This is a genomic window from Streptomyces sp. DSM 41931, assembly GCF_050271085.1.
GTDB classification, from domain to species: domain Bacteria; phylum Actinomycetota; class Actinomycetes; order Streptomycetales; family Streptomycetaceae; genus Streptomyces; species Streptomyces albogriseolus.
The window spans coordinates 1-57,671 of the sequence record NZ_CP189903.1; the positions used below are offsets into that span (position 1 = coordinate 1).

Here is a 57,671-nt window from a genome sequence, read left to right on the forward strand (position 1 = left end):
GAGGACCCGATGGGCCGAGGCAGGATTCGTGGGCCGCTGGAGGCCGCCCTGGCGGGCGGGGAGCGCCTGTACGGGCAGCAGATGAGCGGTTTCGACCTGGTGATCGTGGACGAAGCCCACTCAACCGCGGGTGATCTTGGCAGGCCGTGGGCGGCGATCCACGACAACGCCCGCATTCCGGCCGGCTTCCGGCTCTACCTCACCGCCACCCCACGCATCCTCGCCGCGCCCCGGCCGCAGCAGGGCACCGGCGGGCGCGAGCTGGAGATCGCGAGCATGGCCGACGACCCGGACGGGACCTACGGCGCGTGGCTGGCCGAACTCGGACTGAGTGAGGCGATCGAGCGTGGCATCCTCGCCGGGTTCGAGATCGACGTGCTGGAGATCCGCGACCCCTCCCCCGTCCTTGGCGAGTCGGAGGAAGCGCAGCGGGGCCGGCGCCTGGCCCTGCTGCAGACCGCACTGTTGGAGCATGCGGCGGCGTACAACCTGCGTACGGTCATGACGTTCCACCAGAAGGTGGAGGAGGCCGCCGCGTTCGCGGAGAAGATGCCGCAGACCGCTGCCGAGCTGTACGGCATCGACGCCTCGGAGGAGGACCTGGCGGCCGCGGACCGGCTCCCCGCCTCGTCGATCGGCGCGGGCTTCTACGAGCTGGAGGCCGGCCGCCACGTCCCCCCGGACCGGGTCTGGTCGGCGTGGCTGTGCGGCGACCACCTCGTCACCGAGCGCCGCGAGGTGCTGCGCCAGTTCGCAGGCGGCATCGACGCCGCGGGCCGGCGCGTGCACCGGGCGTTCCTCGCCAGCTGCCGGGTGCTCGGAGAGGGTGTGGACATCACCGGCGAACGGGGAGTCGACTCGGTCTGCTTCGCCGACACCCGCACCTCCCAGGTGGAGATCGTGCAGAACATCGGCCGCGCGCTGCGGCCCAACCGGGACGGCAGCACGAAGGTCGCGCGGATCATCGTGCCCGTCTTCCTCCAGCCCGGCGAGGACCCGGCCGACATGGTCGCCTCCGCGAGCTTCAAGCCGCTCGTGGCCGTGCTCCAGGGCCTGCGCAGCCATGATGAGCGCCTGGTCGAGCAGCTCGCCTCCCGCGCGCGCACCAGCGGCAGGCGCAAGGTCCACCTCCGGCGCGACGAGGACGGGCGGATCGTCGGGGCCGGCGGAGAGGGCGGCGGCGAGGACCAGGAGCAGGACGGCACCCAGGCCGCTGCCGAGTCGGCGCTGCTCCACTTCTCCACACCGCGCGACCCAGCGGCCATCGCCGTGTTCCTGCGCACCCGGGTCTACCGGCCCGAGTCCCTGGTCTGGCTGGAGGGCTACCAGGCGCTGCTGCGCTGGCGGAAGGAGAACAAGATCACCGGCCTGTACGCCGTTCCGTATGACACCGAGGTTGAGGTTGGTGTTACGAAGGCGTTCCCCCTCGGGCGGTGGGTGCACCAGCAGCGCAAGGCGCTGCGGGCCGGGGAGCTCGAGCCGCGGCGCAAGGAACTGCTCGAGGCACCCGAGGCCGGCATGGTCTGGGAACCGGGCGAGGAGGCGTGGGAGAGGAGGCTCGCGGTGTTCCGCGCTTACCGGCGGGCCACCGGGCACCTCGCCCCTCGCCAGGATGCGGTCTGGGACGACCCGGCCGGCGGGCATGTGCCTATCGGGCAGTACATGGCCAACCTCCGGCGGAAGGATGGTCTCGGGAAAGACCCGCGTCGGGCCGCCGTACGCGCGGCGCAGCTCGCCGCGATCGACCCGGACTGGAACTGCCCCTGGCCGCTGGACTGGCAACGCCATTACCGCGTCCTCGCCGACCTCGCCGACACCGAACCCCACGGGGTACTGCCCGACATCGCACCGGGCGTGCTGATGGACGGCGACGACATCGGACGCTGGCTGAAACGGCAGAAACAGCCCGGCACCTGGAAACTGCTGTCGGCCGAGCAGCAGGAACGGCTGACCGTGCTGGGCATCAAACCCACCGAGGCGCAGTCCCCCGCCCCGGCAGGGGCGGCCCCGACAGGGGTGACCCCGGCAGGGGCGGCCCCGACACGGGCCGGCGGTACGGCGGTGAAGGGCACAAGCAAGGCGCAGCAGGCCTTCCAGCGCGGGCTCGCGGCCCTCACGCAGTGGGTCGAACGGGAAGGCGCCCACCGGCCGGTACCCCGCGGGCACACCGAACAGATCACCGTCGACGGCGAGGACGAGCCGGTGACCGTGAAACTGGGTGTGTGGATCTCCAACACCCGCACCCGACGCCACAAACTCACCCAGGAACAGCTGACCTCGCTGCACAAGCAGGGAATGGAATGGGCATAAGACCGTGTCCTACCTGGTGAGGCGGACGTTGTCCCGGTATGGGGCGGGGAACGTGGAGCTGGATCGTGCCGGACGGCTTGTGGGAGATCGCCAGGCCGCTGATTGCGGAGCAACGGACACGGCCGCAGGGCGGCGGCACGCAGAACACACCTGATGAGACGGTCTTCGCGGCCATCATCTGGACGACGCCGGGCTCCTGGACGTCTCCCGCGTCATCCTGGACACCGCCCACGTCAGGGCCAAAAAGTGCCCCTATGGCTTTCGTCAAACGGTTGATCTTGGGCGGTTTATAGAAGGTGCCTTCGCGGAGCATGGCGAACAGGACGTCGATGCGGCGTCGGGCCAGGCTCCGCCATTCCGGAAAAGGCTGACCAGGTCCGCAACCGCAGGAAGTTCGGCTCTCACGGAGGCCGTCCGCCGAAGTTCGACAGAATCGATTACAAACAGCGTCACGCGGTGGAGTGCGGCATCAAGCGCCACCGCGCGGTGGCCACGAGATACGACAAGCTCGCCGTCCACTACGAGGCGACCGTGCTGATCGCAGCCCTCAACGAATGGCTCTGGCCGGCAGATGGCCTTCCTGTCGTCGCTCACCAGTCCCGGGTGGCGATCAGCTCTTCCACATGCGCGTCCGTGAACCCGTATGCCGATGCCACAAACCAGAAGTCTTCAGCGATCACCTCGCGCGCAACCGTCTCGATTTCACTTCCGGCTGCCTCGAACTCTGCTTCCAGACTGTTGAATTCCTCCGTTGCGGCCTGGCTGAGCGCATACAGAGCCTCCAGATCCGACGGCTGCTCAGCCTCAATCCGCTCGCACAGCCGCAACAGGATCGCCCTACCCCGGTCGACGACGTGATCGGGGAAGTACGAGTCCGTATACATCTGTCGCAGGAACATGTGCCCTGATACTTGCTGGTTCGTGATCGGCATGGCGCTTCCCCATCCCCGTATAAGACCTGACGCGCCGATCATGCACGACACCACTGACAACGACGCCGCCCACGTACACCAGGCTGGTCGCCCGGCACTTTGACAACAGGCCCTGCAAGGCCCGGCACGCGGTCGAGTGCCGCACCAATCGCCTCAGAAGACACCGCGCCGTGACCACGCGGTACGACTACGAGGCGACCTTGCTCGTCGCGGCCATCAACGAGTGGCTTTGACCTGACGTTTCGCTCAGCTCCTGGGTACGGAGGTTGAACCAGCTTGCCGCGGTCGGTCGGACTCGGTCCCGTCAGCGGCCCCCCTCTGCCGCCCGCAGACTGACCGAGTCGATCGCGCACCGCGACCAGCCCAGCTCGCCCCGCGCCCCGAGTCTGTCGCCGATCACGCGGTAGAGCCGGGCCCGGACCCCGGGCCCGGCTCCCCTGAGCGAACCTGCGGTAGACCGCGGGGGGCGGCGATGAGGAGGGGCGGCCGGGTGGCAGGGGGCCAGCACCACCCCCGTCCGGGCAGCCAGCTGGATGGTTTGCGGTGCTGGTCCTCCGTAGCGTTTCGGCCATGGAGATCACGAAGAGTGCGCGGTGGGGCCGGTCCGGACGGTGGCGTGCGGGGCTGGCCGTGGCCGGGGCCGCCGCAATCGGGACCGCATCGCTTCTCGGGCCGGGCACCACGGCCGAGGCCATGGGCGCCGGCGGCGGGGACGCGCGGTCGCGGTTGCAGCGGGACGCGGACGTGGTACGGGACACGGGAGCCACCGGGCTGACGGTGCTCGCCCGGGACGCGGCCGGGCGCGAGACGCAGGCCCGGTCCGGCACCGCGAGCCTGAAGGACGGGGGTCGGGTGCCCTTCGACGCCTACTACCGCATCGGCAGCGACACCAAGACCTTCACGGCCGTGGCCGCGCTCCAGCTCGTCGGCGAGGGCACGCTGAGCCTGGACGACACCGTCGAGCAGTGGCTGCCCGGGGTGGTCGCTGGCAACGGCAACGACGGCAGCCGCATCACCCTGCGCAACCTGCTCCAGCACACCAGCGGCCTGGCCAATTACACAGACATCGCCTTCGAGGACCCGGCGGAGCTGACACCCGAGCGCTTCCACGCACAGCGGTTCCGCTCGCAGACCCCCGAGGAGCAGGTCGCCGCGGCGATGGAGCGTGCCCCCGGCTGGCTGCCGGACGCGGACGATCCGGGCGCCGAGACGCAGTGGGCGTATTCCAACACCAACTACGTGCTGCTCGGGATGGTCATCGAGAAGGCCACTGGCAACCCCTGGGCGCAGGAGGTGCACGACCGGATCATCGAGCCGCTGGGGCTGCGCCGCACGCTGATACCGGACACCTCGCCGTACGTGCCGTTGCCGACGGCTGCCGGGTATACGCAGTTCCCCGGCCGGGACGACCTCACCGACACCACGCTGGCCGTGGGCGGCGGCGCGGACGGCGGCATCATCAGCACCACCCGCGACATGAACACCTTCCTGCGCGCCCTGATGGGCGGCCGGCTGCTGCCGCCGGAGCAGCTGGAGCAGATGCGCACCACCGTCCCGGCGCCCGGCTACGCCACCGACGGAAGGACCCGCTACGGGCTCGGCCTCGCCTGGCGCCCGGCCGAGGGCTGCGGGGGCGGGGTCTGGTACCACGGCGGCACGTCCTTCGGCACCGCCTCCGAGACCGCCGTCACGCCCGACGGCCGGGTGTCGGCCGCGGCCGCTGTCTTCACCACGCGCTTCGGTGACGAGAAGCGCTTCCTTGAGCAGGCGGAGGCCGCGGTCCGCCTGCTGGACCGGGCGGTGTGCGGCGACCGGAAGCGCGGGTGACCACAGCTAGATACTCAGTATGCCTTCCACGTGGGACTCCTACAGGCCGCGTAGCGCCTCGTACAGGTCGTCATAGGCTGCCCAACAGTCGATGCTGCCGTCGTCGTACATCGGCAGGCTTCACGAGACACAGGCCGTGGAACCCGAGAACGATTTCTGGGCGCACCATCTCGTGGACCCCGGCGAAGGCGACCCACTTCGCTGACCGATCGGGATCCAAGGCAACAGCCTCCCGGTCTCCCGACACATCGCGGATCTGCTGAAGAGCCCATCCCTGGGGTGGCGGCGCGTCTGCCATCCATAGGTGGTCTCACTCACCAGGTGCAGGGCCGAGGAAGTGGGCGGCTGACCCGAGGAGCCACAACGCTGAACTGGCTGCTTCAGCGCTCCGATCATTGCGAGGCAGTCCCAGGGGCCTGGAACCGGCGGCACGGGGCCGCGGCCGGTGTTCCTTCACTGCTCGTGGCAGGCGGACCGGATCTCTTGCAGGAGGGTCTGGTAGTCCTCGCCGTAGGCGGTCACGGCCGCGTACACCGCGTTCAGGGCCGCCTGGAGCGGGTCGGCTTCGGCGGCGCCGAGCAGCGCGGGCAGGGCCATGTGGGGCTGGGACATTCGCGGGGGCGGGTCCAGCTCGCCGAACGTGACCCTCATCGTGTGCGGCGTCGCTTTCCCGGGCTGCGGTGTCGGTGGTGCGGCACGGTCCGGCGGCTTCACCAGGGCGGCCGCGGGACCTGTGATCTGCGGGAGCATGGCGGGCTTGGGCATCGGCGTGTGTGCGTCGTTGTGGGCGGGTGGCTGGAAGGGGGGCCGCTTGGGCGGGACGGCCTGGGCGACGGTTCTGTCGGGGACCCGTGGATCTGCTTCCAGGGCCCGCCACGCCTGGGCCGGGTCGTCGAGGGGCGGCGGCAGCGGACGGCCCTCGGCCAGAGCGGTGAGCCCTGCGGCGATCCAGTCGAGGTCGGTGAGCCCGGCCGCCTCACAGGCGCGACGTGCGGCCAGCAGCGCTGTTGTCCGCTGGGTCCCGGGTGTGGCGGCGTCGATGGCGTGGACCAGGGCCGGGTCGAAGACGAGCAGGCCGCGCACGTTGCCACTGACCTCGCGCAGGGCGCGGCTCGGCGATCGCCCGCCCCACTGCCACCGTTCGTGGGCGAGCCGGCGTTCTTCCTCGGCTTGTTCCTGCGCGAGGCGGGCCTGACGTTCGGCTTCGGCGCGTTCGGCCGGTGTGGGTGGAGCGGGCTGCCGGCGGGCGTAGTCGTGCCAGTACGCGGCAGTCGCCGAGGTCTGTTTCAGGACGCGGTCCGGTGCAGGCGGAGCGGGCCAGAACTGCAACAGGTAGCAGTCCCGTTGCGGCTCGCCGTCCAGCCGGGTGTCCTGGCGGTGTGCCTCGTCCATGCCCTGAGCGCAGTAGCGCACCCGGTAGTCCGTCTCTTCCAGGTCGAGGTCCCAGGAGGCCTCCCCCGCCCATTGCACAAGAGCGCTGCCGGCCGAGACGGGGCGATAGGAGGCCTCTACGACGTCCTCCCACGCCGGATCCAGCGGCGGAGCCTGGTCGTGCACCTCGACGGTGAAGCCGACGCTGCCCGTATGCAGCCCGGTCGACAACCACAGCGCGCCCGGCGTCGCGGCCCCGCACAGCCCGCCGCTCTGCCCGGCGAAAGACTCCCGGAGGTCCGGACCGAAGCTGTCCGGATCACTCTCGACGTAGATCTGGCTGTAGTGCACGTGGACTTCGCCCTCAACTGGCCTGCGCACCCTCATCCCCCCGTCGCCGGGAACGCTGACACTTCGCAACCTACGGCACGGCACTGACATGGCGCCGTGCCGATCCAGGCGCCGCTCAGCACCCAGCTCATGGCCGAGGCACCCACGACCAGCCCGGCACGACGACGCAGAGGCGCGCCGATGGGCGGAGATGACATCCACCGGTCACAGAACTTGAGCAGAACCCCGAACTCGTGAACGAGGCCAGCCTGCGCGGGCACGGCTGTTCGATGAACCTTGCCGGTACACGGCCCGCATGAGCCCCGGACAGGACTTCGTCCGCGACTTGAGAACCGCGTGGATAAAGACACCCAGTGCGCCGGGGGAGGTTCGACGCCGCCGTGGACTCAGGAGCTCCCCACTGCCGGAGACGTGGTCTTCCTGCAGTTCCACACCCGTCACCGCGCGCAGCGCCCGCACGACGCGGCCGGCGACGTCCGCCGCAACCACCTGACCGGTCGGCTCGTCACCACGGGAGAAGCCCAGGGACAGCAAGTTGCCGACCGTCTGTTCTGTGTCGGCGGCCGCGCAGGGCAGTCGCCCGGTGATGGCATCCAGCTCGCACACCACCTGACCGTCAGCCGCCACGTGGCCCATCAGCTGGTTGGGGTCCTCGAACGCGGAAGCAGCTACCCGCCCGCCCGCGGACAACGCCTCGAGCACCGCACGATCCATCCCCACCCAGCCCAGGGTGCCCTCCAGCTCCACGATCAGCGACCAGCCGTCCCGAAGCCCGCGTCCGAGCAGCAACACCTCCGGCTGCATGCCGTCGGCCTCCAGCCGCTCGGTCGCCAACTGCATGCCGTCATCGACATCCGTCACATCGCGCACGCCCATGCGCTCCAGCGCCTGAGCAGGCGCAAGCTGCGTGAGCGTCACACACCAGCCCTCACCGAACAGCTCGGACAGATCCACCATCGGCCCCGGCGGCGGCGAGCGCCCGTGCGTTGGCCGGCTTCAGGGGCCTGCTCCCGTTCCAGCTCTCCGGATCGGCCCCGGCGTTCAGGCGCCGGCGGATTTCGTCGGCATCCGTCCAGTCCCGGCCCATGCCCGCCCAGCCGTCACTCGCTGCCGCCACTGCTCCCCCTACTCCCCCTCGAACACGTCGCATGCGCTCGCGCACTTCCAGTCGGCATCGTGTGCGTTGGCTGCTACAGCTCGAACTCGAGGTGCTCGATGTCCGTGAAGCGGACCTCCTCCAGGCTGCCGGCGCGGCGGCCGCCGTCCTGGAAATACACCTCACGCAGTGCGTCAGCGGTGATCTCCTGGAGGCGGGCGTCGCCGGCGCCCTGCTCCTGGGCCTCGAAGAGGCGCGCGGCGTGCTGCGGGGGCAGGGCGACGGTCAGGTGCCGGATGCGGGACTCGTCCGTGGAGCCGATGGGGGCGGTGTAGCCCATGCGGGCGCGGGTGTCGATGACGATGCCGCCGGTGGTGGCCGCCTTCTGCCGGGCCTGGGCCCGGATCTGGGGTTGCCAGCGTTTCCTCACCTCCCGCTCCAGACGCGCGGCGAGGTCCGGGCGGGGCTTTTTGATCTGGTTCTTCACGTAGCGTTCGACGGTTCGCTGGGAGATCCGCAGCAGCTGGGCGACCGCTTTGGTGCTCTTGAGTTTCCTGACCAGGTAGCGCATCTGTGCGGGTGCGCTCTTGGGTGCCGGGCGGGTGAACGCTTTTTGCACCGCGGCTTCCAGGCCGTCCCCGAACAGGCTCATCGTGGCCTACTCCTACTCTCCGTTGTCGATGTCGGTGACGGTGCCGTCCTTGATGTAGCGGGCGAGGTTGAGGTCGGGGGCGTCGAACCGCTCGCGGACCTCCTCGCCCCACAGGACGCTCTGCGTGCCCTCGTGCTTGACCAGGCCCGGGTTGACACCGAGCTTGAAACCGCCGGGGAGCGGCTTGCCGCCGGAGTAGGGCAGGAAGTCCAGCGGGCTGGCGCCGCCTGCCGCGTAGACCACACAGTCGGACAGGACCGCCACCGGGTACTGGCCGGTGAACGCCGCATGCTTGACGATCTTGCGGTGCAGGTTGATCCGGGTGCGGGAGATGACCGCCGCCCGGATGTCCGGCCGCCACGTCGGCCGGGACAGCGCCCGCCACGGCTCGCCCGGCCGCCACCCCTCACCGCGCGGCCGCTCACGCAGCTTGCCCAGCCCGCCCTTGACCGTCGCCTTGATCGCCGACACGACGATCGCCAGCTGAGGGTCGCGGTCCCGGTAACCCTCCATCGCGTCGAGGAAGGCGGCCGGTTCCATGTCCGCGTGCACGCCCAGGTCGGCCATCGTGGCGAGGTAGGCGTCACGGAGCCGCTGGTACCAGCCGTCCAGGTAGCGGCCGTTGTCGTACCGGACGTACGCCTCGATCGGGCGGACCTCGTAGCCGAGCTCCGCCGCGTACGCGACGGTAGGCGTCGCGTACCAGGCCGGACCTTCCGGGCGCTCGCCCTTCGGCGTGAACGGGGAGGGCAGAAGACTGCCGTCCAGCTCCACCCACTCCTTGCCCACCTTCACGCGGGACAGGTCGACGTGGGAGAGGTCGACCAGCCACGAGCCGGGCAGCTTCGGGTCGAACGCGGGGGCCTTGACGTGTGTCGCCTCACCGAGGCCGACGGTCAGGCCGTTCGCGCCGGCGGCGAAGGCCATGTTGACGTCGATGCCGACCAGGTGGCGAAGGGTGCACTCGGCATCGGTCATGGGCCGCGCCCAGTCGTACGCCTCCTCGAACAGCTTCTCGCCGGGGCCGCGCACATGGAAGCGGGGCAGGTCCTTCAGGACCGGGTGGCCGTCGGGGACCTCGCACGGCGGCCAGTTCATCGGGTCGATGGCGTCCCTGCCGAGCGAGCCAGGGTTGTGCTCGGAATGCCGGCGGCCGTCGGCGTCCGGCTCCGAGGCGCGCGTGGGCGGGTGCAGGGCGGTCATCAGCTCCAGGCCGGTCACGGCCGTAGAGCCGCGCGGCGTCATCACCCGCGAGGCGTACACACCCAGAACGCGGGCGAGCTCGGCCGGAGGGAGCTGCCCGGCCTCACCCCAGTGCCGGGCGTCCAGCGCGTTCCAGGAAGGGATGCACAGCTGCACACAGGCCCGCTCCGAACCGGTCGCGGGACGGTAGATCCTCGCCCACGGGCCGAAGCCGCGCTTGGTCAGCTTCCACTCCGCGCGCGCGAGCTGCTTGACGACCTTGTGGCCCTCAGGCAAACGCCCGGCGCGCTTCTCCTCCTCCGTGAGCCTGACGGGCAGGCCGTAACGCTCCAGCGCGGCCTCGGTGAGCACCAGCAGAGGGTCGGCGTCCTTGCCCGGCCCGGCGAGCTTCGCAGCGCCGAGCCTCGCCTCCCTGAGCGTCCAGTCGACCAGGGCCGGGATGCTCTTCGCCGGCACATCCAGGACCAGACCGCCGGTGCAGTACGCCCACACCTTCCCGTCCTCGACGTCAACGACCGCGAGCGGACCGTTCTCGAACCGCGGATCGGCGGAGCCCGCCGGGGGGCCGGCCGGGGCCGCCTTCCTGGCAGCCGGGCGGCGCGACGCCGACGACGTCCCGGTGGTGCGCGCCGGACGGGGCGCGGCCGCCGGAGCAGCGGCATCGGGAGCGGGGGCAGGAGCCTGGGTGTTCTCGGGTGTATGGTCCGCGGACTGTGTCCCTGCCGCGGCCGGGTCGGGCGTGGCGGTGAACGTCTCGGGCGCCGGGGCGGCCGGCTCCTCCTGCGCGGGGTAGAGCTCGGCGAGCTTACGCAGCAGCCGTGCGTACGCCTCGCGCTCCGGCCCGCGCGGCTCGGTCGGTTTCTTCACCGACTCCCAGCCGGACACCGTGGCCCGGCGCACCTTCAGCGCCGCAGCCACTTCCTCCAGCGTCAGACCATGCGCCACCCGCAACCGCTTCCGCTCCCCCGCCGACGGCAGCGGAGAACGGGACGCGACCAGCGCATCCACCGCGTCGAACAACTCGGACACCGAACACCTCCCGACGTCAGCCTATCCGCCAACCGCACGGATTGCGCACATTCGCCGTACACCTCACGAACGAAAACCGTTCAGGAGCGGGAAAGACGATCCCGATGATCACCGCCCGACATGACCACCACTCCCCCGCCCCGCATCGCCGACCCGGGCCTGTCGAACTTCCTTGGCGCCCCCGCCAACGCTCGGTGATTCTCGTTCGGGGGATGATCCAGGAGACGTGGTCGTCTGACTGGGTATAGTGGCTCTACGACCTCTACTCAGGCATCGAGGCCCCCGCCGGTTCCGGCGGGGGCCTCGGTTTTTGTCGTCAGGCGACTTGGAGGTTCGGTCGTCCGTCCGCCGCAGGGGGCACGGCGGCGTAGGCGGGCAGCTTCAGGTTGGGGAGGTCGTTGGCCTTGATCCGGGCGATCGCGGTGCGGAAGGCCGCCTCCATGTCCTGAGGACTCGCGTACTTCGCCGCCAGCGGGTGGAGGCGGTAGGAGTTGCCTTTGCCTCGGTTGCCTTCCTCGTTCTTCGGCCGCAGGACGATGTTCAGCTCGCACAGGGGTGCGATGAGGTTGCTGATGGCCTGCGGCGTGACGCGGTACTCGGTGGCCATGTCTTTCTGCCGTACGGGCAGGTGGCCGCCGAAGTCGCTGCGGTAGAGCAGGTACTGGAGGAACTTGACCGTGGCCCCGGACACGGGCAGTGCCCAGATGCGTTCTGACACGACCGGTGACATGACCTCAGCCATCGGTATCCCTTCCTCGTGCCGGTGGGCGGAGTGGTTGAAGCTTGTGTATCACCCTGTACGCCTTCCCGTTCCGTAGCCCGGGTGCTGCCGCTCCTCGGTGGGGAGGTCGAGGTCCAGCTCTTCCTGGTGGGCTTCGGGGCCGATCCCGTGCGGGAAGGCCTCGGGGTCCCGGTCGTGCTGGGCCGCGAGCTTCTCCAGAATGGCGTGCTGGGCGTTGCTGTTGCCGTGGAACCACAGACGGACGTTCAGCTGGATCATGCCGTTGCCGAGCTGTTCGATCCACTTGTAGCCGACCAACGCGCCGATCGCGCGGTTGACCGTGGAGCGCGTGATGCGCTTGCCGCCCTTCTGGGCCGCCAGTCTGTTGAGGCCGTCGGTGATCTCCTGCTGGGTGTACTGGGCGACGCCGGTCCCGCGTTGCTGTCCGCCGGCGACGTAGAGGAACACGCACAGCTGCGACTTGGTGATGGAGTTGGCGACGGCGAGCTGGGCCAGGAGCTGGGTGAACCAGTTGGAGGCCAGGCTGTAACCCGCGTCGCCGGCCATGTCGTGGACGGCGGTGTGGTCGGCCTCGTACTCGAAGGTGACGTTCTTCAGTTTGCGGCGGGTGCGGGGGTCGGTGCTCTGGGTGGCTTCGCCCAGTTGCTCTCCGAGGACCTGGAGAAGGTCGTCGAAGCCCGCGTCGCCCGACGTGGCGTCAGGGACGGCTCGTGGCCGTCGGCGTGCTGGTGGATCGGCTGTCACAGGACCTCCTTTGATACTCAGGCGGTCCAGAGACTAGCCCAAAAATCAAGCAGGGCTTGTCTTTTCCACAGGTGGCGCGCCGTGCGGATGCCTGGATCCGGGGCTCAGCGCACAGGGGCCTCAAAAGTCAACTGTAGCTTGATTCATTTTCGATTCCTGCAGCGAAACTCAAGCAGAGCTTGATTTAGTGTGCCGTCATCATGACACATCCAAGCGTATGCTCAGCAGCGTGGACGCCGGTTGGGGCGGTTGGCGACGAGGCTGTGACCTGCGGTTTTGTGGGACGAGGTGGGCGCTGGGGAAACTCAAGCACAGCTTGAGTTTCTACCCCAAATGTGACCGCCAGATTGACATTTGGGGGGCCAAAATGTGCTCCCCAGGACACCATGGTCCTCGCAAAAGTGCAGGTCAGAGGCTTGTGAGCGCCGCGCCCTCTTAATAAAGAGGGCGCGCCTACGCGGACCCCTCACCGACTCATGTGCGCCAGGCTTCTGACGACCCCTCACTGACCTGTACCCCAGAAAGGCAACCCCTACGGCGAGGTTGGTGCCTACGAACGAACGGAGGTACCTGCACCACCCACTCGGCTCAGCCACGCTGCTTCGGTTGAGGCTGTGGGGTCGACGGCGCGAGGTTGAGGTGATGGGTGACAGTGAGGAGGAACTGTTTGTGGTCGTGGGCGCGCCACTTGGGGCTCACCAACAAGAGGTTGTCGACACAGAAAGGTATGTGTCCTCTACCAGGGTGGGCGGGTGTCGCGTTGGGCTTCCGGAGTCTGCTCGGGTAGGGCATGGCCCTGGTCGGTGCGCAGCAGCATGCCCGGGTCGGGTTCGAAGTCCTCATTGGGTGGAGCTGGCTGGTGGAAACGCTCGGTGCCCGGAATGGTGACTTCCACCAGCCGGTCCCCGTGGAACATCCACAGCCCGAAGCAGTCGTCGTCCTGGTCGCGAAGCAAAACTTGCACCGTAGGCGGATGCGGCCACGGCAGCGACTCCAGGTGCTTGAGCAGGCCCTTGCGGGCACGCATCTTCTCGAACTCCAAGGCCCACCCGAATGTGTAGCCCCACTGCCCCGCTATCGGGACGAAGCGGCCTCGCCACGTGCGTTCCGGATCGTCCCTGGTCAGCGGTTCCATGACCTCGTCCGACCAGCGGGCGAGCACGATGACCTCGGCATCTCTACTCATGCCGGAGTATCGCCGCATCTGCCTCATCCACCGCAAGCACATTCCTCAACTGCCGAAGCGAACAACGCCAGGCGGACCGGCTCGCCGAGCGGGGGGCCGCAGGCCGTGGGGGTGATTACGGCGTAATCACCCCCACGGCCCAGGAGAGGGGGCCGGTCGGCGAAGTAGTAGTGAAAACTAACGTGTCGGTGCTTCAAAGGATCATGGACGTTAGTATGGTTACCTCCATGACTTCGCCAGCTGCTTCCAGCGACCGCGAGAAGGTCGTCTCCAAACTGCCGGGTTGGCTCCGCCAGAGCCTCAAGGTCAGAGCCGCTCAGCACGGCATCGAGATCCAGACAGCCGTCGAGCAGAGCATCAGGGACTGGTGCAACCTGGCCTCTGCCACGGCCTCCGTCGACACCTCCGGTGCCGACTCGTTCTCCACCTTCCTGCCCCCCGGGCAGTGGGAGAGCTTCCGTCAGATCGCCGCCGACCGACGGGTGTCCCTGATTCAGGGGCTGGCCCAGTCGATCCAGCTGTGGCTCGACTCGAATCCCGCCCCGGACGTCAGCCGACCGGAGATCACGCGCCGGATCATCGTCTGCAACCAGAAGGGCGGTGTCGGCAAGACCGCCATCACCGCCGGTCTCGGCGAGGCCCTCGCCGAGGACTCCAACTCGCTGTACCCCGTGCGCGTGGCCAAGGCCCTGACCAAGGCTCTGCGCGACAGTGAGGTGCAGGACGAGGGCATGGAGCTGGACACCAATCCGCTCGACGTCGAGAACCTGCCCGGGCCGGGACAGCAGGTGCTGCTCGTCGACTTCGACCCGCAGTGCCACCTCACCAACCAGCTGGGGGCCACTCCCCTGCCGATGAACGGTGACAGTCTCACCAACCACATGGCGGGCGACCCCAAGGGCGATCTGCGGGACCTGATCGTCTCCATCGACGACGAGACCTTCGGGGGGCGGCTGCACCTCCTGCCTGCCTGCAACGACGCGTTCCTGCTCGACGTGCGCCTGTCGGCGGTTCGAGCCCGCGAGGCAGCTCTCGAGCGGGCGCTCGCTCCGCTGGAGAGTGATTACGACGTAATCATCGTGGACTGCCCGCCGAGTCTGGGCCTCAGCATGGACGCCGCCGCCTACTACGGCCGGCGCCGTGACGGGGAGAAGCCCGGGGAGTCCGGAGCGCTGATCGTGGTCCAGGCCGAGGACAGTTCGGCCGACGCGTACGAGCTCCTCACCACCCAGATCGACGACCTTCGGGGAGACCTCCAGGTCGACATCGACTACCTCGGCATCGTCGTCAACCTGTACGACTCCCGGCGCGGTTACATCGCTACGTCGTCCCTGCAGGGCTGGGTCGACATAAAGGATCCGAGGGTGGTCGGGCTGATCGGCGACCTCAAGGAACAGAAGGAAGCCGTGCGGGTGAAGAAGCCGTTGCTGTCCTATGCGCCCAAGTCGCAGCAGTCGGTCGGCATGCGCGCACTGGCGCGGGAGGTGTTGTGAGCAACAAGGCCAATCAGCTGGGGGCGGGGCGCTTCGGCGGGGGAGTGCGCCCCATCAGCGCTCGCCGTCAGGCGGTCGCGGCCGCCACCGGGGTTCCGACGGACGGCGTGGCCCCGCCGACGGAACTGCCCCTGCACCGGATCAGCACCAACCCCGACAACCCCCGGTCCAGCCTCGGCGACCTCACCGATCTCGCGGGCAGCCTGAAGACCCACGGGCAGAAGCAGGCGATCACGGTCATGAACCGCGACGCCTATGTGAAGGCCAACCCGGACCGCGAAGCCGACCTGGAGCCGGACACGGCCTATGTCGTCATCGACGGCAGCAGCCGGCTCGCCGCAGCGCGCGAGGCGGGACTGGCCACGGTCAAGGTGATGGTGAGCGACGACCAGGGGTCCTCGTCCGAGGAACTGCTCGAGTCGGCGCTCGTCGCCAATATCCACCGGCAGGACCTCGAAGAGCTGGACGAGGCGCGTGCGTTGCAGCGGCTGCTGGCCATCCATGGCAGCCAGCGGGCGCTGGCGAAGCGTCTGCACCGCTCCCAGGGCTGGGTGTCGCAGCGGCTCGCCCTGCTCAGTCTGACGCCGGAGCTTCAGGCCCGTATCGGGCACGAGCCCATCGACCTGCTGCGTGCGGTGGGCAACAAGCCTCAGGAGGAGCAGGTGGCTGCTCTGGAGGAACTGAAGGCCGAGCGTGCCCGCAAGGAGGCGGAGAAGCAGGCTGCCAAGGATCGCAAGGAGACGCGGGGGAGTGGTGGGGAGCCACGAACCGGCGTGGTGGAGGAAAGCGCTCCGGTGCGGGCGGACGTCGTGGAGCAGCAGGAGCATGCGACGCCGCGCCGTTCTTCGGACATGGCCGTGCAGAGCACTGCGCCGGAGGCGGAAGCCGTCGACGCGGTGACGGGGAGGGCTGTCAGCACCGAGTCCGGGGCCGGGTCCGCGGTGCGGGCCCGAGGAGCGGGGGAGCGGTCGGTCGGCGGCGGAAATGATTACGGCGTAATCAGTGACCGTGGTGCGGCCCAGCCGGCGGCCCGGCGGCCCGAAACGGTTCCCGAGCTGCGTGTCGACGGCGCCTCGACCGAGTCCGCCCTCTCGGCGGGCGAGTCCTCCGGGCCACGAAAGCTCCCGTACCACGACGGTGCCTTCCTCGCCATGCATCTCATCCACAAGATGAGTGAGGTCGAGTTCGACAAGATGCTGAGCATCCTGAACGAGCATCAGCGCAAGCGGAACGCGGTCGGCGATTCCGCGGGTCGGTGAGCGGTAGGCAGGCCGGGACCGGGCCAGGTGGAGCCAGCCCGTCTGGATGTACGGTCCAGGGTCGCTTGAGTCGCTGTCCGGGGGGAGGCAGGACCATCCGGCGGCCCGGCCGCAGGTCGGTGTCCGACCGGCCGGGAGGCACGCCTGGGCAGCGACTGACGGCGAGCGACCGAACGGTAGGGCGGCAGCGTTCGGTCACTGATGAGATCACCAGGTCAACGTGGTGTGTGCGGGAACTCAGCGACCGAAGCGACTCACGCTCGGGGTATATGAAGGCATAGGCGCATGTGCGTGTGCGCGTGTGTAGGTCATATATGGAGACCTTGGGTCGCTTCGGTCGCTGAAACCCGGACGCCGGTGTCGATGAGCTGGGATTTCGCCGGGTGAGGCGGCAGCGACCGAAGCACAGGTGGTTGCTGTCGGTCCGGACCCTTGGTCGCTGAGGTCGAAGTGGTGGGTCCGGCGGACGCCGGAACCGGAGCGAAGTTTGTCGCCTCATCAGCCGCTCCGCGACCACACGCTTCGCTAGTCTGTTCCCGTTGCTCAGTCGCTTGGGTCGCTGACGGGGGGTGCGAATGGCCTCTGAGCTGCGGGACTCTCGTCGTTGTGCCCCGCTGCGGACTCCAGGGGGACGATCGCCGGCTGTCGCCCGGTGGTGCGCCGGACGAGGCTGGCCCGTGCATCCGCTCGCACCGGGGCGCAAGACCCCGGCGGGCAACTGCGAGGCCTGCAGGGCGCCGGGACATACCCACCGGGGATGCGGCTGCCTCGCGGCCGGTCGCTGGTGTCACGGGTTCCACGCCGCCACGCTCGACGCCGATCGCATCGAGCAGTGGTGGGGCGCCGGCCCCGATGCGGGCTCCGGTCCCCAGCTGGGTGTCGGTGTCGCCTGCGGCCCGGCCGGGCTGGTGGTGATCGACATCGACGCGCACGCGCGTCATCTGCCGCAGCGGGACCGGCTCCTGCCCGGCGTCCGGATCGACGAGAGCGTCGACCTGAGGGGATTGGCCAACGGCTTTCACACGATCGGCGTGCTGGCCGCTCTGCGCGGCCGCACAAGCCCCGCGGACGACGACACCACGCTGCGCGTCCGCACCCCTTCAGGAGGCTTGCACGTGTGGTACCGGGCCCGTCCGGGGCACCGCTGGCAGTGTTCCACCGGCTCGGGCGGGCGGGCGCTGGCCTGGCAGGTCGACGTACGGGCGCACGGCGGTTACATCGTCGCTCCCGGGACGGTCACCGAGGCCGGGACGTACGAATGCGTGGGCGCCGTGCGGGAGCCCGCGGTGCTGCCGGGCTGGCTCGCCCAGGAGCTGGAGCGCACCGGTCATCTGCCGCCCGCGCCCGTGCCGGCGCCTCGTCCGGTGCCGCCGCGGGCCCGTCAGGCGGTTCTGGCGGCCAGGGGCGGGCGGGACGGCGCCGGGGGCCTCCTGGCCCCGTTGCTCGGCGACGTGGCCGCCTGTGCGGCCGTTCCCGAGGGCGCGGCCTTCTCGGAGAAGCTGAACCGTGCCGCCTACACCGCCGGGGGACTGGTGGCCGCCGGCCGGCTCGCACCGGAGGAGGCGGAGCGGCTGCTCCAGGAGGCCGCCGAGTCGGCCCGCCCGGGGCAGGGGCGGCGCAGCGCGGCCATCATCCGCAGCGGTCTGAACGCGGGCGTGCGGCGCCCTCTGCACCCGGGAGGCCGTGCATGAAGTCGGGCGACGACGACACCCTCTTCGACCCGCAGGCGGTCGCCGCGCAGATTCTGCTGACCCAGCCCGAACCGCCCCGTCGGACCGGCATCGGGGAGACGCCTGCCGCGGGCCGTGGGAGCGTCCCGGGACCGCCCGTGACGGTCCGGTCCGTCACGGGCGCGCAGGGCGAGGCCACCGCCGACGGGCTGCTGCCGGACACCCTCAGCGACCGCGGCAACGCCAAGCTCTTCGTCAAGCTGTACGCCGCTGACTACCGGCACGTGCCGGGGCTCGGCTGGTTCCGGTGGGACAGCACCCGCTGGCTGATCGACGAGGACGACACCGTGATGTGGGCGGCCGGCGACCTGGCGGAGTCCCTGGCGACCACCGACCCGCGCGGCCACTTCACCGCCTCGGCGCTGCAGCAGCACCGGCGGCGGGCGCTGAGCACCAGCGGCATGAACGCGATGCTCACCCAGGCCAGGTCCGCCCCGGGCATGGTGCTCAACGCGGCGCTCCTGGACGCCGATCCGTACGCGTTGTGCACTCCGGGCGGCATCGTCGACCTGCGCACCGGGGTGATCCGCACAGCGGAGCCGGACAAGGACTTCCACTCCCGCTCCACCACCGCGGCCCCGGAGCCGGTGCCGACCCCGCGCTGGAACCGGTTCCTCACCGACACCTTCGGCGACGGGGACGAGGGCGCGGAGATGATCGACTTCCTGCACCTGCTGCTCGGCTACTCCATCACCGGGGACGTCGGCGGCCAGGTGATGCCGTTCCTGTTCGGCTCGGGCAAGAACGGCAAGTCGGTGCTGCTGGACGTGCTGATGAAGCTGCTCGGCGACTACGCCGACGCCGCGCCCCCCGGGTTCCTGATGGCCCGGCCGTACGAGGGGCACCCCACCGATCTCGCGGAGCTGCACGGCCGGCGGGTCATCGTGTGCAGCGAGGTGAAGCCGGGGGACCGGTTCGACGAAGCGCGGGTGAAACTGCTGACCGGCGGCGACCGCATCAAGGCCCGGCGGATGCGGCAGGACTTCTTCAGCTTCGCGCCGACGCACAAGCTGTGGCTGCTGGGCAATCACCGGCCGGAGGTGGGCACGGGCGGCTTCGCGTTCTGGCGGCGGATGCGGCTCATCCCCTTCGAGCGCGTGGTGTCCGACGACCACAAGATCGACAACTTGGCGGACGTCCTCGTCACCGAGGAGGGGCCGGGCATCCTCAACTGGCTCATCGTGGGCGCACGCCGCTACCTGGCGGGGGAGAAGGACCTCACCGGGCCGGAGCGGGTACGGATCGCGACGACCGCCTACGCCGAGACGGAGGACCACACAGGTCGCTTCCTGAGCGAATCGTGCCGCCTGGGGCCCTCCTTACGGGCGGAACAGGCACACCTCTACGCCGCCTACAAGACCTGGTGCCAGAATGAGGGAGCCCCGGCGGTCTCGTCCCGGGCCTTCGCGGCGCGGGTCCGTGAGGTGGTCGGACTGGCCTCGCCCAAGGAGATGATCCTGTCCAACCAGCGGAAGTACTACCCGGGTATCGGACTGGCCGCCGACGAGGAGACAGCATGAGCGCCCTCATCGCAGAGGACGAGATCTTCCACGAGGCCGAGCTCGTCTGGCTGGAGGACATCACCGCGCTCGACTACGTCCGGCAGAGCCTCGACCGGCTGCCGACCCGGCGGGGCAGACCCGCCTACCACCGCGACGGGCGCATGGTGGGGTACGCGCTGCTCGGGCCGCAGGCCAAGCCGTCCCGGTCGTCCGGCACCTTCCGCCGCCGGGTCTTCTGGCTGCTGCCGCACGACCGCGACACCGACCCCGAGGGCCTGTACGCCACCGGCGCGCCGGCGGAGGCGGTCGACCCGCGGACGCTGGCACCGGGCCGCAAGGGCCGCAAGACGGAACGGTCCGAGGCCGGGCCGTTGTCGCCGGCGGTGGGGGAGCTGGGGGACACGCTGCCGCTGTGAGCGCGGGGCGGGCGGCGGAGGCGTGGGAGAAGCGTGGGAGCGGGCCGCCGCTGTGGTGTGCGGCGGCCCGCGTCGGTGCGGACGGGGACCGGCTGGGTGGCCGGCCGGGGCGGGGGAGTGTCAGACGGTGACCGCTTCCTCGCCGCTCTCGGGGATCAGCCGGTCGAACTCGTCGAGGTGCGCGGCCCCCGCCAGCGGTATGGAGGCCAGGAACTCGGGGGGCAGGTCGAAGGCGTCGACGAGGGTGGTCATCCGCGGGGCCAGCGCCTCGACGGCCTCTTCCAACACGCCCGGCAGGTCCAGCACCTGGGCAGCCGTCAGGTGGCCCGACGCGAGCAGGTCGCCGCTGTACTCGCCCAGCTGGGCCAGGAGGAACAGCCGGCACAGCTGATCGAGCAGTGTGCGTGCCGACGGATCCGTCGCGCGCTCGACGGCCTGGAGGAAGGCGTCGGCCGCCTGGAGGCGGGCGTGCGCCTCGACCATGCGCAGGGCGGACGACGACGCGGCGTTCCACCGGCCGAGGGGATCGCCCGCCGGACCGTTGCGCAGCTCCTTGCGGGCCCGGGCCTGCCACAAGGACTCGGCGCGGCCGAGCAGTTCGCGCAGGAAGGCCGTGTCGGTCAGGTCGCGCCGGCCGGGCACGGCGGCGGTGTCCGTGGACGCGCCGCAGTGGCCGAAGAGCATCTCGGAGGCGGCCTTCACCCAGACCACGAGGTTGTCGCCCTCGGCGGTGATGGTCCCCTCGGTGTACTGCGGGAAGTCGGCCAGGCCGTTGACGGGGAACAGGGCGTGGGCGCCGCAGCGCTCGCGGGCCTCGATGGTCAGGGTGCGGGCCTGCCAGGTGATCCAGCCCTTGGCGATCGCCACCAGGCGTTCCACCTCGGCGCGTTCCTCCGGGGCGTGGTCGGCCCAGCGGGCGGTCACCGCGCGGTGCAGGAAGGTCATGGCGTAGGCCGTGGCCAGTCCGTGCAGGAGCCGGCTGTGGTGGGAGCGGTGGGCGTGCAGGGGCACCTGCTCTCCGGCGCGGGGGCCGCTGATGCGGCGGTGCTGCGCGTAGCGGACGGCGATGGCCAGGGCGGCGCGGGAGGCGCCGACGGCGGCGCCGCTCATGCAGAGCTTGCCCGTGGTGACCCGTCCGATGGACTGCAGGAACCGCTTGCGGCGGTTGCCCAGGCTGCTGTTGAACGCACCGTCGTCGGTGAGGCGGCCGTGCTCCGCCTCGAGGAGGGCGCTGCGGGGGAGGGGCACACGGTCGAAGGCGGTGAGGCAGTGGTCCACCGGCGCGCCGGACCGGTAGGGGAGGCGGCGGACGCGGATGCCGGGGAGGATGCCCTGGGCGTCGCTGAGGGGGGTCAGGAAGAGGAAGACCCCCTGGTCCTCGCCGTCCACGAGGAGACGGGCGGCCACCACGGCGCTCTTCGGGCCGCCGGTCGGGCTGGTGTTGGGCATGAACTTCTGCGCGCCGGCGTGCGGCGTGTGCAGCACGAACCCGCCCGTGCTCCGGTCGAACTCGGCGGTCGTCTGCAGGGCAGGGGCGTCGTTGCCGTGGGCGAGCTCGGTGCACAGGAACGTGCCGGTGCGCCGCAGCGTCGTGAACTCCGTCAAGTCGCGTGCCGGGCCGCCTTCGTGGTCCAGCAGGCTGCCGAGGAAGAGGTTGTAGTGGATGCTCGCGAGCGTGCACAGGCCCCCGCCGCCGTGCACGATCGCCGCCCACTCGTGGAGCCCTGCCAGGAGCCGTGGGTCGCGCGCCAGGTCCTCGGCGCGCTCGAGTCTCCGGTTCACCGCGTGCAGCCGTTCGTAGGAGAGCGCGGCGTGTTCGGCGGGTGACAGCCCCTCTCTGTGACGGAACGATTCGTCGGCGATCAGTTCGCGCCAGGGGCCGTGCACGCGGCGCTGGTCGTCGCCCTCGAAGAGCAGCCGGACCAGGTCGGTGACGGTGGGCGACTGTGGGGCCGGCGCCGGGAGACTGCCTCCGGCCTCGGTGCTGGTGCCGTGCGGGCCGGCCGGCCGGGGGCAGGCCGCCGGAATGACGGCGGCCGGGGATGCCTCGGTGATGGTCAGTACGGTCATGCTCTCTCCGTGTGGTCGTTCGACGACAGTGGGAAGCACACGGCCGTAAAGATACGAACCCACCGGTTTTCTTTTCAAGGCACTTCGGCGGTCTATCGAGTGACCTAGGTCACACTAACGAAGGTAGTTGCGGGCGAAACAGCAGTTGATAAGGGGTGTTCCGCTTCATATGCCAGGACCGGACGGGGCATTGAAAAACCGGTTAGCAGGTTTTATTCTCGTGGGCATCCAGTTCGAGCCACGTACAGGAGGTGCGACGTATGGCGCGTGTCGGAGTGTGGACCGGCATGATCCTCCGCCAGGCGTACTGGTAAGATACATACCTGCCGGTTTTTTCTCGGGACCCGGCAGGAGCGGTGGAGGTGGTTCGATGGCGCAGCAGGAGCGGGCGGTCAGGACTCGGAAGGCCATCCTGACGGCAGCGGGCGAAGTGTTCGACGAGGTCGGATACGAAGCGGCGACCATCTCCACGATCTTGCAGAGAGCGAAGGTCACCAAGGGCGCTCTCTACTTCCACTTCGCGTCCAAGGAAGAACTGGCTCAGGCGGTTCTGACGCAACAGCTGACCGGGCTGCCGAAGGTGCCGGAGCGGAAGCTGGCACTGCAGCAGGGACTGGACGAGGCGTTGCTGCTCGCCCACATGCTCGCCTCCGGTGACCCCTTGGTCCGGGGCAGCGTGCGGCTGACCGTGGAACAGGGGTCGCCGCACGACGGCCTGGACCGGCAGGTGCCGATGGCGGGCTGGATCGAGCACAACACCGAGATCCTCACCCTGGCCCGCGACAACGGCGAGCTCCTCCCGGGAGTCGACGTGGTCGCCGCGGCCCAGATGTTCGTCGGCGCCTTCACCGGAGTGCAGATCCTGTCCAAGCTCATGACGGGCCGCGCCGACCTCGTCGAACGCGTGGCGAATCTGCAGCGTCATCTCATGGCGGGCATCGCGGTTCCCGCCGTGCTCGTACAGCTGGACTTCTCGCCGGAACGGAGCGCGCGCGTGTACGAGGAGGCCGTGGGGGCGGGCCGGCAGGCCGAGCCCCTCGGGGTGGACTGAGCCGCCGTAGGAGGCAGTCCGTCATCGGCCCCCTGGGTGCGCGCCCGGTCTCCGGACGATTCACCGCGCACGCGCACGTGGTGCGACACGCAACCATCACACAGGGGGTACGACGATGGAACTGACGGCCTGTCCCTATGCCTTGGACGTCACGGGCAGCGATCTCGCGGGCGAGACGGCCATGCTGCGGCCCCAAGGGCCTGCGGTGGAGGTCGAACTGCCCGGCGGCGTCCGGGCCTGGGCAGTGGTCCGGCAGGAGCACGTGGAACGGCTGCTGACCGACCCGCGCGTGTCCAAGAACGCGCGACAGCACTGGCCCGACTTCATCGAGGGCCGGATCACCGAGGCCTGGCCGCTGTACCCGTGGGTGGCCAACGAGAACATGCTCTTCGCCTACGGCACCGAGCACACCCGGCTGCGCCGGCTGGTCGCGGGCGCCTTCACGGCGCGGCGTTCCGAAGGGCTCCGCCCGCGCGTCCGGGAGATCGTCGCGGAGCTGCTGGACGACCTGGACGCCGCGGCGGCGAGCGGTGAACCGGTGGACGTACGGCGGCGGTTCGCCGAGCTGCTGCCCATGCGCGTCATCTGCGAACTCTTCGGGGTCCCGCAGGGCGCCGCCACGGACGAGCTGTGCGCCGCGCTGCACACCGTCTTCAGCCCGTCGGTGGGCGCCGAGGAGATGGAAGCCGCGCGGATGAAGGCCTTCGGCCTGCTGGCCGCCATCGTGGCGGAGAAGAGGGCGCACCCCGGCGACGACCTCACCAGCTCCCTCATCGAGGCCCGCGACCAGGGGGACCGGCTCAGCGAGCACGAACTGCTGGGCACCCTGTACCTGATGATCGCCGGCGGCCAGGACACCACCGCCACCCTGATCGCCAACGCGATCGGCGCGCTCCTCAGCCACCCCGAGCAGCTGGAGCACATCCGCGCCGGACGCGCCGACTGGGCCGACGCCGCCGCCGAGACCATGCGGATGCACACCCCCGGGGCCTACTCGCCGATGCGGTTCGCGGTGGAGGACATCGACCTGGACGGGGTGCTGATCAAGCAGGGTGACCCCATCCTGGTCAACTTCGCGGCGGGCGGCCTCGATCCGGAGCGGTACGGGGAGAGCGCCGCGGAGTTCGACGTGCTGCGCACCGACCGCGACACCCTCGGGTTCGGGCACGGGGTGCACCGGTGCATGGGCGTCCCGCTGGCCCGCGTGGAGGCGGCGGAGGCCCTGTCGGCCTTCTTCGGGCGCTTCCCGGACGTGCGGCTCGCCTGCCGCGGTGACGAGCTGGCCCCCATGCCGACGTTCCTGATGAACGGATTCCGGTCGGTCCCCGTGTGGCTGCGCCCGACCGCCGTCTGATCCGCGTCCGTCCCCGAGCCGACGACCCCTCCGAGCTCCACGGCCGCCGCCGGCCGTGGAGCTCGGTGCGTCTCACGCTCCGCTCGAGCGGAACTGAGGCCTTCCTGTAGCGCGATCCCGCACGGTGGCCGGGGTCGAGAGGAGCGGACATGGGCGAACCGGACGCCTCGGGGCTCGCGCTGCGCATCGAGCGCGGGCGGGCGGACGAGGACGAACTGGCCGCCGTGGCGGTCGTGTTGTGCTCCGTGCTGGCCGGGCGGGGCCCGACCGCAACGGGCCGGGAAACGGCCGGCGTCCCGTCGTGGCGGCGGCAGCGACGCGCCGCCGCGGCTTACAGCCCCCCGCACAGCTGGCGGTAGGGCCACTCGAGCGCCGGCCGCCGGCCGGCAGGCACTTTTCCATGGCTGATTCATGTGCGCGGCCACGCATACCTCTTATAAACCGCGCAGGCGGTTTGTTATTCTGGGTCTCCGTCTTCGGCCGCGTCCATGAGGAGGGAGGCATCGTGACAGTCCTCAATGACGTTCCCCTGGTGTCCGCAGAGTCCTCCGGCACGCGTGGACGCGTGGCCGAACTGCACGAGATTCGTGCGCAGGCACTGGCCGGCCCGAGCGAGAAGGCGACCCGGGCGCAGCACGCCAAGGGCAAGCTGACCGCGCGGGAGCGCATCGAACTGCTGCTGGACGCGGGGTCGTTCCGTGAGGTCGAGCAGTTGCGGCGGCACCGGGCGACCGGCTTCGGTCTGGAGGAGAAGAAGCCGTACTCGGACGGTGTGATCACCGGCTGGGGGACGGTGGAGGGGCGGACGGTCTTCGTCTACGCCCACGACTTCCGTATCTTCGGCGGTGCGCTGGGTGAGGCGCACGCCACGAAGATCCACAAGATCATGGACATGGCCATCGCGGCGGGTGCGCCGCTGGTCTCGCTGAACGACGGCGCGGGCGCGCGTATCCAGGAGGGCGTCTCGGCGCTCGCCGGCTACGGGGGGATCTTCCAGCGCAACACCAGGGCGTCGGGTGTGATCCCGCAGATCTCGGTGATGCTGGGCCCGTGCGCGGGCGGTGCGGCCTACAGCCCGGCGCTGACGGACTTCGTGTTCATGGTGCGGGACACCTCGCAGATGTTCATCACCGGCCCGGACGTGGTCAAGGCGGTCACGGGCGAGGAGATCACCCAGAACGGCCTGGGCGGCGCGGACGTGCACGCCGAGACGAGCGGTGTGTGCCACTTCGCCTACGACGACGAGGAGACCTGCATCGCCGAGGTGCGCTACCTCCTCTCCCTGCTCCCGCAGAACAACCAGGAGTGCCCGCCCGCCGTCCCCTGCGCGGATCCCCGAACCCGGCGCGGCGACGTGCTGATCGATCTGGTGCCGGCGGACGGCAACCGTCCGTACGACATGGCGAAGGTGATCGAGGAGATCGTCGACGACGGCGAGTACCTCGAGGTGCACGAGCGCTGGGCGCGCAACATCATCTGCGCGCTGGCCCGGATGGACGGCCAGGTCGTCGGCATCGTCGCCAACCAGCCGCAGACGCTGGCCGGTGTGCTGGACATCGAGGCGTCCGAGAAGGCCGCCCGCTTTGTGCAGATGTGCGACGCCTTCAACATTCCGATCGTGACCTTCCTGGACGTGCCGGGGTTCCTGCCGGGTGTGGACCAGGAGCACGGCGGCATCATCCGCCACGGCGCGAAGCTGCTGTACGCGTACTGCAACGCCACGGTGCCGCGGATCTCGTTGATCCTGCGCAAGGCGTACGGCGGCGCGTACATCGTCATGGACTCCCAGTCCATCGGCGCCGACCTGACGTATGCCTGGCCGACGAACGAGATCGCGGTGATGGGCGCGGAGGGCGCGGCCAACGTGATCTTCCGCCGGCAGATCGCCGAGGCCGAGGACCCCGAGGCCACCCGGAAGCGGATGGTCAAGGAGTACAAGTCCGAGCTGATGCACCCCTACTACGCCGCCGAGCGGGGTCTGGTCGACGACGTGATCGACCCGGCCGAGACCCGTGAGGTGCTGATCCGTTCGCTGGCGATGCTCCGCACCAAGCACGCCGACCTGCCGAGCCGCAAACACGGCAACCCGCCGCAATAACGGAGCACCCTGAATGGCCAAACAGGAACGAGCGCTGCGCACCCGTGAGGCGCTGATCAAGTCGGCCGCCACGGTCTTCGACCGTGACGGCTTCAGCGTTGCCTCACTCAGTGCGATCAGCTCACTGGCCGGAGTGAGCAACGGAGCGCTTCACTTCCACTTCGCGAGCAAGGCCGCACTCGCCGACTCGGTGGAGGACGCCGCGGCGGACCGTCTGCACCGTCTCATCGGCATGCGCGAGGACGTCGCGGGCAATGCCCTCCAACTGCTCGTGGACACCTCGCACGACCTGGCCCGTCGGCTCGCCGACGACGTGGTGCTGCGCGCCGGTTTCGAGCTGAGCCGCCAGCAGATCCGCGTGGTGAGCCGGGACCTGCACCACGAGTGGCACCAGTGGGTCGCGGCGATCCTCGAGCGCGCCGAGCGCGAGGGCGTGCTCAGCGCGGTCAGCCCCGAAGCGGCGGCGGCGTCGGTGGTGGCGGCGACCACGGGCTTCGAAGTGCTCGGCACGCACGACCCGCGATGGCTTTCGAACCGCACCATCACCAGGTTCTGGCAACTGCTGCTGCCCCGGCTGGCCGCGGCCTCCGCGCTCGGCGACATCGAGGCGGCCGGAAGCCGCACCTCTGTCACCGCCTCCGCTCCCGCCTCCGGAGCGGGCGGCGCTCGGCCGGTCCGGACGCCCGGAACCGTCCGGACCGCGGGCGCCCCGGGCAAGGACCGGGGCGGCACGGCCCCGTAACTCACCGACCAGATCCGGGGCCCGGCCGGTGGCGTGCCCTCCGGAGACCAGCGGGCCCCCTACCCCCAGGAGACATCTCTTGCACAGCACCCAGCCGTCAGTTCCCCCCACCGAGCGAGATCCGCGGCGCTGGGTCATCCTCGGGGTGATCTGCCTCGCGCAACTGGTGGTCCTGCTCGACAACACCGTCCTCAACGTGGCGATCCCCGTGCTCACCGAGGACCTGGGCGCCTCCACGGCCGACGTCCAGTGGATGATCAACGCCTACGCCCTGGTCCAGTCGGGCCTGCTGCTCACCGCGGGCAGCGTCGCCGACCGCTACGGCCGCAAACTGATGCTGATGACGGGCCTCGTCCTGTTCGGGCTCGGCTCCACGGCGGCCACCTTCGCCCAGAGTTCCGGGCAGCTCATCGCCGCCCGGGCCGGCATGGGCATCGGCGGTGCGCTGCTGGCGACCACCACCCTCGCCGTCATCATGCAGATCTTCGACGAGGAGGAGCGGCCCAAGGCCATCGGCCTGTGGGGGGCGGTCAGTTCGCTCGGCTTCGCCGCCGGCCCGCTGATCGGCGGCTTCCTGCTCGACCACTTCTGGTGGGGGTCGATCTTCCTCATCAACATCCCCGTGGCGCTGATCGGGCTCGTCGCCGTGTCCGCGCTGATCCCCGAGACGAAGAACCCCGAAGGCGACCGGCCCGACCTCGTCGGCGCGGTCCTGTCCACGCTCGGCATGGTCGGCGTGGTGTACGCGATCATCTCCGGGCCCGAACACGGCTGGACCTCCGCCGACGTCCTGCTGCCCGCGCTGGTCGGCCTGCTCGCGCTGTACGCCTTCGTCCGCTGGGAACTGCGGGTGCCCTACCCGATGCTCGACATGTCGTTCTTCCGCAACCGGCGCTTCAACGGCGCCATCGCGGGCGGACTCCTCGTCGCCTTCGGCATGGCCGGCTCGCTGTTCCTGCTCACCCAGCACCTCCAGCTCGTCCTCGGCTACGACGCGCTGCAGGCCGGTCTGCGCACGGCGCCGCTGGCCCTGACCATCGTCTGCCTCAACCTCGCGGGACTCGGCGCGAAGCTGCTCGTCAAACTGGGCGTGGCGCGCACCATCGCGGTCGGCATGACGCTGCTCGCGGCCGGTCTGAGCGCGGTGGCCCTGCTCGGTACCGAGGACAGGGGCGGCTACGGCGGCATGTTCGCGGGGCTGCTGCTGATGGGCTGCGGCATCGCGCTGGCCATGCCCGCCATGGCGACCGCGATCATGTCGTCCATCCCGCCGGCGAAGGCGGGCGTCGGAGCGGGCGTCCAGGGCACGCTGACCGAGTTCGGCGGCGGCCTCGGCGTGGCCATCCTCGGAGCCGTGCTCGGCGCGCGCTTCGCCCAGCTGCTGCCCGAGGCGATCGGCGGATCCGGTTCGCTGGCCGAGGCCCTGCGGGACGCGGACACCCCGCGCCTGGTGGCCCAGGCGCACGACGCCTTCGCCGACGCGGTGAGCACCAGCCAGCTCATCGGCGCCGCCGCCGTGTTCACCGGCGGGCTGCTGGCGGCGATGCTGCTGAACCGCGCGGACCGCGCGGAGGCCCGCGACAAGGCCGCAGGGGCCGACGCCGACGCGGAGGCGGGCGCCGGCCGGACCGTCTAGGAGGACAACGCCGGCGGGCGGTGGCCGTCACGAGGGGACGGCCACCGCCCGCCGGTGGAGCTGTGGGGTACTACGCGCCGGGCACGCCGCCGATGCCCCAGCGCTGCGGGGCGACCCCCGTCAGGGCGACCCAGGTCTGTTCACGGGCCTCCTCGCCGAGCACGTCCACCACGGCACGGGTGAGCCCTTCGATCAGGGCGCGCTCGGTCTCCTCGGTGAGGCGGCGGTCGTAGAGCTTCACGTCGATGAACGGCATGCGTCTGCCTTCCGGAGGGCGGTCACGCCGGCACGGTGGCCAGCTCGTCGTACGCCTCCCGCAGTGCCCGGCGCACCGCGGCGACCATGTGGTCGACCTGTGCGTCGGTCAGCCCCGGGTGGCAGGGCAGGTTCATGTGCTCCTCGAACCAGATGCGCTCCGCGTGCGGGCACTCGCCGCGACGGTGGCCCCGCAGACGCCACTCGGGGGAGAGGTGCAGCGGGAAGTAGCGCAGCTGGACCTCCACGCCGAGGCGGTCCAGGGCGCGGACGAACCGCTCGCGCACCTCCCGGCCTCCGGTGAGGAAGAACGTGTACAGGTGGTAGGCGTGGCGGCTGTCCGGGGCCGCCCGGTGCAGGCGCACCCCCGGAAAGGCGGACACCGCCTCGTCCAGGCGCGCCGCGATCCGGGTGCGCCGCTCGACGAACCGGTCGAGAGAGCCGAGCTGCACCAGTCCCACGGCCGCGGCCGCCTCCGACATCGTCGCGTTGGTGCCCGCGCCGCGGATGCCGACCGCCGTGTGCTGGTAGACGCCGTCGGCGAACTTCATCCACGGCAGCAGGGCCGGACGGTCCGGCGCCGCGCCGGTGCGCGGCACGTAGACGCCGTCGACCTCGTTGTCCCGGATCCGGGCGACGCGTTCGGCCCAGTCGTCCCGGGACAGGGTGATCATCCCGCCCTCGCCGAGCGTGGTGAGGTTCTTGGTGGAGTGGAAGCTGAAACAGCCGATGTCGGCCAGCGAGCCCGGCCGCCGGCCTCGGTAGAGGGCGCCGATGGCGTGGGCGCTGTCCTCGACGACCGTGATGCCGCGCGGCCGGGTGAGGGCCATGACGCGGTCCATGTCGGCGGGGTTGCCGCCGTAGTGGACCAGCAGCACGGCGCGGGTGCGGTCGGTGATCAGCGCGGCGAGCGCCTCCGGGTCGAGGTTCAGGGTGTCGGGGTCGATGTCGCAGAACCGCACCCGCACGTCGTGGTCCAGCAGCGGCTGCACCGTCGCCTGGAACGTCTGCGGGGTGGCGATCACCTCGTCGCCGGGCGCCAGGTCGAGCAGCCGGATCGCCAGTTCCAGGGCGACGGTGCCGCTGGTGACGCTGAGCGCATGCCGCGCCCCGCACCACTCACGGAACCGCTCCTCGAACCGGTCGCGCCACACCCCGGACGTCAACGGCCCCTCGGAGCGTACGAGTTCGGTGAGGGCGGCCAGGTCCGCCGCGCCGACGACGGACCCGCGGCGGGCGAACGGCACGGCGTACTCGCCGTTCTTCGCGGTGAGGGTGCTCATGCGGCTCCCCGCTCCGGCCCCGCACCGGCGAGCCGCTCGGCGACACGGGCCGCCAGGGCCTTCTTGTCGACCTTGTTCAGTCCCGTCAGCGGGAACGAGCCGACCGCCTCGACGCGGTCGGGAAGCTTGTACGCGGCCAGTCCGCGGGAGCGCAGATGGGCGCGGAGCACCGGGAGCCGCGGGGCCGGACGGCCCGGCGCGGGGATGACATAGGCGCAGATCTTCTCCCCGAGGACCGGATCGGGCATCGGCACGACGGCCGCCTGCTGCACGTCCGGATGCGCGGTGAGGTGTCCCTCGACCTCGGTGGCGGAGACCTTGTCGCCGCCGCGGACGACGACGTCCTTGACCCGGCCCTCGACCACGATCTCCCCGCCGGGGGTGAGGCGCACCAGATCGCCGCTGCGGTAGAAGCCGTCGGCCGTGAAGGCGCGGGCGTTGTGCTCCGGCGCCCGGTAGTAGCCGCGCAGTGTGTACGGGCCGCGGGTGAGCAGCTCGCCCGTCTCGCCGACGGCCACCTCGCGGTCGTCGGGGCCGACCACGCGGATCTCGTCGGCGGGGGAGACGGGCCGGCCCTGCGTCGTCAGGACCGTCTCGGGGTCGTCGTCGTAGCGGGTGAAGGTGAGCAGCCCTTCGGCCATGCCGAAGACCTGCTGCAGACGCACGCCCAGGGTGGGGCCGATCCGCTCGGCGACCTCGGGGTGCAGCTTGGCGCTGCCCACCTGGAGGACGTCCAGGCTGCTCAGGTCGTGGCCGTGGCCCTCCTCGGCGGCCGCCAGCCACAGGTGCACGACCGTGGGGATCGCCGAGCTGAACGTCACCCGCTCCCGTTCGATCAGCGGGAAGCAGTGCAGCGGCTCGGGGGTCCGGGCGAACACCGCACGGCCGCCCGCGGCGAGGGTGCCGATGACACCGGGGCAGCCCCAGGGGAAGTTGAACTCCACCGGCAGCACCGCCAGGTAGACGGTGTTCTCGTCCAGACCGCAGATCTCGGCGGTGATCCGCGTCTGGTACGCGTAGTCGTCGTGGGTGCGCGGGATCAGCTTCGGCAGCGCGGTGGTCCCGCCCGACAGCAGGAAGAACGCCACGTCGGAGGCGTCGGGTTCGGGCAGCGCGACCGGGTCGGCCGGAACGTCGGCGAGGGCGGTGAAGCCGTGCGCGGGCTCGCCCGCGACGAAAACCTGCCGCAGAGCGGGAAGGTGTCCGCGCACGGTCCGCACCAGGTCCCGGTGGTCGAAGCCGTTGTGGGTGTCGGGGACGACGCAGGCGGTGGCTCCCGACAGCTCCACCAGGTGCCGCAGCTCGTTGTCGCGGTAGGCCGGCAGGCAGAACACGGGCAGCGCGCCGAGACGGAACAGCGCGAAGCAGACCGCCACGAAGTCCGGTGTGTTCGGCAGCTGCACCAGGACACGGTCGCCCGGACCGAGGCCGCGGGCGGCGAACCCGGCGGCCAGCCGGTCGCACCACAGGTCCAGCTCGCGGTAGCCGATGCGGCGTGTGCCCTCGGCGTCGACCAGGGCCGTGCGGTCGCCGTACGCCTGCGCCCACCGCCGCAGCAGCCGGCCGAGCGTCTCACCGCGCCAGTACCCGGCCTCGCGATACCGCGCGGACACCTCGTCGGGCCAGGGAACGCATCCGTCCAGCATCGTTGTTCCTTCCCTCTGCTCGCGTCGCGGCCAGTGTTTCCAGGGCCGTTGACACGCCGCTGATGCGCCGCCGCCGCGGGCCCGGTGGCCGTCAGGCGCCGATCAGCCCTGCGTCAGCCCGGCCGGACAGGATGCCGTCAGGGTCCGGCCGGGCCCGACGACAAGCGCCTCGTACGAGGGAGTGCCCGATGGAGACCTGGATCCTGGACCGCCGAGACGTCGCGGCGGTGACGGCGCTCGTCGGGCGCGACGCGCTGATGGGACGGGTCGTCGAACGGCTCACCGAGGGGTTCGCGGACATCGGGCACGGGCGGCGTGAACTCTCGCCGCTGCGCGGCGGCTTCACCCGCAGCGAGCCGGTGCCGGGCATCCTGGAGTGGATGCCGCACCGCGACGCGGGCGACAGCGTCACCATCAAGACCGTCGCCTACAGCCCGGGCAATCCCACCCACTTCTCCCTGCCGACGATCATCGGCACGGTCGCCCGCTACGACGACACCACCGGCGCTCTCACCGCGCTGATGGACGGCGTCCTGCTCACCGCGATCCGCACCGGCGCCGCCTCCGCCGTCGCCAGCCGGCTGCTGGCCCGTCCCGACAGCCGCGTCCTCGGCCTGATCGGCACCGGGGCCCAGGCCGTCACCCAGGCGCACGCCCTGTCCCTGGTGTTCTCCCTCGAGCAGGTGCTGGTGTGGGACACCGACCCGGCCCACCTCGAGAGCTTCGCCCGCCGCGCCGCCTTCACCGGCGTCCCCGTCCGGGTGGCCGACCCCGCCCGCATCGCCGCCGAGGCCGACATCGTCTGCACCGCCACATCCGTCGCGGTGGGCGGCGGGCCCGTGCTGCCCGACACCGGCCACCGCGCGCACCTGCACATCAACGCCGTCGGAGCGGACCTGGTCGGCAAGACGGAACTGCCGCGCACCTGGCTGCGCCGGGCCTTCACCGTCGCCGACCACCCCGAACAGGCCCGCCGCGAGGGCGAGAGCCAGCAGCTGGGTCCCGCGGATCCGGTCACCGGCCTGGCCGGCCTGGTCGCCGATCCGCAGCGGGCGCGGGACCGGCGGGACGGGCTGACGGTGTTCGACTCCACGGGATTCGCCCTGGAGGACGCCCTCGCGATGGAGGTGTTCCTCGAGGCGGCCGCGGAGCACGGGCTGGGGACGCGGATGAGCATCGAGCACCATCCGGCCGACGCCCTCGACCCCTACGCACTCCAGCAGACGCCCGCCGCCGCGTCGCTGTGACCGGCCCTCCGGCCCCACCCGGAGCGGCACCGGCCCGGAAACACCCGTGAAGGAGAACTTGATGGCGTCCCTGACCACGCCGGCCCCCCGGCCCACCGTCGAGGACGGTGGGCACGCCCTCTTCTCATGGCTGCGGACCATGCGCGACGAACACCCCGTCCACGAGGACGAGTACGGGGTGTTCCACGTCTTCCGGCACGCCGACGTGCTCGCCGTGTCCTCCGACCCGGCCGTCTTCTCCTCGGAACTGCACCGGCTGCGGCCCGGGTCCGAGGCGCTGACCGAGGAGATCCTGTCGGTCGTCGACCCGCCGCTGCACCGGAAGCTGCGCCGCCTGGTCAGCCAGGCGTTCACCCCCCGCACGGTCGCCGGTCTCGAGCCGCGGGTCACCGAGGTCGCCGGACGCCTGCTGGACGCCGTCGAGGGGGACACCTTCGACCTGGTCTCCGACTTCGCCTACCCGCTGCCGGTGATCGTCATCGCCGAACTGCTGGGCGTGCCCGCCGAGGACCGCACGCTGTTCCGCACCTGGTCGGACCGGATGCTGTCGATGCAGATCGAGGACCCCGCGGACCTGCAGTTCGGCGACGAGGCCGGCGAGGAGTACGAGACGCTGGTCAAGGAGCCTCTGAAGGCGATGCACGCGTATCTGCTCGGGCACGTCGAGGACCGCAGGCGCCGCCCCGGCGACGACCTCATCTCCCGGCTCGTCGCCGCCGAGGTCGAGGGCGAGAGGCTGACCGACCGGCAGATCGCGGAGTTCGGCGGTCTGCTGCTGATGGCCGGCCACGTCTCCACCTCCATGCTGCTGGGCAACACCGTGCTGTGCCTGGAGGAGAACCCGGGGCTGTGGGACGCCCTGCGCGCCGACCGGTCCCGGATCCCCGCGGTCGTCGAGGAGGTGATGCGGCTGCGCCCGCCGATCACCGTCATGGCCCGGGTCACCACCCGGGACACCGAGGTGGCCGGCGTCCCCGTCCCCGCCGGGCGGATGGTCGTCCCCTCGATCGTCTCCGCCAACCACGACGAGCGGGTCTTCGACGACCCGGAGGCCTTCCGCCCCGACCGCGGACCGAAGAACCAGCAGACCGCCTTCGGCCACGGCATCCACTACTGTCTCGGCGCGCCGCTCGCCCGTCTCGAGGGCCGGATCGCGCTCGAGGCGCTCCTGGACCGGTTCACCGGGGTGCGGATCACACCCGGCGCGCACCTGCGCCACCACCGAGACGGGCTGTTCGGTGTGCGGAACCTGCCGCTGACCGTGCGGCGCGGCTGAACCGAGGGAGCGGTCATGCGCACCGTGCGAACCCTGCTGATCGACAACTACGACTCGTTCACCTACAACCTCTTCCAGATGCTGGCCGAGGTGAACGCGGCCGCCCCCGTCGTGCTCCGGCACGACGACCACGAGGGGTGGGCCGCCCTGTCGCCCGGCGACTTCGACAACGTGGTCGTCTCACCCGGCCCCGGAGATCCGGCGGTCCGGTCGGACCTGGGCCTGAGCCGCCGGGTCATCGAGGAGTGGGACCTGCCGCTGCTCGGGGTGTGTCTGGGCCATCAGGCGCTGTGCCTGCTCGGCGGCGGCAGCGTCGGGCACGCGCCGGAGCCGGTGCACGGCCGCACCAGCGAGATCCTCCACGACGGCCGTGACCTGTTCGCCGGCATCCCCTCGCCCTACCGCGTGGTCCGCTACCACTCGCTGCTGGTCCATGCGCTGCCCGAGCAGCTCGAGGCGACCGCGCACACCGCCGACGGCCTGCTGATGGCCGTACGCCACCGGGAGCTGCCGCGGTGGGGGGTCCAGTTCCACCCGGAGTCCATCAGCAGCGAGTACGGCCGCCGGATGCTGGCCAACTTCCGCGACCTGACCCTGCGGGCCCGGGGGGAGGCGCCGTTCGGTGTGGAGGTGCCCGACCTGACTCCCGCCCCCGACACCGCCCCCGCGGACCGGGAGCACGGCGGTGAGGGCGGTCTGCGGCTGCACGTACGGCAGCTGGCCGCCGTGCCCGACGCCGACGCCGCGTTCGACGCGCTCTTCGACGGGGTCGCCGGGCGGTTCTGGCTGGACAGCAGCCGGGTCGAGGAGGGCCTGTCGCGGTTCAGCTTCCTCGGCGCCCCCGCCGGGCCGCTCGGCGAGATCGTCAGCCATGACGTGACCGAGCGCATGGTCACCGTCTCCGACCGGCACGGCGTTCCGCTGCGCCGCAGGCCGGGGACGCTCTTCGCCCATCTGGAGGAGGAACTGGCGGCCCGGCGCCTTCCCGCGGCCGGCCTGCCCTTCGAGTTCAACCTCGGCTACGTCGGCTACCTCGGCTACGAGGCCAAGGCCGACTGCGGGGGCGACCGCGCCCACACCTCCGAACTGCCCGACGGCTCCTTCGTGTTCGCCGACCGGATGCTCGCCGTCGACCACGCCGGGCGCCGTGCCTGGCTGCTCGCCCTCAGCCGGTCCGGCCGCCCGGAGACCGTCCGGGACGCCGAGGAGTGGCTCGCCCGGTCCGCCGCCACCCTGGCCGCCACCGTTCCGCGCCCGCCGTTCGCGCTGCTGCCCGACGACGAACTGCCGCCGCTGGACGTCGAGTACCGGCACGACGTGGCCGCGTACCGGGAGCTCGTGGAGACCTGCCAGCGGCTCATCGGGGACGGCGAGACCTACGAGGTGTGTCTCACCAACACGCTGCGGGTGCCGGGCCGCGTCGACCCGCTCGTCGCCTACCGGGCCCTGCGCACCATCAGCCCCGCCCCGTACGCCGCGTACCTGGACCTGCCTTCGGGGGCCGTGCTCAGCTCCTCGCCGGAGCGGTTCGTGCGGATCGACGCGGCCGGCACCGCCGAGTCCAAGCCGATCAAGGGCACCCGGCCGCGGGGCGCGACGCCGGCCGAGGACGCGGCGATCGCCGGAGCCCTGGCCACGGCGGAGAAGGACCGCTCCGAGAACCTGATGATCGTCGACCTCGTCCGCAACGACCTGGGGCAGGTCTGCGAGATCGGCAGCGTGCACGTGCCCGGCCTGTTCGAGGTCGAGTCCTACGCCACCGTGCACCAGCTGGTGAGCACCGTGCGGGGCCGGCTCGCGCCCGGGGTGTCCCGCCCGGAGGCGGTGCGGGCGGCGTTCCCCGGAGGGTCGATGACCGGCGCCCCCAAGGTGCGCACCATGCAGTTCATCGACCGGCTGGAGGCCGGGCCGCGCGGCGTCTACTCCGGCGCGCTCGGCTACTTCGCGCTGAGCGGGGCGGTGGACCTCAGCATCGTCATCCGTACCGTCGTGGCCACCGCCGAGGCCGCCACGATCGGGGTGGGCGGCGCGGTCGTCGCGCTGTCCGACCCGGACGAGGAGGTCCGGGAGATGCTGCTCAAGGCCCGCACCACGCTGCGCGCCCTGCGGCAGGCCCGCGCCGTGGCCGCCGCGGGGGACCGCGCTCTGGCGGGCAGCCTGCGGTGACGTCCGGCAGGCGCCTGCGGGGCGGCCCGCGCGGAACGGGCCGGGGCGCCGGACCCGCCGGCCGGCTCTCCCGGTGCGCCGGGCCGGCCGTGCGGCACCGGCCGTCCCGGCGGTCCGCGGGGTGCGGGGGCCGCCACGGCCGGTCAGGCCAGGTCGGCGAACAGGCGGGCGCAGGCCTGCGCCAGTTCGTCCCGGTGGTGATCGCCGAGGGCGCCGCGCACCTCCTCCACGAGGTCCTCGAAGGCGTCCTCGTCGCCGTCGGCGACGGCACGGCCGATGCGTTCCAGGCCGCGGCCCAGCGCCCGGCGGGCGGCGTCGGCGTGCGGGTTGCCGGCCTGGACGTCCCAGTAGACCTCCGGGGAGCCGGAGGCGATCCGCGCCAGCAGCATCAGCAGCGTGCGGTGCGGCGGCGGCGCGGAGGCGCGCAGGGCGGTCATGCCGGGACGCAGTTCGGCCAGCGCCAGCCCGAACGACAGCACCGCGGCGTGCGTCGCGGCCTGCTGCACGGCCGTCAGGGTGTCGTGCTCGGCGGGGTCCAGTTCCACCACCCGCCCGCCCCATCCGGCGACCAGCCCGAGGAACGCGCGCGCCGCCGGCCCGCCGGTGACCGTGACCGCGGCGACCGGGCGGCCGGGCAGCGGCAGGGACGGTGCGAACATCGGGTTCAGGCCCACCGCCTGGAGGGCCGGGGCGGTCGTGCGCAGCCGCCGCGCCATCCGGCTCTTCACCGAGAGGGTGTCGGCGAGCAGCGCTCCGGGCCGCATCAGCGCGGCCAGGGGCGCCACCGCGTCGAGCGCCGCCTGCTCCGGCACCGCCAGCAGCACGAGGTCGGCGTCCGCCACCGCCCGGGCGGTGGCGGGGCCCGGAGCCCGGATGTCGTCGGCGACGTCCCGCACCCCCGGCTCGCCCTCCCGGCGGGCGGCGAGGTCCACCCGGGTCACCTCGACGCCCGAGCGCAGCAGCAGGCCGGTGAACATGCCGCCCACGCCGCCGGAGGCGCCGGCCACCACGCACCGGGAGAAGACGGGGGCGGCCGCGTCCGCGGCCCGGACCGGGGACGTGCTCCCCGCCTGCGTGTCACCCATGGTCTGTGCGCCCCTCTCGTCCCGCGGACCGTTTCCCGTTCCCATGTGCTGCCTCCCGCAGTGCTTCTCGTACCGACCGACGGTTCGTCGTCGTGGAGTTTCTGTCGTCGCTTGGAAGGAGCCGACATGTCCTCGGAAAGTGCAGACGATCTGCCCGCCCTGCGCGGGCAACTGGACGCGGTGGACGCCGTGCTGCTCGAGGCGGTGCGTGAGCGGCTGGAGATCTGCCTGCGCATCGGTGAGTACAAACGCGTCCACGGGGTGCCGATGATGCAGCCGCAGCGCATCGCCGCCGTGCAGGACCGGGCCGCCCGGTTCGCCCGTCGGCACGGCATCGACCCGGCGTTCCTGCACCGTCTCTACGACGTGATGATCGCGGAGACCTGCCGGCTGGAGGACGAGTGGATCGCCGGCGGCGGTCCGGAGCGGAGGGCGTCGTGACCGGCACCACCGGCACGCGGGAGAGGGAGGCGGGCGCCGGGACGGTGGGGTTCGCGCTGGAGGAGGCGGTGCGCCGCCTCGTCGCCGCGGGGATCGACGCGACCACGGCCCGGGCCGACGCCCGGCTGCTGGCGGCGCACGCCTGCGGCGTCGGGCCGGACGGCCTCGACGGCGTCTCGCAGACGCCGGCGCCTGCGGTCCTGGAGGAGTACGTGAGACGGCGGGAGGAGCGAGAACCGGCCGAACTGATCGTCGGGCACGCCTGGTTCATGGGGCACCGGTTCGAGCTCGCACCCGGGGTGTTCGTGCCCAAACCCGAGACCCAGGAGATCGTTGAAGAGGCAATAAACAGACTGTCCGGTCTTCTTTCGCGGGGCAAGACATCCCCTTTGGTGGTAGATCTGTGCGCCGGGCCCGGCACCATGGCGGTGACGATCGCGCGCCGTGTGCCGGACGCGCGGGTGTACGGGATCGAGTTGTCGCAGGTGGCGGCCCAGGCCGCCCGGCGCAACGCGCGCGGCACCGCCGCGTGCATCGTGCAGGGGGACGCGTGCGAGGCCTTCCCGGAGTTCGACGGCTGCGCCGACCTGGTCGTCAGCAATCCGCCGTACATCCCGATCGGTCTGCGCACGAGTGCTCCAGAGGTTCTCAACTACGACCCTCCGCTTGCTCTTTGGGCTGGTGAGAGCGGGTTGGCGATGATCCGGGCGATGGAGCGGACGGCGAGCCGGCTGCTCGCCCCCGGCGGGGTGCTGCTGCTCGAGCACGGCGGTTACCAGCTCGAGTCGGTGCCGCGGCTGTTCCGGGAGACGGGGCGCTGGAGTTCGGCGGAGTCCCGTGCCACCTGCAACGACGGCATGCTGGTCGCCGTCCGCGGTCCGGCGCCGTCGTAGGGCGGCTGAGGCGTGTCGGGGTGCGCTCGCCGGTTCATGTGGCCGAGCGTACCCTCTCTCCCATTGACAAACCGACTGTGCTGTTTTTTTAATCGTACTTGAGCCAGCGCCGTCGGCCGCCCATGAGGCGCCCCAGCGGTGGTCCTCATGGCATGGATTCGGACGCAACCTGCACGGAACCGATGGGGGAGAAGGCAGTGGACATCGAAGTACTGGGCGCGTTGTCAGCGCGTGAGCACGGCATCTCGATCACACCGACGGCACCGAAGCCGCGCCAGGTGCTGGCTCTGCTCGCCCTGCACGCCGACCGGGTGGTCCAGGTCTCCTCCCTGATCGAGGAGTTGTGGGACGACGAGCCGCCGCGCAGTGCCCGCACCACCCTGCAGACATACGTCCTGCAGCTGCGGGAGCTCATCGGCGAGGCGCTGGCGAAGGCCGGCGAGGACGGCGTCACGGCCAAGGACATCCTGGTCACCCTCCCCGGCGGCTACCGTCTGAACACCCGGGGCGGCCGGGTCGACTTCCGGGAGTTCGAGCGGCAGGCCGGGGCGGGTTACCGCGCGATGGACGGCGACGACTACGCCGCCGCCGCACGGCGGCTGCGGGAGGCCCTCTCGCTGTGGACCGGCTCCGCGCTCGCCGATGTCACCGCCGGCAGCCGGATCGGACTCGAGGTCAAGCGGCTGGAGGAGACCCGGCTGTGCGCGCTGGACCAGCGCATCGAGGCGGACCTGCGGCTCGGCCGGCACCGGGAACTGCTGTCCGAGCTGACCGTGCTGGTCAACAAGCACCGCATGCACGAGAGTCTGCACGGCCAGTTCATGGTGGCCCTGCACCGCTCCGGACGGCGCGGCGAGGCGCTCAGCGCGTACCAGCGGCTGCGGGCCACCCTGGTGCGCGAACTGGGGCTGGAGCCGTCGGCCGCGCTCAGCCGGCTGCAGCGCTCCATCCTGACGGCCCACCCGGAGACCGTCACCGCCCGGGGTCCCGAGGCGGCCGGTCAGGCCGTGGCCCGGGTGGGCTGACCGCCCGCCCGCCGCGGCGGCGCCGGGCCACCCGTCCGCACCGCCGTCCCTCTTCTCCGACGCAGTCGCCACCGCGGCCCCGGCCACCACCGGGAACAGCCCGCGGCCGGCCGGGGACATCCCCCGTGCCCGGCCGCGGGCTGCTTCGTCGTGGAGGCCGTTCCTCGTTCCGTGTCCCCCCGGAACGAGGAGCGGCTTCGGCGCGTGGTCATTTCTCCGTAGGCCCGCCGGAGGAAATCCCTCCTGAGAGCCAGGAAAAGCAGCCCGTGGAATTGGCCATCGCGGGCGATGTCCGTCCGTTCCCCGCGCGGCAGGATTCGTACGTGACGAATCGGACGAAGGAATCCCGGACATCGGGGATACCTGCCGAACGGCGGACCGCATTCCTCGAACTGATGCTGCTGTCCCGTGAATGCGACCGCAGATCGGGCATCGTACTGCGCCAGGGCGAGGCATGGTTCCACATCTCCTCGGCCGGGCACGAGGCGCTCGCTGCCCTGTGCGAGCTGCTCGCACCCGAGGACCTGATCTTCCCTCACTACCGGGACCGCACCCTGATGCTGGCCCGCGGGATGGACCCCGAGGCGCAGGCGCGGGACCTCATGGCCAAGGCCGCCTCGCATTCGGCGGGCCGCAACATGAGCGCCCATTTCAGTCACCGCGCGGGGAACGTGTTCTCGGTCGCCAGCCCCACCGGAAGCCAGTGCCTTCCGGCGGTCGGCGCCGCCTGGGCCGCGAAGCTGAGGGAAAAGCCGGGTGCGGTCGTCTGCTCGATCGGGGACGCCTCGGCCCGGCAGGGGGAATTCTTCGAGGCGCTCGCTTTCGCCGTGGAACGCGCACTGCCCGTCCTTTTCCTGGTGTCCGACAACGGCTACGGCATTTCCACGCCCACCGCCGCGATGTCGCCCCACGCGCTCGGACTGCTGCCCGGGCACCGCACCCGCACCGTCGACGGAGCCGACCCCGACGCCGTCCACGCCGCGGCCGCGACGGCGCTCGGCGAGCTGCGCGAGGGGGGAGGTCCCGTCGTGCTGTGGTGCCGGCTGGACCGGCTCGACTCCCACACCTCCTCCGACGACCACCGCGTCTACCGCACCGCCGAGGACATCGCCGCGATGCGTGACCCCGTCGACCTCTTCGCCCGGCGGCTGCTGGACGAGGGCGCGGTCGACGAGGACTGGCTCGAGCGGACCCGGTCGCGGCTCGCCCGCGAGACGGAGGAGATCTACGACCGGGTGGCCGCCGAACCCGCCGCGGATCCCAAGGCGATCGGCGAGCACCTGTTCGCACCCGCCGGCGACGGGCGCCGGGCGGCCGTCACCCGGCCCTGCGGCGGAACCATGGTCGCCGCGGTCAACCGGGCGCTGGCCACGGGACTGGAACTCCACCCCGAACTCGTGCTCTTCGGCGAGGACATCGAGGACCCCAAGGGAGGCGTCTTCGGCTTCACCAAGGGCCTCGGCGAAGCGGCCGGCGACCGCATGACCAACGCGCCGCTGGCCGAGGCCACCATCGTCGGCGCGGCCGTCGGACTGGCGGCCGCCGGGATGCGGCCCGTCGTGGAGCTGCAGTTCGTCGACTTCGCCGGGCCCGCCTGGAACCAGATCGCCGCTCAGCTGACGACCCTCCGCTGGCGCACCGCCTCCGCGTGGACCTGTCCCGTCGTCCTCTACGCACCGTGGGGCGGCTATCTGCCCGGCGGCGGCATCTGGCACAGCCAGAGCAACGAGAGCCTCTTCACCCATCTGCCGGGACTGCGCGTCGTGGTGCCCTCGACGCCCGAGGACACCGAGGCGGCGTTCCTCGACTCGTTCACCGCCGACGACCCGACGCTCGTCCTGCTGCCCAAACACCTCATGCGGCGCCGCCGCGACCCCGCCGGGCGGTCCTGGCCCGCCGGCGGCGCACGGACCCTGCGCACCGGCGCCGACGTCACCGTCGTCACCTGGGGCAACGGCACCGAACTCGCCCTGGAGGCGGCCGACGTGCTCGCCGCGGAGGGCGTCGGGGCCGAGGTCGTCGACCTGCGCTGGCTCGTCCCGCTCGACCGCGAGACCGTCGCCGCCTCACTGCGGCGCACCGGGCGGCTCGTCGTCGTCCAGGAGGACAACCGCACCAGCAGCTTCGGCGCCGGACTCGTCACCGAACTGCTCTCCCGCGACGAGGAGTTCTACGCCCTGCTCGCCCCGCCGCGGCTGGTCACCCGCGAGGACGTGCACGTGCCCTTCCACCCCGACCTGGAGCGGGCGGTGCTGCCCGCCGTGGACGACGTGGTGGCGGCCGTCCGGTCCGTACTGCTGTGAAGGCCCCCGTATGACGAAGGAACCGCAGATGCCCAGGCAGTCCGTGCTGTCCGTGCCGCGCCTCGGCGAGGGAATCGTCGAGGTGCGCATCGTCCGGCTCCTGAAGAGGCCGGGCGACCCGGTCGCCAAGGACGAGGTCGTCTACGAGATGGAGCACGACAAGGCGGCGGTCGAGATCGAGTCCCCCGTCGCCGGGGTGCTCGACGCGTGGTCGGTGGCGGAGGGCGACGTCGTACCGATCGGGGGAGAGGTGGCGCGGCTGTCGCCCGCCGCACCCGACCCCGCTGACCGGGACGGAGAGCCGGCCGGCGCGGAGGGGCGGGACACGGCCGGGCGGGGGAGCGGCGCGCCCGGCGCCTCCGTCCTCGGAGTGCCCGGACGGACTCCCGCGGGAACCCGGCGCATCCCGCCCCGCACCCGCGCGCACGCCCGGCGGCTGGGCATCGACGAAGGCATCCTCGCGTCCCTGCCGGCCGCCGGGTCCAGCCTCATGCCGACCGACCTCGAGCGGTACCGGGCGGCACAGGCCGAGCGTGCCGCCACGGAGGCGGCCGGGGGGCGGGACCCGGAACCGGCGGTCGCCGCTCCCGGAGACGGTTTCGCGGACGTCGGGCAGTCTCCGCGGCAGATCGAGCTGAACCGGGCGCTGCGGGCCTCGCGGGACACCACCGTGCCCGCCGTGGTCTCCCGCACCGTCACCGAGCAGGCGATCCAGGACGCGCTGCGGGCCCATCAGGGATCAGGATTCTCCACCGCCTTCCAGGCGTTCGCCCGGGCCGCCGCGCGCGCCGCGGCCGGCGCGCCCCGGCTGCGCTCCCGGCGGCTGACCGAACGCACCCTGCGCGTGTACGAGCACGTCGACCTGGGCATCGCCTGCGCCACGCCCGAGGGTGACCTCACCGTCGCCGTGGTGCGCCGGGCCGACACCCTGGACGCGGCCGGCTTCGACGACCGGTACGCCGACGCCGTCGAACGGGCCCTCGCCGGGACCTCGCAGGCCGACGGCAGCGTCACCCTGATCCTGTCCCACCTCGGCGACCGGGGCCCCACCCTCGCCGTGCCCGTGGTGGTGCCGCCCGCCGCCGCCACCCTGTTCCTCGGCGCCGTCGAGGACACGGCGGGCGCACCCGTGAGACGCATGGTGCTCGCCTTCGACCACACCCTGCTCAACGGCCAGGAAGCGGCCGCCTACCTCGACGCCGTGGCGGACGCGCTGACCGAGGCGGGGCGGGCGGCGCCGGAGCACGCCCGGCCACGCGCCGACCGGGCCGGGGCGGCCCCCGCCGCGGACACCCCCGGGACCGTGCTGCGCCGGCTCACGGACCTCGCGGCCGGTGTCCTCGGGCACGACGTCGACCCCGGACGGCCCCTCGGCGAACAGGGCCTGGACTCCGCGCGCGCCCTGCGGCTGATCCGCGAGATACGGGCCGCCTTCGACGTCGAGCTGCCCGCCACGGCCGTGTGGCGCCACCCGACCCTGCGGTCGCTGGCCGCCCGGCTGACGGCCGACGGGGCGGAGGCGACGGCCGGGGAACGGACGGACCAGGGACACCACGGGCCGGAGCGGGGCGGCGACGAGGACGCCGTCGCCGTGATCGGCATGGCCTGCCGCGTCCCCGGCGCCGACGACGCCGAGGCGTTCTGGGACCTGCTGGCCGAAGGACGCCGCCGGATCACGGAGGTCCCGGCCGGACGGCTCGCGGGCGCTCCGCCCGAGGGCTTCCGGGCCGGGCTGCTGGACCGGGTCGACCTGTTCGACGCCGACTTCTTCCAGGTGACGCCCCGTCAGGCGGCCTCCATGGACCCGCAGCAGCGGGCGCTGCTGGAGCTGAGCTGGCACGCCCTCGAACACGCCGGCCTCAACCCCGACGACCTCGCCGGACGCCCCGTCGGCGTGTACGCGTCCGCGTGCAGCTACGACTACCGCGAGCAGCTCGTCACCCGGGAGGCCGCGGCCGACGGCTACGCCACGACGGGCACCTTCCCCGCCTTCCTCGCCAACCGGGTCTCGCACCTCTACGACTTCACCGGCCCCAGCATCACCGTCGACACCGCATGCTCGGGCGCACTGACCGCGCTGGCCCTCGCGGAGGCCGCGCTGCGCCGAGGGGACTGCGAGATCGCCCTGGCCGGCGCCGCCAACCTGCTGAGCAACGCGTTCAACGCCCGGGCCTACCGCAAGGCCGGGATGCTGTCCCCACGGGGCGAACTCAACGTCTTCGACGAGGAGGCCGACGGCTTCGTCCGGGGAGAGGGCGCGGGCTGGCTCGTGCTGAAGCCGCTGCGCCGGGCCCTCGCGGACGGCGATCCCGTGCTCGCCGTGGTCCGGGCCGCCGCGGTCAATCACGGGGGGCGTGCCGCCGCGCTCACCGCGCCCAACCCGCGGGCGCAGACCGCCCTCATCCGCACCGCGCTCGACCGGGCCGGGCTGCGCGGCGCCGATCTGGGCTACCTGGAGGCCCACGGCACCGGCACCCCGCTCGGCGACCCCGTCGAACTGGACGCCTTCCGCGAGGCGCTCGCCGACGACGACACGGCGGGTGCGCCGGCCCGCGGCGCGGGTCCCGGCGGACGGATCTGGGTGGGATCCGCCAAGGCCAACATCGGGCACCTGGAAGGCGCGTCCGGCCTGGCCGGTGTGGTCAAGGCGGTGCAGGCGCTGCGGTACGGGCTGATCCCCGGCACGCCGGGCTTCACCCGGCTCAACCCGCACATCTCCCTCGACGGCACGCCCCTCGCCGTCGCCGGCCGGGCGGTGCCGTGGCCGGCCCAGGAGGGCGGAGCGCCGCGCCGTGCGGCGGTCAGCGCGTTCGGGTTCGGCGGCAGCAACGCCCATGTGATCCTCGAGGAGGCGCCCGTGCCGCCCCGGATGCCGGACGGCACGGGCGCACCCGCCGGGACCGCCTTCGCCGTGCCGCTGTCCGCGGCGACACCCGGGGCGCTCCGCCGCCTCGCCGCGGCTCTCGCGGACCTCGTCGGGTCCGGGCGCGGGCCCGCCCTGGACGCGGTGGCCTGGACCCTGCAGTCGGGGCGGCGCGCGCTGACCCACCGCGCCCTGCTCGTCGTGCGCGACACGGGCGAACTCGCCGCCCGCGCCCGCGACGTGGCCGGCGGACGGAACGTTCCGGCGCCCTCCGACCCGCGCCTCGCGGACTGGCTCGCGGGCGGTGAGCTGTCCACGGACGACTGGGCCGCGCTGTGGCCCGGGCGGAGCAGGCCGCGCCGGGCGCCCCTGGTGCCGTACCCGTTCGAGGGACGGCCGTACTGGCTGCCCGCGACACCCGCGGCGGACGCGGCGGACGCGGGCGGGCCCGCGCTCACCGTGCGGCGCACCGACCCGCTGGCCGCGCACCGGGTGGCCGGCACCGCCGTGCTCCCCGGAGCCGCCCTCCTCGACGTGCTCGCCGGCGGCGGGCCGGTGTCGCTGGGCGAGGTGCGCTTCCTCGCACCGGTTCCGGTGACGGAGGGCGGCGTACGCCTGAGGCGCCTCCGGGAGGACGGGGGGACGCTCGCCGTCGAGTACGGTGGCCGCGTCTGCGCCCGCGCCGCCGAGGCCACCGGACCCGCCCGGCCGCCCCGCCCGGCCGAACCCGGCGGCGGACCCGCCGCAACCGTGGACCTCCCCGCCGTCCTGGCCCGCCACGGCATCGAGACCGGACCCGTCTACCGCGTGCTGCGCGACGTCCGCCGCGCGGGCGGACGGGTGACGGCACGCATCCTCGCCCCGCTCGCCGAGCAGCAGCACACCCGTCGCATCGCCTGGCTGGACGCGGCGCTCCAGACGTCCTGCGCGCTGCTCGGGGACACCGGGCCCCGGGTCGCCGCGGCGCTGGACCGCATCGAGTGGACCGGCCAAGTGCCCGAGGAGGCGCTGCTGACCGTGCACCGTGTCGGCGGCGGCGCCCACCACACCGTCGTCGACCTGGAGGCCGTCACGCCCGACGGCGCCGTCGTCCTGACGGTGAACGGCCTGCGCCTGCACCCCCCGGCCGCTCCCGTCGCTCCGGCGGACGACCCCCCGTCGACCGGATGGGCCGCCGACCCCGGCGCGCGGGGCAGCGTGCCCGTGTACGGCGCCGGACCCGGCTTCCGGCCCGACGGGCGGGAGGCAGAGACGGGTGCGGCGGGGCCCGGCGGCGCATCGGAAGCGGTCGTCGCCGCCGTGGAGGGTGCGGAGGCCGGGGGTGGCGTGCGGGTGCTTGTGCCCGAGTGGGTGCCGGAGGCGGGTGGTGGCGACCGGGAGGGCGGGCCCGTCGTCCTGGTGCACGATCACGACAGCGCGCCCCTCGCCGCCGCGGCGCCGGCCGGCGCCGTGTGCTGCCCGGTGGGCCCGGACGGCCTGGACCGCCGGGAGTTCGCCGACCGCCTGCGCGGTCTGAGCGGCCCGGTCCGGGTCGCGCTGCTCGTCGACGGCTCCGCCTGGAGCGACGACGACGCCGGGGTCGCCGCACTGCGCGGCCGGCTGCGGACCCTGCTGGCGATCGGCAGGGAACTGGCCGCCCGGGCCCGTCCCGCCACCGTCACCCTGGTCACCACCGCGCTCGCCGCCCCCGACGGCCGGACCCCGGCACCGGGCGCCGCCCTCCAGGGCGCGCTGCTCGGCGCGCTGCGCACCCTGCCCCGTGAGTGCCCCGCCCTGACCGCCGCCGCGGTCGACCTCGCCCCCGGCGCCACCCCCGCGGACCTGGCCGCCGCGCTCGCCGAACCCGGCCGGACGGCGGTCCCGCTGATCGCCGTGCGCGACGGGCGGCGCAGCCGGCAGGTGTACACCGACCTGCCGGCTCCCGCCCCCGCGGCCGACGGCGACGGCTTCACGCACGGCGGCGGTTACGTGCTGTTCGGCGGCGCGGGCGGCATCGGCGCCGAGGTGGCCCGTCATCTGGCCCGCCGCTACCGCGCGGGACTGCTGCTGGTGGGCCGCTCGCCCGCCGGGGCCGCCACCCGCGCCCTGCTCGGCGAACTCACCGCGCTGGGCGGCCGGGCGCGGTACCTCAGCGCCGACGTCACCGACCCGGCCGCCCAGGCCCGTGTCCTCGCCGAGTGCCGGGAGCTGTACGGGCGCCTCGACGGCGTCGTGCACAGCGTCGGCTCGGTCAGCGCCGCCCGGCTGGAGGAGCTCACCGACGCCGACCTCGACCGGGTGCTGGCGACCAAGGTGACCGCCGTGACGCAGTTACGCCGGACGCTGGCGGGCTCCGCCTCCGGCCGGTCCGCCGCGCTCGTGGTGTTCTCCTCCGTCGCCGGACTCTTCGGCAGCGTCGGCGGCCTGAACTACGCGGCGGCCAACGCCTGGCTCGGCCACTACGCCACCGCCACGGGGACGGCGGCCGACGGGCCGGCCGTCCGCGCCCTCGACTGGGGGCTGTGGCGCGCCACCGGCCTCGCCCGGCGCTACGCGGGCCGCGTCCGGCGGGAGTACCCCGGCCTCACCGACTTCGCACCGGAAAGGGGTGTGGCCGCCTTGGAAGCGGGCATGTCCGGCAACCATCCGCACACCGTCGCCCTCGCGGGCGACCCGGAACCCCTGCGCCCCCTCACCGGGCGGCCCGCCGCGAGATCGGGCCCCGACGACGCGGCGCACCGGCTCGACGACTACGCGCGCGCCGTGCTCGCGCACCGCATGAGCGAACTGGGCCTCCCGCCCGCCCTCGCGGCCCGGAGCGGCGCCGAGAGCGCCGCCCGGCTGCTGCGCGCCGTGCCCGAACACCGCAGGCTGCTGGCCGCCGTGTGCGAACTCCTCGCCGCACACGACCGCGCGGGCCGGCCGGTGCCCACCGCGGGCGAACTGGCCGCCACGCGCTCGGCGCTGCTCGCCGACCATCCCGACCTGTACGGCCACGTCTCCCTGCTGGACCGCACGCTCGACGCCTACGGGCCCGTGCTGCGCGGTGAACTCCCGCCCGCGGCCGTGCTGTTCCCCGGCGGCGACCTCGGCGCGGTCAGCGCCGTGTACAGCGGCAACCAGCTCTTCGACCCGGTGAACCGGGCGGCCGCCGAGTCCCTCGCACAGGCCGCGGCGGACATCGGCCCGGGCGCCCGCGTCCTGGAGATCGGCGCGGGCGTCGGCGGCACCACGGCCTCCGCCCTCGCCGCGCTGGACGCCCGCGGCGTCACCGGCTTCTCCTACGTCTACACGGACGTCTCCCCGGCCTTCCTCCAGCACGGACGGCGCCGCTTCGGCGACCGGATCGTCCCCAGGCTGCTGGACATCGAGAAGAACCCGGCCGCCCAGGACTTCGCGGACGGCTCGGCCGACCTCGTCGTGGCGAGCAACGTGCTGCACGCCACCCGCGACCTCGCCCGCACCCTGGACCACATACGGCAGCTGCTCGCACCCGGCGGCCGGCTGGTGCTCGTGGAAATGGTCGTCCCGGCCGCCGTCTACACGCTCACCTTCGGCCTGACCGACGGCTGGTGGCGGTACGTCGACGAACAGTGGCGGCTGCCGCACGGGCCGCTGCTCGACGTGGGACGCTGGCGGGCGCTACTGGAAAGCCGCGGCTGGCGCCTGCACGGCACCGACCTGCTGCGCGACGCGCCGGGCTGCGTGGCGCTGCTGACCTGCCGCCCGGACGGGTCCGGTGCGTCAGCCGCCGACGACACCGGCTCCCGCACCGCCGCGCCCGCCGTGGAGACCGCGAGCCCTCCGGCCGGCGGCGACCCGTCGTCCGTCCTTGCCGTGGCCGAGGAACTGCGCGCCCTCGTACGGGAACTGCTCGGCGATCCCGCCGCAGAGGTGCCCGGCTGGGTGCCGTGGCAGGAACTGGGCGTCGACTCGCTGCTGAACATGGAGTTCGTCGAGGAACTGGGCCGCCGCTACGGCCCGGTGAAGCCGACCGCCCTCTTCGAGCACCGCACGGTGGACGACCTCGCCCGCGCGCTCGCGTCCCGGACCGCCCCGCCCGCTCCGGACGCCGCAGGCCCGGGGCACGCCGACGGCCAGGACCTCGTACGGCGGCTCACGGCACTCGTCGCCGAACTCACCGCGCGGGACCCGGCCCTGATCGACGCCGACACCGCCTTCCCCGAACTGGGCGTGGACTCCCTGCTGCACGAGGAGTTCTGCGAGCGGCTGCGCGCGCTGTTCCCCGCCGCGGACGTGCCCGCCACACTGCCCTTCGAGCACCCCACCCCCCGTGCGCTCGCCCGGCACCTGGGCCGGCTCCCTGCCGCAGGACCGGCACCCGGGGCCGGCCCCGCCGCGCGCACGGGCACGGCCCCCCGCGCCCTGCCGGGTGCGCAGGAGGAACCCCGGTCCTTCACCGCCGCGGCCGCCGGATCCGCCCCCGCCCGGGCCGCCGTTGCGGACTCGCCCCAGGCCGCGACGGCCGCCGCGGCGGCCCGGAGCTGGCGTCCCGTGCCCGCTCCGGGCGAGGACGCCGGAGCCGTCGCCGTCGTCGGGCTGGCCGGCCGCTACCCCGGAGCCGCGGACGTCGACGCCTTCTGGGACCTGCTCGTCTCCGGGGACACCCCCGTGCGCGAGGTGCCCGCCGAACGCTGGGACTGGCGCACCGCGCGCACCCGCGGCGGCGGATACGCCCGCTACGGCTGCTTCCTCGACGGCATCGACGCCTTCGAGCCGGCGATGTTCCGGATCCGGCCGCGCGACGCCGCCCTCATGGACCCGCAGGAGCGCCTGTTCCTGGAGGTGGCACGGGAGGCCTTCGAGACGGCCGGATACGCCCGTCACACCCTGGCGGGCAGTCACGGAGGCCCGCGGGTCGGCGTGTTCGCCGGGGTCACGGCCCACAGCCATCTGCTCGCCCAGCGCGACGCACGCGCGGCCGGCGCCGACAACCCGGAGTACGCCGTCACGGCCGCCGCCTCGGTGGCCAACCGGGTCTCGCACGCCTTCGACCTCAGCGGGCCCAGCCTCACCGTCGACACGATGTGCTCCTCGTCGCTGACCGCCCTGCACCTGGCCTGCCGGGCGCTCCTCGAGGACGAGGCCGACCTGGCCCTGGCCGGCGGCGTCAACCTCTACCTCCACCCGGACCGCTTCGCCGGACTGTGCGCGCTCGGCATGCCCTCGCGCGGCGACCGCACCCGGGCCTTCGGCGCCGGCGGCGACGGCTTCGTGCCCGGCGAGGGGGCGGGCGCGGTCGTCCTCAAGCGGCTGGACCGGGCACGCGCCGACGGCGACACCGTGCTCGCCGTCATCCGCGCCACCGGCCTCAACCACGGCGGCGGCACGGGCGGTTACACCGTTCCCAACCCGGGCGCCCAGGCCGCGCTGATCGAGTCGACCCTGCGCCGCGCGGGAGCCGACCCGTGGACCGTCGGCTACGTGGAGGCGCACGGCACCGGCACCGAGCTGGGCGACCCGGTCGAACTGCGCGCCCTCGCCCTCGCCTTCGAGCAGGCGGGCCGCGACGGCCCGGTCCGGGTCGGCTCGGTCAAGTCCAACATCGGCCACGGCGAGGCCGCCGCCGGCATCGCCGGGCTCACCAAGGCCGTGCTCCAGCTGCGGCACCGGCACCTGGTGCCCACGCTGCACGCCGAACGGCTCAACCCCAAGCTCGGCCTGGAGAACACCGCGCTGCGCGTCCAGACCGCGGCCGAGCCGTGGACGGCCCCGGACGGACCGCGCCGGGCGGCCGTCAGCTCCTTCGGCGCCGGGGGCGCCAACGCCCACGTGATCCTGGAGGAGTACCTCGAGGAGCCCGCGGCGGACACCCCGCACGGGGAGGCCCCCGCGCCGGGACCCGTGCTGGTGCCGGTCGCCGCTCCCGACGCCGGCCGGCTGCGCACCGTCGCCCGCGACCTCGCCCGGGTCGCCTGCGACTTCGCGCTCGCGGACATCGCGTACACCCTGCACGGCGGCCGCGAGCGCTTCGCCCACCGGGCCGCCGTCGTGGCCCGCGACGGGGCCGAACTGCGCGCCGCGCTGCTCGCCCTGGCCGAAGGAGCCGCTCACCCGGCCCTGGTCACCGACGCCGGGCAGGACGGCGCCGGCCCGGCCGCCCGCTCCTGGGTCGCCGACGGAGCGTGCCCGGCGCCCGCCGGCGGACGGCGCGTTCCGCTGCCGGTGACGCCGTTCGCCCGCGAGCGGTGCGTGCCGCCGGAGGCCCGCACGTCCCCCATGCCGCTCACCGACACCGTGCACGGCCCCGCCTCCCGCACGGTCACCGCACGGCTCGGCGCCGCCTCCCGCTGGGTCGCCGACCACGTCGTGGACGGCGAGCCGCTGCTGCCCGGGGCGTTCCACCCCGAACTCGTGCACGAGGCCCTGATCAGCGCCGACGAGAACCCGTACCGCACCGTCCTGCTGGACCTGCTGTGGCCGCGGCCGGCCACCGGTCTGCCCATGGAGGTGCGCACCGAACTCGGCGAGCCCGACGAGCGGGGCGCGAGGCGCTTCAGCACGACCGTCGGCGGCAGCGTGATCGCCCAGGGCCGCACCGAACCGGCCGCGAGCCCCTCCGGCCCGGTACGGCCCCTGCTCGTCTACCGGCCCGACGAACTCGACGCCCACCTCGGCGACCTGGACGCCGAGACCTTCTACGAGACGTTCGCCGCCCACGGATTCGCCTACGGGCCGCTCTACCGCACCGTGCGGCGAGCCGTCGTGCACGGCGAGCACGTCACCGCGGAACTGCGGCTGCCCGACGGGGAGGACCCCGACGGACGCCATGTGCTCCACCCGGCCCTGTTCGACGGGGCGTGCCAGACGGCCGCGCGGCTGCTGCTCGCCGACGGCCCCGGCACCTCCCGCCGGCGGCTGCGGCCGCTGGCCGTCGACCGGCTCACCGTCCACGAACCCGTCACCGGCCGGATCTACGTCCACGCACAACGGGTCCGGCTCGACGAACGCGCCCGTGTCCATGTCTTCGACCTGCGCCTGATCGACCCGGTGAGCGGCTCCGTCCTCGCCCTCGCGGAAGGCTTCCGCGTCCGCGTCGACGAGCCCGCCGACGGCACCGGGACCGGCCCCGCGACCGCGGTGGAACGGCCGGTGGCGCACGGAACGCACGAGGTGCCGGGGGACGCGGAGGTCCCCGTGCACGGTTACCGGCTGGACTGGCGGCAGGCCCTCGCCGGCGGCCCCGAGCCCGGCCCGCCGCGCGGCCCCCTGTGGGTGATCGGGGACGGCGCGCTCACCGCGCGCCTGCGGACGAGCGCGGACGTGGTCCTCCCGCCCGCCCGGGCCGCCGACGAGTCCGCGCTCGCCGCCACCGCCCGCGCCCACGGGACCCCCGCGGCCGTCCTCGTCGACCTGACCGGCGCCGGGCCGGCCCTCGGCACGGATCCGCTGACCCTGCCGGAGACGGCGCGAGCGTGGACGCCGTTCGCCGAGGACACCCTCGGCACGGTGTTCGGCGTGCTGCGGGCGCTCGTCCGCAGCCGTGCGCTGGACGGCGCCCGGGTGCTGCTGGTGACCGCCTGGCCGGCCGACGACCCCGACCCCTCGCCCACCGCCCACGCGCTGCACAGCCTGGTCCGCACCGTCGCGGGCGAGACCGGCCGCTTCTCCGTGCGCCTCGCCGGCGTGGACACCGGCCGGGTCACCGCCGGTGAACTGCTCGCCGAGGCGGGCCGGGACGACGCGGACTGGGTGCGGCTCACCCCCGGCGGACGGCACACCGCGGTGCTGTACGCGGAACCGGCACCCGAGGCCGGCGACGCCGGTCCGCTGCTCGACGGCGGCGGCAGCTACCTCGTCACCGGAGGACTGGGCGGGCTCGGCCGCCGCATCGCCGCCGACCTCCTGCGCCGCGGCCCGACGGCGAACGTGGTCCTGGTCGGCCGTTCGCCCGCCGACGAGGACGCCCTCCGGGAACTGCGCCGCGGCGCGGGACCCGGCGCGGCCGTGCACTACCGGCGCTGCGACGTCGCCGACGCCGAGCAGGTCGCCGCGCTCGCCGCCTGGCTGGACGACGCCGGCATCCGGCTCCGCGGCGTCGTCCACACCGCCGGGGTGCTGCGCGACGGCTTCCTGCGCGGCAAGAGCATCGAGGCCGTGGAGGAGGTGTGCCGGGGCAAGGTGCTCGGCGCGCTCCACCTCGACGCCGCGCTCGCCGGGCACCCGCTCGACTTCTTCCTGCTGTGCTCCTCGCTGGCCGCCCTGGTCGGCAACCAGGGGCAGTCCGACTACGCCTTCGCCAACGGCTTCCTGGACGGGTTCGCCCGGCGGCGCGCCCGCTGGGCCGCTCACGGTCAGCGCCCCGGGCGCACCCTGTCGGCCGGCTGGCCGGTGCTGGCCGACGCCGGGATGACCCTCGAGGCCCACGCCCTGGACTACCTCGCCCAGACCTACGGACTGCGTCCCGTCGCCACCCGTGACGCGGTGCGGGCGCTGTGGCCGCGCCTGGCCGCGGCGCGGAGCCCGGAGACGGCGTGCACCGCGCTCGTCGCGGGGGACACCGGTGTCTGGGAGCGGGCCACCGGTTCGCCCGGGGCGCGGCCCGCCGCCTCCCCGGCCGGGCCGGACCCCTCCCCGCCGGACGCCCCCGGAGCGGCGGACGGGGCGGACGCCCTGCGGTGGGTGGCGCGGAAGGTCGAGGAGACCACCGGAGTGCCCGCCGGGACGATCGATCCGGACGCCCGGCTCGACGCGTACGGGATCGACTCGATCGCGTCGATGCGGCTGAGCCGGATCCTGGAGGACGACCTGGGGCGGGTGCCCCTGTCGGTCCTGCTCGACAGTTCCAGCGTGCGGGACCTGACCGACCGCCTGCGCCACGACCACGGACCGCGGCTGGCGGCGCTGGCCGCCGCCGCTGCGGCCTGCGCGCCCGAGCCGTTCGCGTCTCAGTCGTCCGCGTCTGGGCCGTCCGCGCCCGAGCCGTCCGCGCCCGAGCCGTTCGCGTTTGGGCTGTCCGCGCCCCAGTCGCCCGTGTCGGGGTCGTCCGTGTCTGGGCCGTCCGCGCCCCAGCCGTTCGCGCCCGAGCCGGTCGCGCCTGGGCTGTCCGCGCCCCAGTCGCCCGTGTCGGGGTCGTCCGCGCCCCAGCCGTCCGCGCCCCAGCCGTCCGCGCCCGAGCCGTCTGCGTCTGGGCCGTCCGCGCCCCAGCTGCCCGCGCCCCAGCTTTCCGCGTCCGGGCCGCCTGCGCCCCAGCCGTCCGCGCCCCAGCCGTCCGCGCCCCAGCCGTCCGCGCCCCTCGCCGCCGGCCCGGCGGCCGGCCGGGTGCCGGGTCTCTCCGGGGCCGTTGACGGCCCCGCGCCCGCGGCGGCCGGGTGTGTGCTGCCCGAGCGGCTCGTCGGGATGTGGGCGGCCGACCAGGCCGCCGCGCCCGAGGCGCCGTACAACGTGTCCCTGGCCTGGCGGATGCCCGCCGACGCCGACCGCACCGCCCTGGGCGCGGCGGTCGACGCCCTGGTGCGGCGGCACCCGGTGCTCGGCTGCCGGGTGCGGCCGCTCGACGGCCGCCCCGCACTTCAGCCCGCACCCGAGCCCCCCGCGCTCGTCATCCGGACCGTGGCGGGCGCCGCCCTCGACGGCGCGGTCCGCGCCGAGGGGGACCGCCGGCTGCGCACCTCGGCCGAGCCGCTGCTGCGGGCCGTGCTGTGGGAGCCGGAGGACGGCGGCGCCCCCGTACTCCAGCTGACCACGCACCACATGGTGGTCGACGGCAGGTCCGCGGATCTGCTCGGCCGTGACCTCGCCGCCCTGAGCACGGGCCGGGAACTGCCGCCCGCCCTGCCGTTCGCCACCGCCGTGCGCCGGGAACTGAGGCGCGCCGAGGACGACGCGTCCGGACGGGCCGAGGCCGAGCGGCGCTTCGCCGAACGGCTGGCCGACGGGCGGGCCGCGGGCGTGCTGTTCCCGGGCGGCGGCGAACGGGCGGGCGCCGCCGGAGGCCACCGTGAGCACCGGCTGCCCGCGGCGCTCGCCGACACCCTCGCCCGGGTCGCCGAGGACGCGGCCGTGCCGAGGTTCACCGCGCTGCTCGGCGCCTTCGCCGCCGCGCTGTCCCGGACCACCGGCCACCGCTCCTTCCTGGTGGCGGTCCCCGTCTACGGACGCGGCGGCGGCCAGGAGGACCACAGCGTCGGATGCTTCGCCACCACCGTGCCGCTCCGCGTCGACCTCGACCCCGGTCGGCCGGTCCACGCCTGGCTGCGGGAGCTGAACCAGGAGGTCCGCGCCGCGCTGGGCCGGTCCGTCGTGCCCTATCCGCGGCTGGCCGAGCTGTGCCGGGAGGCGGGCGGTCCTGACGCCGTCCCCACCGTCACCCTCGCCTACCAGAACTGGGAGCGGGACGCGGCCGGGACGGCCGCCGGGGCCGGCTGGGAGCAGGTGTACCGGCGCGGGCAGCGCGGCCACTTCGACCTGGGCCTCGAGGTCACCGACACCGGACACGGACTGGACGTCCTCGCCAACCACCGCACGGCCGTGCTCGGGGCGGACGAGGCCGACGCCTTCGTGGAGGAACTGCGCCGGTCGGCCGCCGAACTCGCCCGCGGCGCGGGCGGCACGCTCGGAGAGCTCCTCGACCCGGCTGCCGGGACCCTCACCGCCCGGATCGCCGCGACCGCGCGCCGGCTGCCGGACGCGGTCGCCGTCGAGGACCGCGACACCCGTCTCAGCTACGCCGAACTCCAGCAGGTCTCGGACGAGATCGCCCGCCGCGTGCACCACGCCGCCGGGCCCGGCGAGCCGGTCGCCGTCCTGATGCACCGCTCCGCCCGGCTGCCCGCCGTGCTCCTCGGCATCCTCAGGAGCGGGCGCCCCTACGTCCCCCTCGACGAGTCCTACCCCAGCGAGCGGCTCGCGCTCGTCGTCGAACGGGCCGGCTGCCGCGTCGCCGTGGCCGACCGTGAACTCACCTGGCTGCTCCCGCAGGGCGTGCACGTCGTCGACCCGCGCGGGCCGGCCGGTCCGGACGTCCCGCACGGCCCGCCGCCCACGCCGCCGACGCCGGACAGCCCGGCGTACCTGATGTTCACCTCGGGCAGCACCGGACAGCCCAAGGGCGTCGCCGTCACCCACGGCAACGTGGTGCACACCCTGGAAGCGCTCGCCGCCACCGTCGGCGTCGACGAGCGCGCCCCCGCACGGCTGCTCGCCGTCACCACCGTGTGCTTCGACATCTCCGTCCTGGAACTGTTCCTGCCGCTGCTGACCGGAGGCACCGTCGTCGTCGCCGAGCGCGCCGACGTCACCGACGCCCGGCGACTGGCCCGGCTGCTCACCGAACGGGACATCGGCCTGATGCAGGCCACCCCCGCCGGCTGGCACCTGCTCGTCGAGGGCGGCTGGACGGGACGCGGGACGCTGACCGCGCTGTGCGGGGGTGAGGCGCTGCCGCCCAACCTGGCCGCCGCGCTCGCCGCGCGCACCGCCGCGCTGTGGAACGTCTACGGACCGACGGAGGCGACGATCTGGTCGACGATCGCGCCGGTCACCGCGTCCGGGCCCGTTCACCTCGGTGACCCGATCGGCGCGACCCGGCTGCTGCTCACCGAGGTCGACGGCCGGCGCCCGCCCGCGCCGGGCGAACCCGGCGAACTGTGGATCGGCGGCGCCGGCGTCGCCCAGGGGTACTGGCGGCAACCCGAGCTGACCGCGGAGCGGTTCACGGGACATCCGCTGTCCCCGGAGGGCGGCGGACGCTGGTTCCGCACCGGGGACCTGGTGCGCCGTGACGAGGAGGGACGGCTGCTCTTCCTCGGCCGGGCCGACAGCCAGGTCAAGGTGCGCGGCCACCGGATGGAGCTCGGCGAGATAGAAGAGGTGCTCGGCCGCCACCCGGCGATCGCCCGGGTCGTCGTCGCGGTCCGCGGCGAGGGGCCCTCGGCCAGGCTCACGGCCGTCGCCGTCCCCCAGGCCGGCGCCGGCCTGCCCGCCCTGCCGGAACTGCGCGAGCACGCCGCGTCCGTCCTGCCGCCGTGGATGCTCCCGGACCGGCTGGCCGCCGTGGCCGGGCTGCCGCTGACGCCCAACGGCAAGGTCGACCGCAAGGCCGCCGTCGCCCTCGCCGACGCCGCCCTCTCCGAGGCCGCCGAAGCGGCGCCGACGACGCACGGCTCCACCGGCAGTCAGGCGGGACGCGGGACGGTGACCTACGAACGGCTCGTACGGGAGGTCACCACGATGTGGCGGGAACTGCTGGAACTCGACGACATACCCACCGACCAGCGCTTCTTCGACCTCGGTGGCAACTCGCTGCTGCTCGGGCAGCTCTTCGCGCGGCTCGAGGAGACCTACCCCGGCACCGGACTCGAACTCGCCGACCTCTTCGCCCGGCCCACCGTCGCCGACCTCGCCGGACTCCTCACCGGCCGGCTGGGCGCCCGGCCCGCCTCCGCGCAGGCCG

The 57,671-nt window shown here is 73.0% G+C and carries 34 protein-coding genes and 3 pseudogenes (1 of these 37 running past the window's edge); 23 read left to right on the plus strand and 14 right to left on the minus strand.

The features are described from left to right. The 3 genes and pseudogenes from ACP7TJ_RS32135 to ACP7TJ_RS32145 form a co-directional block, all read left to right on the plus strand. Positions 1-2,310: Helicase associated domain protein (locus tag ACP7TJ_RS32135; RefSeq protein WP_427767590.1), on the plus strand; the 2,310-nt coding region annotated here is incomplete at its 5' end. A 38-nt stretch (positions 2,311-2,348) separates the two neighbouring features. Beyond that, positions 2,349-2,557: pseudogene (locus tag ACP7TJ_RS32140) on the plus strand (IS5/IS1182 family transposase); the annotation flags it as partial. A gap of 61 nt (positions 2,558-2,618) precedes the next feature. Then, a pseudogene (locus ACP7TJ_RS32145) lies at positions 2,619-2,871 on the plus strand (IS5 family transposase); the annotation flags it as partial. 29 nt (positions 2,872-2,900) lie between these two features. On the opposite strand, the gene ACP7TJ_RS32150 reads toward ACP7TJ_RS32145, so the two are convergent. Next, positions 2,901-3,242 (minus strand): DUF5713 family protein, encoded by a 342-nt coding sequence (locus ACP7TJ_RS32150; protein WP_167744075.1) that lies wholly within the window; start codon positions 3,240-3,242, stop codon positions 2,901-2,903. Positions 3,243-3,517: 275 nt separating this feature from the next. After that, positions 3,518-3,739 (minus strand): annotated as a pseudogene (locus ACP7TJ_RS32155) (IS5/IS1182 family transposase); the annotation flags it as partial. 73 nt (positions 3,740-3,812) lie between these two features. Here ACP7TJ_RS32155 and ACP7TJ_RS32160 point away from each other — a divergent pair. Beyond that, positions 3,813-5,069 carry a serine hydrolase domain-containing protein gene (locus ACP7TJ_RS32160; RefSeq protein WP_427767593.1) on the plus strand — a complete coding sequence of 419 codons (1,257 nt, stop codon included), beginning with the start codon at positions 3,813-3,815 and terminating at the stop codon, positions 5,067-5,069. A 453-nt stretch (positions 5,070-5,522) separates the two neighbouring features. Here ACP7TJ_RS32160 and ACP7TJ_RS32165 read toward each other — a convergent pair whose 3' ends face one another. From ACP7TJ_RS32165 to ACP7TJ_RS32195, 7 genes are all read right to left on the minus strand, one after another. Beyond that, entirely contained in the window at positions 5,523-6,827 is a 1,305-nt protein-coding gene (locus tag ACP7TJ_RS32165; RefSeq protein ID WP_401409196.1) for a hypothetical protein, read from the minus strand. 168 nt (positions 6,828-6,995) lie between these two features. Then, a complete protein-coding gene (locus tag ACP7TJ_RS32170; protein ID WP_427767596.1) occupies positions 6,996-7,748 on the minus strand; it encodes a DUF6461 domain-containing protein in 753 nt (250 codons plus the stop codon). Between the two features lie 233 nt (positions 7,749-7,981). Continuing rightward, the gene (gene tpg / locus ACP7TJ_RS32175; RefSeq protein WP_093763815.1) at positions 7,982-8,539 is read right to left on the minus strand and encodes a telomere-protecting terminal protein Tpg; all 558 of its coding nucleotides are present in this window, start codon (positions 8,537-8,539) and stop codon (positions 7,982-7,984) included. A 12-nt stretch (positions 8,540-8,551) separates the two neighbouring features. Further along, on the minus strand, positions 8,552-10,771 hold the full coding sequence (gene tap, locus ACP7TJ_RS32180) for a telomere-associated protein Tap (protein ID WP_427767600.1): 2,220 nt from the start codon (positions 10,769-10,771) through the stop codon (positions 8,552-8,554). A gap of 316 nt (positions 10,772-11,087) precedes the next feature. Next, positions 11,088-11,513, minus strand: a complete 426-nt coding sequence (locus tag ACP7TJ_RS32185; protein ID WP_093763817.1) for a hypothetical protein — start codon at positions 11,511-11,513, stop codon at positions 11,088-11,090. Between the two features lie 48 nt (positions 11,514-11,561). Then, entirely contained in the window at positions 11,562-12,257 is a 696-nt protein-coding gene (locus tag ACP7TJ_RS32190; protein WP_093763818.1) for a hypothetical protein, read from the minus strand. A gap of 736 nt (positions 12,258-12,993) precedes the next feature. Then, positions 12,994-13,443, minus strand: coding sequence for a hypothetical protein (locus ACP7TJ_RS32195; RefSeq protein ID WP_403452200.1), 450 nt, complete (start codon positions 13,441-13,443; stop codon positions 12,994-12,996). 227 nt (positions 13,444-13,670) lie between these two features. On the opposite strand from ACP7TJ_RS32195, the gene ACP7TJ_RS32200 reads away from it, so the two are divergent. From ACP7TJ_RS32200 to ACP7TJ_RS32220, 5 genes are all read left to right on the plus strand, one after another. Continuing rightward, entirely contained in the window at positions 13,671-14,936 is a 1,266-nt protein-coding gene (locus ACP7TJ_RS32200; RefSeq protein ID WP_167743584.1) for a ParA family protein, read from the plus strand. Further along, a complete protein-coding gene (locus ACP7TJ_RS32205; protein WP_427767605.1) occupies positions 14,933-16,195 on the plus strand; it encodes a ParB/RepB/Spo0J family partition protein in 1,263 nt (420 codons plus the stop codon). Before ACP7TJ_RS32200 ends, ACP7TJ_RS32205 begins: the two co-directional genes overlap by 4 nt. A gap of 575 nt (positions 16,196-16,770) precedes the next feature. After that, positions 16,771-17,886, plus strand: coding sequence for a bifunctional DNA primase/polymerase (locus ACP7TJ_RS32210; RefSeq protein ID WP_376725942.1), 1,116 nt, complete (start codon positions 16,771-16,773; stop codon positions 17,884-17,886). Continuing rightward, on the plus strand, positions 17,883-19,445 hold the full coding sequence (locus ACP7TJ_RS32215; RefSeq protein WP_367544854.1) for a DNA primase family protein: 1,563 nt from the start codon (positions 17,883-17,885) through the stop codon (positions 19,443-19,445). Before ACP7TJ_RS32210 ends, ACP7TJ_RS32215 begins: the two co-directional genes overlap by 4 nt. Next, positions 19,442-19,843 (plus strand): DUF6009 family protein, encoded by a 402-nt coding sequence (locus ACP7TJ_RS32220; RefSeq protein WP_093763822.1) that lies wholly within the window; start codon positions 19,442-19,444, stop codon positions 19,841-19,843. The genes ACP7TJ_RS32215 and ACP7TJ_RS32220 overlap by 4 nt, the downstream gene beginning before the upstream one ends. Positions 19,844-19,963: 120 nt before the next feature. Here the strand turns inward: ACP7TJ_RS32220 and ACP7TJ_RS32225 are convergent, their stop codons facing one another. Then, on the minus strand, positions 19,964-21,913 hold the full coding sequence (locus tag ACP7TJ_RS32225; RefSeq protein WP_427767610.1) for an acyl-CoA dehydrogenase: 1,950 nt from the start codon (positions 21,911-21,913) through the stop codon (positions 19,964-19,966). Between the two features lie 370 nt (positions 21,914-22,283). Between ACP7TJ_RS32225 and ACP7TJ_RS32230 the strand changes: the two genes are divergently transcribed. The 6 genes from ACP7TJ_RS32230 to ACP7TJ_RS32255 all read left to right on the plus strand — a co-directional run bounded on the left by ACP7TJ_RS32230 (position 22,284) and on the right by ACP7TJ_RS32255 (position 28,794). Next, positions 22,284-22,964: a ScbR family autoregulator-binding transcription factor gene (locus tag ACP7TJ_RS32230; protein WP_093763824.1), complete on the plus strand. Its 681-nt coding sequence runs from the start codon at positions 22,284-22,286 to the stop codon at positions 22,962-22,964. Positions 22,965-23,079: 115 nt separating this feature from the next. Beyond that, positions 23,080-24,318 carry a cytochrome P450 family protein gene (locus tag ACP7TJ_RS32235; RefSeq protein ID WP_093763825.1) on the plus strand — a complete coding sequence of 413 codons (1,239 nt, stop codon included), beginning with the start codon at positions 23,080-23,082 and terminating at the stop codon, positions 24,316-24,318. Positions 24,319-24,467: 149 nt separating this feature from the next. Beyond that, the gene (locus ACP7TJ_RS32240) at positions 24,468-24,677 is read left to right on the plus strand and encodes an acyl-CoA carboxylase epsilon subunit (protein ID WP_093763826.1); all 210 of its coding nucleotides are present in this window, start codon (positions 24,468-24,470) and stop codon (positions 24,675-24,677) included. A 146-nt stretch (positions 24,678-24,823) separates the two neighbouring features. Next, on the plus strand, positions 24,824-26,416 hold the full coding sequence (locus ACP7TJ_RS32245; RefSeq protein ID WP_266553046.1) for an acyl-CoA carboxylase subunit beta: 1,593 nt from the start codon (positions 24,824-24,826) through the stop codon (positions 26,414-26,416). A 13-nt stretch (positions 26,417-26,429) separates the two neighbouring features. Further along, a complete protein-coding gene (locus tag ACP7TJ_RS32250; protein WP_189912878.1) occupies positions 26,430-27,158 on the plus strand; it encodes a ScbR family autoregulator-binding transcription factor in 729 nt (242 codons plus the stop codon). Positions 27,159-27,303: 145 nt separating this feature from the next. Continuing rightward, on the plus strand, positions 27,304-28,794 hold the full coding sequence (locus ACP7TJ_RS32255) for an MFS transporter (RefSeq protein WP_385998512.1): 1,491 nt from the start codon (positions 27,304-27,306) through the stop codon (positions 28,792-28,794). 70 nt (positions 28,795-28,864) lie between these two features. Here the strand turns inward: ACP7TJ_RS32255 and ACP7TJ_RS32260 are convergent, their stop codons facing one another. The 3 genes from ACP7TJ_RS32260 to ACP7TJ_RS32270 are packed head-to-tail and all read right to left on the minus strand — an operon-like array spanning position 28,865 to position 31,978. Beyond that, positions 28,865-29,050 carry a tautomerase family protein gene (locus ACP7TJ_RS32260; RefSeq protein ID WP_093769517.1) on the minus strand — a complete coding sequence of 62 codons (186 nt, stop codon included), beginning with the start codon at positions 29,048-29,050 and terminating at the stop codon, positions 28,865-28,867. Positions 29,051-29,072: 22 nt separating this feature from the next. Next, positions 29,073-30,332 (minus strand): DegT/DnrJ/EryC1/StrS family aminotransferase, encoded by a 1,260-nt coding sequence (locus ACP7TJ_RS32265; RefSeq protein WP_427767616.1) that lies wholly within the window; start codon positions 30,330-30,332, stop codon positions 29,073-29,075. Next, positions 30,329-31,978: a (2,3-dihydroxybenzoyl)adenylate synthase gene (locus ACP7TJ_RS32270; RefSeq protein WP_167743276.1), complete on the minus strand. Its 1,650-nt coding sequence runs from the start codon at positions 31,976-31,978 to the stop codon at positions 30,329-30,331. The genes ACP7TJ_RS32265 and ACP7TJ_RS32270 overlap by 4 nt, the downstream gene beginning before the upstream one ends. A 188-nt stretch (positions 31,979-32,166) precedes the next feature. Here ACP7TJ_RS32270 and ACP7TJ_RS32275 point away from each other — a divergent pair, with 188 nt between their 5' ends. The 3 genes from ACP7TJ_RS32275 (at position 32,167) to pabB (ending at position 36,667) form a co-directional block, all read left to right on the plus strand. Beyond that, entirely contained in the window at positions 32,167-33,225 is a 1,059-nt protein-coding gene (locus tag ACP7TJ_RS32275; protein ID WP_427767619.1) for an ornithine cyclodeaminase family protein, read from the plus strand. 61 nt (positions 33,226-33,286) lie between these two features. Then, a complete protein-coding gene (locus tag ACP7TJ_RS32280) occupies positions 33,287-34,501 on the plus strand; it encodes a cytochrome P450 (protein WP_167743278.1) in 1,215 nt (404 codons plus the stop codon). Between the two features lie 15 nt (positions 34,502-34,516). Beyond that, positions 34,517-36,667: an aminodeoxychorismate synthase component I gene (gene pabB / locus ACP7TJ_RS32285; RefSeq protein ID WP_093769510.1), complete on the plus strand. Its 2,151-nt coding sequence runs from the start codon at positions 34,517-34,519 to the stop codon at positions 36,665-36,667. Positions 36,668-36,810: 143 nt separating this feature from the next. Here the strand turns inward: pabB and ACP7TJ_RS32290 are convergent, their stop codons facing one another. Continuing rightward, positions 36,811-37,752, minus strand: a complete 942-nt coding sequence (locus tag ACP7TJ_RS32290) for a prephenate dehydrogenase/arogenate dehydrogenase family protein (RefSeq protein WP_370161899.1) — start codon at positions 37,750-37,752, stop codon at positions 36,811-36,813. Between the two features lie 126 nt (positions 37,753-37,878). Between ACP7TJ_RS32290 and ACP7TJ_RS32295 the strand changes: the two genes are divergently transcribed. From ACP7TJ_RS32295 to ACP7TJ_RS32315, 5 genes are all read left to right on the plus strand, one after another. After that, the gene (locus ACP7TJ_RS32295) at positions 37,879-38,193 is read left to right on the plus strand and encodes a chorismate mutase family protein (protein WP_093769508.1); all 315 of its coding nucleotides are present in this window, start codon (positions 37,879-37,881) and stop codon (positions 38,191-38,193) included. Next, the gene (locus tag ACP7TJ_RS32300; RefSeq protein WP_367560640.1) at positions 38,190-39,086 is read left to right on the plus strand and encodes a N5-glutamine methyltransferase family protein; all 897 of its coding nucleotides are present in this window, start codon (positions 38,190-38,192) and stop codon (positions 39,084-39,086) included. Before ACP7TJ_RS32295 ends, ACP7TJ_RS32300 begins: the two co-directional genes overlap by 4 nt. 197 nt (positions 39,087-39,283) lie before the next feature. Further along, on the plus strand, positions 39,284-40,111 hold the full coding sequence (locus tag ACP7TJ_RS32305; RefSeq protein WP_093769531.1) for an AfsR/SARP family transcriptional regulator: 828 nt from the start codon (positions 39,284-39,286) through the stop codon (positions 40,109-40,111). Positions 40,112-40,434: 323 nt separating this feature from the next. Beyond that, a complete protein-coding gene (locus tag ACP7TJ_RS32310; protein WP_266404686.1) occupies positions 40,435-42,414 on the plus strand; it encodes an alpha-ketoacid dehydrogenase subunit alpha/beta in 1,980 nt (659 codons plus the stop codon). A gap of 28 nt (positions 42,415-42,442) precedes the next feature. Continuing rightward, positions 42,443-57,671 carry the 5' portion of an amino acid adenylation domain-containing protein gene (locus tag ACP7TJ_RS32315; RefSeq protein WP_427767627.1) on the plus strand. 86 nt of this gene lie beyond the right edge of the window, so the window shows 15,229 of its 15,315 coding nt (coding positions 1-15,229); it begins with the start codon at positions 42,443-42,445; its stop codon lies beyond the right edge, outside the window.

Bases quoted from the DNA above. Each gene is read 5' to 3' on its own strand.
- ACP7TJ_RS32250 (WP_189912878.1), top strand. From the start codon at position 26,430: ATGGCCAAACAGGAACGAGCGCTGCGCACCCGTGAGGCGCTGATCAAG.
- tpg (WP_093763815.1), bottom strand. From the start codon at position 8,539: ATGAGCCTGTTCGGGGACGGCCTGGAAGCCGCGGTGCAAAAAGCGTTC.
- pabB (WP_093769510.1), top strand. From the start codon at position 34,517: ATGCGCACCGTGCGAACCCTGCTGATCGACAACTACGACTCGTTCACC.
- ACP7TJ_RS32230 (WP_093763824.1), top strand. From the start codon at position 22,284: ATGGCGCAGCAGGAGCGGGCGGTCAGGACTCGGAAGGCCATCCTGACG.
- ACP7TJ_RS32150 (WP_167744075.1), bottom strand. From the start codon at position 3,242: ATGCCGATCACGAACCAGCAAGTATCAGGGCACATGTTCCTGCGACAG.
- ACP7TJ_RS32240 (WP_093763826.1), top strand. From the start codon at position 24,468: ATGGGCGAACCGGACGCCTCGGGGCTCGCGCTGCGCATCGAGCGCGGG.
- ACP7TJ_RS32290 (WP_370161899.1), bottom strand. From the start codon at position 37,752: ATGGGTGACACGCAGGCGGGGAGCACGTCCCCGGTCCGGGCCGCGGAC.
- ACP7TJ_RS32215 (WP_367544854.1), top strand. From the start codon at position 17,883: ATGAAGTCGGGCGACGACGACACCCTCTTCGACCCGCAGGCGGTCGCC.
- ACP7TJ_RS32220 (WP_093763822.1), top strand. From the start codon at position 19,442: ATGAGCGCCCTCATCGCAGAGGACGAGATCTTCCACGAGGCCGAGCTC.
- ACP7TJ_RS32260 (WP_093769517.1), bottom strand. From the start codon at position 29,050: ATGCCGTTCATCGACGTGAAGCTCTACGACCGCCGCCTCACCGAGGAG.
- ACP7TJ_RS32225 (WP_427767610.1), bottom strand. From the start codon at position 21,913: ATGACCGTACTGACCATCACCGAGGCATCCCCGGCCGCCGTCATTCCG.
- ACP7TJ_RS32200 (WP_167743584.1), top strand. From the start codon at position 13,671: ATGACTTCGCCAGCTGCTTCCAGCGACCGCGAGAAGGTCGTCTCCAAA.
- ACP7TJ_RS32270 (WP_167743276.1), bottom strand. From the start codon at position 31,978: ATGCTGGACGGATGCGTTCCCTGGCCCGACGAGGTGTCCGCGCGGTAT.
- ACP7TJ_RS32280 (WP_167743278.1), top strand. From the start codon at position 33,287: ATGGCGTCCCTGACCACGCCGGCCCCCCGGCCCACCGTCGAGGACGGT.
- ACP7TJ_RS32160 (WP_427767593.1), top strand. From the start codon at position 3,813: ATGGAGATCACGAAGAGTGCGCGGTGGGGCCGGTCCGGACGGTGGCGT.
- ACP7TJ_RS32195 (WP_403452200.1), bottom strand. From the start codon at position 13,443: ATGAGTAGAGATGCCGAGGTCATCGTGCTCGCCCGCTGGTCGGACGAG.
- ACP7TJ_RS32165 (WP_401409196.1), bottom strand. From the start codon at position 6,827: ATGAGGGTGCGCAGGCCAGTTGAGGGCGAAGTCCACGTGCACTACAGC.
- ACP7TJ_RS32210 (WP_376725942.1), top strand. From the start codon at position 16,771: ATGGCCTCTGAGCTGCGGGACTCTCGTCGTTGTGCCCCGCTGCGGACT.
- ACP7TJ_RS32295 (WP_093769508.1), top strand. From the start codon at position 37,879: ATGTCCTCGGAAAGTGCAGACGATCTGCCCGCCCTGCGCGGGCAACTG.
- ACP7TJ_RS32265 (WP_427767616.1), bottom strand. From the start codon at position 30,332: ATGAGCACCCTCACCGCGAAGAACGGCGAGTACGCCGTGCCGTTCGCC.
- ACP7TJ_RS32275 (WP_427767619.1), top strand. From the start codon at position 32,167: ATGGAGACCTGGATCCTGGACCGCCGAGACGTCGCGGCGGTGACGGCG.
- ACP7TJ_RS32170 (WP_427767596.1), bottom strand. From the start codon at position 7,748: ATGGTGGATCTGTCCGAGCTGTTCGGTGAGGGCTGGTGTGTGACGCTC.
- ACP7TJ_RS32235 (WP_093763825.1), top strand. From the start codon at position 23,080: ATGGAACTGACGGCCTGTCCCTATGCCTTGGACGTCACGGGCAGCGAT.
- ACP7TJ_RS32185 (WP_093763817.1), bottom strand. From the start codon at position 11,513: ATGGCTGAGGTCATGTCACCGGTCGTGTCAGAACGCATCTGGGCACTG.